At 61.5% G+C, this 57,671-nt stretch carries 48 protein-coding genes and 4 pseudogenes (2 of these 52 running past the window's edge); 17 read left to right on the top strand and 35 right to left on the bottom strand.

Features of this window, described 5'->3' with window-relative positions; translation table 11 throughout:
* The 13 genes and pseudogenes from AB4N42_RS09020 to AB4N42_RS08960 all read right to left on the bottom strand — a co-directional run.
* Positions 1–773, bottom strand: the 5' portion of a protein-coding gene (locus AB4N42_RS09020) for a flavohemoglobin expression-modulating QEGLA motif protein (protein WP_198796326.1). Its footprint begins 505 nt before the window's first position; only the first 773 of its 1,278 coding nucleotides appear in the window; the start codon lies at positions 771–773; the stop codon falls past the left edge of the window.
* Between the two features lie 36 nt (positions 774–809).
* Positions 810–1,364, bottom strand: coding sequence for a hypothetical protein (locus AB4N42_RS09015; protein ID WP_030139527.1), 555 nt, complete (start codon positions 1,362–1,364; stop codon positions 810–812).
* Positions 1,365–1,539: 175 nt separating this feature from the next.
* Entirely contained in the window at positions 1,540–2,256 is a 717-nt protein-coding gene (locus AB4N42_RS09010) for a TetR/AcrR family transcriptional regulator (RefSeq protein ID WP_030139528.1), read from the bottom strand.
* A gap of 101 nt (positions 2,257–2,357) precedes the next feature.
* Positions 2,358–3,860: a lysine--tRNA ligase gene (gene lysS, locus AB4N42_RS09005; RefSeq protein WP_460116112.1), complete on the bottom strand. Its 1,503-nt coding sequence runs from the start codon at positions 3,858–3,860 to the stop codon at positions 2,358–2,360.
* Between the two features lie 108 nt (positions 3,861–3,968).
* Positions 3,969–5,064, bottom strand: a protein-coding gene (gene prfB / locus AB4N42_RS09000) for a peptide chain release factor 2 (protein ID WP_095963568.1) whose coding sequence is annotated in 2 segments (ribosomal slippage) — positions 3,969–4,991 and positions 4,993–5,064 — 1,095 coding nt in all. Because the reading frame shifts where the segments join, the coding sequence is not laid out codon by codon here.
* 282 nt (positions 5,065–5,346) lie between these two features.
* A pseudogene (locus tag AB4N42_RS08995) lies at positions 5,347–6,350 on the bottom strand (diguanylate cyclase domain-containing protein).
* Positions 6,351–6,389: 39 nt separating this feature from the next.
* Positions 6,390–7,400, bottom strand: coding sequence for a chemotaxis-specific protein-glutamate methyltransferase CheB (gene cheB, locus AB4N42_RS08990; protein WP_460116111.1), 1,011 nt, complete (start codon positions 7,398–7,400; stop codon positions 6,390–6,392).
* Positions 7,397–9,667 carry a hybrid sensor histidine kinase/response regulator gene (locus tag AB4N42_RS08985; protein WP_198796322.1) on the bottom strand — a complete coding sequence of 757 codons (2,271 nt, stop codon included), beginning with the start codon at positions 9,665–9,667 and terminating at the stop codon, positions 7,397–7,399. The genes cheB and AB4N42_RS08985 overlap by 4 nt, the downstream gene beginning before the upstream one ends.
* Complete coding sequence (locus tag AB4N42_RS08980) at positions 9,664–10,335, bottom strand: chemotaxis protein CheW (RefSeq protein ID WP_198796321.1); 672 nt, start codon at positions 10,333–10,335, stop codon at positions 9,664–9,666. Before AB4N42_RS08980 ends, AB4N42_RS08985 begins: the two co-directional genes overlap by 4 nt.
* Positions 10,332–11,597, bottom strand: coding sequence for a CheR family methyltransferase (locus AB4N42_RS08975; RefSeq protein ID WP_407683789.1), 1,266 nt, complete (start codon positions 11,595–11,597; stop codon positions 10,332–10,334). Before AB4N42_RS08975 ends, AB4N42_RS08980 begins: the two co-directional genes overlap by 4 nt.
* Entirely contained in the window at positions 11,594–12,130 is a 537-nt protein-coding gene (locus AB4N42_RS08970) for a chemotaxis protein CheW (RefSeq protein ID WP_198796319.1), read from the bottom strand. The genes AB4N42_RS08975 and AB4N42_RS08970 overlap by 4 nt, the downstream gene beginning before the upstream one ends.
* Complete coding sequence (locus tag AB4N42_RS08965; protein WP_030139536.1) at positions 12,130–13,752, bottom strand: methyl-accepting chemotaxis protein; 1,623 nt, start codon at positions 13,750–13,752, stop codon at positions 12,130–12,132. The genes AB4N42_RS08970 and AB4N42_RS08965 overlap by 1 nt, the downstream gene beginning before the upstream one ends.
* Before the next feature lie 283 nt (positions 13,753–14,035).
* Positions 14,036–14,746 carry a tellurite resistance TerB family protein gene (locus tag AB4N42_RS08960; RefSeq protein WP_030139537.1) on the bottom strand — a complete coding sequence of 237 codons (711 nt, stop codon included), beginning with the start codon at positions 14,744–14,746 and terminating at the stop codon, positions 14,036–14,038.
* Between the two features lie 182 nt (positions 14,747–14,928).
* On the opposite strand from AB4N42_RS08960, the gene AB4N42_RS08955 reads away from it, so the two are divergent.
* From AB4N42_RS08955 to AB4N42_RS08925, 7 genes are all read left to right on the top strand, one after another.
* On the top strand, positions 14,929–15,843 hold the full coding sequence (locus tag AB4N42_RS08955; RefSeq protein WP_217860262.1) for a LysR family transcriptional regulator: 915 nt from the start codon (positions 14,929–14,931) through the stop codon (positions 15,841–15,843).
* Positions 15,844–16,058: 215 nt separating this feature from the next.
* Positions 16,059–17,516 (top strand): gamma-aminobutyraldehyde dehydrogenase, encoded by a 1,458-nt coding sequence (locus AB4N42_RS08950; protein WP_030139539.1) that lies wholly within the window; start codon positions 16,059–16,061, stop codon positions 17,514–17,516.
* An 88-nt stretch (positions 17,517–17,604) separates the two neighbouring features.
* A complete protein-coding gene (gene ydcS / locus AB4N42_RS08945) occupies positions 17,605–18,756 on the top strand; it encodes a putative ABC transporter substrate-binding protein YdcS (RefSeq protein ID WP_030139540.1) in 1,152 nt (383 codons plus the stop codon).
* Between the two features lie 210 nt (positions 18,757–18,966).
* Complete coding sequence (locus AB4N42_RS08940) at positions 18,967–20,001, top strand: ABC transporter ATP-binding protein (RefSeq protein WP_030139541.1); 1,035 nt, start codon at positions 18,967–18,969, stop codon at positions 19,999–20,001.
* Between the two features lie 2 nt (positions 20,002–20,003).
* Positions 20,004–20,951 (top strand): ABC transporter permease, encoded by a 948-nt coding sequence (locus AB4N42_RS08935; protein WP_030139542.1) that lies wholly within the window; start codon positions 20,004–20,006, stop codon positions 20,949–20,951.
* Positions 20,941–21,753, top strand: coding sequence for an ABC transporter permease (locus AB4N42_RS08930; RefSeq protein WP_030139543.1), 813 nt, complete (start codon positions 20,941–20,943; stop codon positions 21,751–21,753). Before AB4N42_RS08935 ends, AB4N42_RS08930 begins: the two co-directional genes overlap by 11 nt.
* A 157-nt stretch (positions 21,754–21,910) precedes the next feature.
* Entirely contained in the window at positions 21,911–23,335 is a 1,425-nt protein-coding gene (locus AB4N42_RS08925; protein WP_334598264.1) for a gamma-aminobutyraldehyde dehydrogenase, read from the top strand.
* Between the two features lie 76 nt (positions 23,336–23,411).
* Here AB4N42_RS08925 and AB4N42_RS08920 read toward each other — a convergent pair whose 3' ends face one another.
* Both AB4N42_RS08920 and AB4N42_RS08915 read right to left on the bottom strand, forming a co-directional pair.
* Entirely contained in the window at positions 23,412–23,660 is a 249-nt protein-coding gene (locus AB4N42_RS08920) for an AbrB/MazE/SpoVT family DNA-binding domain-containing protein (protein WP_030139545.1), read from the bottom strand.
* 25 nt (positions 23,661–23,685) lie between these two features.
* Positions 23,686–23,871, bottom strand: a complete 186-nt coding sequence (locus AB4N42_RS08915) for a hypothetical protein (RefSeq protein ID WP_030139546.1) — start codon at positions 23,869–23,871, stop codon at positions 23,686–23,688.
* Positions 23,872–24,227: 356 nt separating this feature from the next.
* Here AB4N42_RS08915 and AB4N42_RS08910 point away from each other — a divergent pair.
* Positions 24,228–25,854, top strand: a pseudogene (locus AB4N42_RS08910) (glucan biosynthesis protein D).
* A 203-nt stretch (positions 25,855–26,057) separates the two neighbouring features.
* Here AB4N42_RS08910 and AB4N42_RS08905 read toward each other — a convergent pair.
* The 3 genes from AB4N42_RS08905 to AB4N42_RS08895 all read right to left on the bottom strand — a co-directional run bounded on the left by AB4N42_RS08905 (position 26,058) and on the right by AB4N42_RS08895 (position 29,950).
* Positions 26,058–27,164, bottom strand: a complete 1,107-nt coding sequence (locus AB4N42_RS08905; protein WP_334598265.1) for an NADH:flavin oxidoreductase/NADH oxidase — start codon at positions 27,162–27,164, stop codon at positions 26,058–26,060.
* Between the two features lie 365 nt (positions 27,165–27,529).
* Positions 27,530–29,239: a single-stranded-DNA-specific exonuclease RecJ gene (gene recJ, locus AB4N42_RS08900; protein ID WP_258648221.1), complete on the bottom strand. Its 1,710-nt coding sequence runs from the start codon at positions 29,237–29,239 to the stop codon at positions 27,530–27,532.
* A 168-nt stretch (positions 29,240–29,407) separates the two neighbouring features.
* Positions 29,408–29,950, bottom strand: a complete 543-nt coding sequence (locus AB4N42_RS08895) for a YaeQ family protein (RefSeq protein ID WP_030139550.1) — start codon at positions 29,948–29,950, stop codon at positions 29,408–29,410.
* 148 nt (positions 29,951–30,098) lie between these two features.
* On the opposite strand from AB4N42_RS08895, the gene AB4N42_RS08890 reads away from it, so the two are divergent.
* The gene (locus AB4N42_RS08890) at positions 30,099–31,298 is read left to right on the top strand and encodes a CaiB/BaiF CoA transferase family protein (protein WP_030139551.1); all 1,200 of its coding nucleotides are present in this window, start codon (positions 30,099–30,101) and stop codon (positions 31,296–31,298) included.
* A gap of 344 nt (positions 31,299–31,642) precedes the next feature.
* Here the strand turns inward: AB4N42_RS08890 and AB4N42_RS08885 are convergent, their stop codons facing one another.
* The 11 genes from AB4N42_RS08885 to ffh form a co-directional block, all read right to left on the bottom strand.
* Positions 31,643–31,930 carry a DUF3509 domain-containing protein gene (locus tag AB4N42_RS08885; RefSeq protein ID WP_407683794.1) on the bottom strand — a complete coding sequence of 96 codons (288 nt, stop codon included), beginning with the start codon at positions 31,928–31,930 and terminating at the stop codon, positions 31,643–31,645.
* 163 nt (positions 31,931–32,093) lie between these two features.
* On the bottom strand, positions 32,094–33,464 hold the full coding sequence (locus AB4N42_RS08880; protein WP_323155355.1) for a transporter substrate-binding domain-containing protein: 1,371 nt from the start codon (positions 33,462–33,464) through the stop codon (positions 32,094–32,096).
* Between the two features lie 120 nt (positions 33,465–33,584).
* Positions 33,585–34,994 (bottom strand): threonine synthase, encoded by a 1,410-nt coding sequence (gene thrC, locus AB4N42_RS08875; protein WP_258648222.1) that lies wholly within the window; start codon positions 34,992–34,994, stop codon positions 33,585–33,587.
* 104 nt (positions 34,995–35,098) lie between these two features.
* Positions 35,099–36,403 carry a homoserine dehydrogenase gene (locus AB4N42_RS08870; RefSeq protein ID WP_030139555.1) on the bottom strand — a complete coding sequence of 435 codons (1,305 nt, stop codon included), beginning with the start codon at positions 36,401–36,403 and terminating at the stop codon, positions 35,099–35,101.
* A gap of 73 nt (positions 36,404–36,476) precedes the next feature.
* Positions 36,477–37,268, bottom strand: coding sequence for a DsbC family protein (locus AB4N42_RS08865; RefSeq protein WP_460116109.1), 792 nt, complete (start codon positions 37,266–37,268; stop codon positions 36,477–36,479).
* A gap of 298 nt (positions 37,269–37,566) precedes the next feature.
* Positions 37,567–38,463, bottom strand: coding sequence for a site-specific tyrosine recombinase XerD (gene xerD, locus AB4N42_RS08860; RefSeq protein ID WP_460116108.1), 897 nt, complete (start codon positions 38,461–38,463; stop codon positions 37,567–37,569).
* Positions 38,464–38,594: 131 nt separating this feature from the next.
* Complete coding sequence (gene rplS / locus AB4N42_RS08855; protein WP_030139558.1) at positions 38,595–38,945, bottom strand: 50S ribosomal protein L19; 351 nt, start codon at positions 38,943–38,945, stop codon at positions 38,595–38,597.
* 45 nt (positions 38,946–38,990) lie between these two features.
* Positions 38,991–39,764, bottom strand: a complete 774-nt coding sequence (gene trmD / locus AB4N42_RS08850; RefSeq protein ID WP_187293314.1) for a tRNA (guanosine(37)-N1)-methyltransferase TrmD — start codon at positions 39,762–39,764, stop codon at positions 38,991–38,993.
* Positions 39,746–40,282, bottom strand: a complete 537-nt coding sequence (gene rimM / locus AB4N42_RS08845; protein WP_030139560.1) for a ribosome maturation factor RimM — start codon at positions 40,280–40,282, stop codon at positions 39,746–39,748. Before rimM ends, trmD begins: the two co-directional genes overlap by 19 nt.
* Positions 40,283–40,287: 5 nt before the next feature.
* Positions 40,288–40,539, bottom strand: coding sequence for a 30S ribosomal protein S16 (rpsP, locus tag AB4N42_RS08840; RefSeq protein WP_003198088.1), 252 nt, complete (start codon positions 40,537–40,539; stop codon positions 40,288–40,290).
* 251 nt (positions 40,540–40,790) lie between these two features.
* Positions 40,791–42,167, bottom strand: coding sequence for a signal recognition particle protein (ffh, locus tag AB4N42_RS08835; protein ID WP_460116107.1), 1,377 nt, complete (start codon positions 42,165–42,167; stop codon positions 40,791–40,793).
* Between the two features lie 196 nt (positions 42,168–42,363).
* On the opposite strand from ffh, the gene AB4N42_RS08830 reads away from it, so the two are divergent.
* The 7 genes and pseudogenes from AB4N42_RS08830 (at position 42,364) to cmoB (ending at position 51,207) form a co-directional block, all read left to right on the top strand.
* The gene (locus AB4N42_RS08830) at positions 42,364–43,176 is read left to right on the top strand and encodes a cytochrome C assembly family protein (protein WP_030139562.1); all 813 of its coding nucleotides are present in this window, start codon (positions 42,364–42,366) and stop codon (positions 43,174–43,176) included.
* 12 nt (positions 43,177–43,188) lie between these two features.
* Positions 43,189–44,430 (top strand): CNNM domain-containing protein, encoded by a 1,242-nt coding sequence (locus tag AB4N42_RS08825; RefSeq protein ID WP_198796308.1) that lies wholly within the window; start codon positions 43,189–43,191, stop codon positions 44,428–44,430.
* 425 nt (positions 44,431–44,855) lie between these two features.
* On the top strand, positions 44,856–46,169 hold the full coding sequence (locus AB4N42_RS08820) for an MFS transporter (protein ID WP_258648225.1): 1,314 nt from the start codon (positions 44,856–44,858) through the stop codon (positions 46,167–46,169).
* A gap of 219 nt (positions 46,170–46,388) precedes the next feature.
* Positions 46,389–48,804, top strand: a pseudogene (gene lon / locus AB4N42_RS08815) (endopeptidase La).
* A 208-nt stretch (positions 48,805–49,012) separates the two neighbouring features.
* Positions 49,013–49,405 (top strand): protease inhibitor I42 family protein, encoded by a 393-nt coding sequence (locus AB4N42_RS08810; RefSeq protein ID WP_030139566.1) that lies wholly within the window; start codon positions 49,013–49,015, stop codon positions 49,403–49,405.
* A gap of 104 nt (positions 49,406–49,509) precedes the next feature.
* Positions 49,510–50,253, top strand: a complete 744-nt coding sequence (gene cmoA / locus AB4N42_RS08805) for a carboxy-S-adenosyl-L-methionine synthase CmoA (protein WP_030139567.1) — start codon at positions 49,510–49,512, stop codon at positions 50,251–50,253.
* Positions 50,250–51,207, top strand: a pseudogene (cmoB, locus tag AB4N42_RS08800) (tRNA 5-methoxyuridine(34)/uridine 5-oxyacetic acid(34) synthase CmoB). The gene cmoA and the pseudogene cmoB overlap by 4 nt, the downstream one beginning before the upstream one ends.
* Before the next feature lie 122 nt (positions 51,208–51,329).
* Here the strand turns inward: cmoB and tadA are convergent.
* The 5 genes from tadA to AB4N42_RS08775 all read right to left on the bottom strand — a co-directional run bounded on the left by tadA (position 51,330) and on the right by AB4N42_RS08775 (position 54,685).
* Positions 51,330–51,827: a tRNA adenosine(34) deaminase TadA gene (tadA, locus tag AB4N42_RS08795; protein WP_060739067.1), complete on the bottom strand. Its 498-nt coding sequence runs from the start codon at positions 51,825–51,827 to the stop codon at positions 51,330–51,332.
* Complete coding sequence (locus tag AB4N42_RS08790) at positions 51,827–53,203, bottom strand: multicopper oxidase family protein (protein WP_460116106.1); 1,377 nt, start codon at positions 53,201–53,203, stop codon at positions 51,827–51,829. The genes tadA and AB4N42_RS08790 overlap by 1 nt, the downstream gene beginning before the upstream one ends.
* A 144-nt stretch (positions 53,204–53,347) precedes the next feature.
* Positions 53,348–53,743 carry a DUF6632 domain-containing protein gene (locus tag AB4N42_RS08785; RefSeq protein WP_258648226.1) on the bottom strand — a complete coding sequence of 132 codons (396 nt, stop codon included), beginning with the start codon at positions 53,741–53,743 and terminating at the stop codon, positions 53,348–53,350.
* A 137-nt stretch (positions 53,744–53,880) separates the two neighbouring features.
* A complete protein-coding gene (locus AB4N42_RS08780) occupies positions 53,881–54,405 on the bottom strand; it encodes a helix-turn-helix transcriptional regulator (RefSeq protein ID WP_198796384.1) in 525 nt (174 codons plus the stop codon).
* 4 nt (positions 54,406–54,409) lie between these two features.
* On the bottom strand, positions 54,410–54,685 hold the full coding sequence (locus AB4N42_RS08775; RefSeq protein ID WP_030139573.1) for a hypothetical protein: 276 nt from the start codon (positions 54,683–54,685) through the stop codon (positions 54,410–54,412).
* 571 nt (positions 54,686–55,256) lie between these two features.
* On the opposite strand from AB4N42_RS08775, the gene AB4N42_RS08770 reads away from it, so the two are divergent.
* The gene (locus tag AB4N42_RS08770; RefSeq protein WP_198796302.1) at positions 55,257–57,329 is read left to right on the top strand and encodes a TerD family protein; all 2,073 of its coding nucleotides are present in this window, start codon (positions 55,257–55,259) and stop codon (positions 57,327–57,329) included.
* 234 nt (positions 57,330–57,563) lie between these two features.
* Here AB4N42_RS08770 and guaA read toward each other — a convergent pair whose 3' ends face one another.
* Positions 57,564–57,671: the final stretch of a glutamine-hydrolyzing GMP synthase gene (guaA, locus tag AB4N42_RS08765; protein WP_030139575.1), read on the bottom strand. Its footprint extends 1,470 nt past the window's final position; 108 of the gene's 1,578 nt are visible here — the last part of the coding sequence; its start codon lies beyond the right edge, outside the window — the gene reads right to left on this strand; its stop codon occupies positions 57,564–57,566.

Below are 57,671 nucleotides of genomic sequence, written 5' to 3'. Positions count from 1 at the left end.
CCTTCCTGGGTCACCGTCGACGAGGGCGGCCCTTTGGACAGGAAGGTGCAGATCGGCTGGTTCAAGCCATTGAGGGTGGTGCCGACGTGGACCAGCCCTTCGTGAACCTCAAGTGCACGCACGTCGCGCTCGTTGAACATCGCGTCGGTGCGGATCTTGATGTAGTCGGCGCCCGCCGCCGCGTCAGCAACGATGCCGTCGGACTCGAACACGCGGATGGTTTCCTCGGCTTCGCCGAACACCCGGTTGAGACGATGTTGCAACAGGCCGACGGCTTCCTTGGCGCTGAGCACCTTGGGTTCGTCCTTGAGGTCGCCACGGCCGTCGATGTTATTCAGGTAATCGGAGAGCATCAGGCCCAGGTCGGCCAGGGTCGGGTCGCCAGCGTGGAAGGCGTCGGAGGCGGCGCCGTACAGTTCCTGGGAGATCAGCCCGAAATCCTCGGTACCGCGCGCTTCGAGCATGCGCACCACCATGCGGTATTCCTTGCACATGCGGCGCATGATCTGGCCAACCGGGTTGAACTGCCCGAGCTGGCGGGTGATGTCGCGCTCGATGTTCTGGAACTCCAGCTTCACTTTGCTGGAGTCGAACGACAGGGGGCGGTTGAGGTAATAATCGCGGTCCACCGCCGGCAGTTCCTTGCCCTTGGCCTTGAGAAACCCCTTGCGGACGTTCTCGTCCCACTTCACCGCGTCGAGAATGCGAATCGGCGTCTGCGCCAGCACAATGCGATCGGACAAGGTGCGTATCGTCTGCTGGTAATCGTCCACCCGGAACTCCTGTGAAAAAACGTCCGCTTATAACCGTTATTGGGATTTGACCAGTCGCTGGTAGCGCACGGCTTCCGAGAACACGTCGGAATTGGCCGGGTCATCGAGGTAGCTGAAAACCTTGCTCATGTCGCTGTCCACCAGCACGCCATCACCCTCTTCGCTCGGGTTCGGCTGGCCGCTGAGGAGCTTCTGGCCGATGGCCTGGTTGATCTGTTCCATGTCCAGGTTGTAGACCACCAGTTCCTGCTTGTCGGTCAGTTCGAAACCGGCGATGACGAAATGTCCGCCAAACCGGGCCGGCACTTTTGCCGACAGGTACCAGCGGCTGCCGTGGCGAGAGACCGTCAGGGGAATGGCTTCGCGCTCCTGGGGCCTGGCCCTGAAGTAACTGATGGCCTGGTAGTGGTGCTTGCCGACTTCCGTCAGTTCCAGGTTCAACGGTTCGCCCCAGGCGTTGGTGCTGGTCCAGTGGCCGAGCAGGCCCTTGGGCGCGGCTTCGCTGTCGGGCAATGGCGCCTTGAACGACACCAGGCAACCACTGAGCAACAGCAACGAAACGGCCAGTACAACGGCACGCCAGGCTTTCATTGAAACTCCCTATGGTCTGTGGCGAGGGGATTTATCCCCGCTGGGCTGCGAAGCAGCCCCCTTTGCAGTCAGCTCCGTTAGCCAGATGTACCGAGTTGGCTGGTTTTGGGGCCGCTTCGCAGCCCAACGGGGATAAATCCCCTCGCCACAGGGGACTGTGGTAACCCTAAAAGGGCTACACCGACGCCAGTACCAAGTGCATGTAGCGGGTCAGGATGCCGAGCATGTCTTCTTCGGCTACCGGCTCGGCGCCATTGAGCAAGCCCTGATATTCCATCCGTCCGATAATCGCCGTCAACACTTTGGCATCCTGTTGCGGCTCGCGCGAGCCCAGAACCTGGAAAAACTGACACGTGCCGTGCAACAGGATTTGCTGATGAGAGCGTACCAGCACCGCCAGTCGCGGGTTGAGCAACGCTTCCTGGCGGAACGCTTGTTCGGCCATCAGGTAGTCGCGACGGCTCTGCAGTTGATGCTGCACGTAATCAGCGGTCATCCGCGCGATGTCGTCGGCCAATTGCGAGCGCGACTCGGCGCTGCCGTCCCCATAGGCGACCATCTCGCGCAGCAAGCCCTCGTTATTGGCCCACAACTTGGCCATGAAGGCCGCGCTGCGCTCCACGTATTGGGCGAAGGTATCGGTGAGCAGGTCATCGATGTCCTTGAAGTAATACGTGGTGGCCGACAGCGGCACGCCCGCTTCGGCGGCCACCGCGCGGTGTCGCACCGCCCGCACGCCATCGCGCACGACAATGCGCATGGCCGCGTCGAGAATCTTCTGTCGGCGCTGTTCACTGCCCTGTCGGCTGGCCTTGCGACCTTGGTACTGAACACTTTCAGCCACAGCAGTGGCGACGCCCGCTGCACCTTCTTGAGCCATTGCACGATTCACGACAGGTCTTTCCTCGCAATTTCAGAAGTAACCAATTGATACGTTTGTACCAGACAGGCAATAAAAAGCCGCCCATCGAGGCGGCTTTTTATTTGAAGCACTTACGCTTGGGGCCGCATGTGCGGGAAGAGGATGACATCGCGGATCGACGGTGAGTTGGTCAACAACATCACCAGGCGATCGATGCCGATGCCTTCGCCGGCCGTTGGCGGCATGCCGTATTCCAGGGCACGGACGAAGTCCGCGTCGTAGTGCATGGCTTCGTCGTCGCCGGCGTCCTTGTCGGCCACCTGGGCCATGAAGCGCTCGGCCTGGTCTTCCGCGTCATTGAGCTCGGAGTAGGCGTTGGCGATTTCACGACCACCGATGAACAGCTCGAAGCGGTCGGTCACGCTTGGGTTCTCGTCGTTGCGACGGGCCAGAGGCGACACTTCGAACGGGTACTGGGTGATGAAGTGCGGCTGCTCCAGCTTGTGCTCGACCAGCTCTTCGAAAATCATCACTTGCAGCTTGCCCAGGCCTTCGAAGCCGAGCACCTTGGCGCCGGCCTTCTTGGCGATGGCGCGGGCCTTGTCGATGTCTTGCAAGTCGGCGGCGGTGATTTCCGGGTTGTACTTGAGGATCGAGTCGAACACCGACAAACGCACGAACGGCTCGCCGAAGTGGAACACCTTGTCGCCGTACGGCACGTCGGTGCTGCCCAGGACCAACTGCGCCAGCTCGCGGAACAGTTCCTCGGTCAGGTCCATGTTGTCTTCGTAGTCGGCGTAGGCCTGGTAGAACTCGAGCATGGTGAACTCGGGGTTGTGCCGGGTCGAAACGCCTTCGTTACGGAAGTTGCGGTTGATCTCGAAGACTTTTTCGAACCCGCCGACCACCAGGCGCTTGAGGTACAGCTCCGGGGCGATACGCAGGAACATTTCCATGTCCAGGGCGTTGTGGTGGGTTTCGAACGGCTTGGCCGCCGCGCCGCCAGGGATGGTCTGCAACATCGGCGTCTCGACTTCGAGGAAGTCACGCTTCATCAGGAAGCTGCGGATGTGGGCGATGACTTGCGAACGCACGCGGAAGGTCTGGCGCACCTCTTCGTTGACGATCAGGTCGACGTAGCGCTGGCGATAGCGCTGCTCGGTGTCGGTCAGGCCGTGGTGCTTGTCCGGCAATGGGCGCAGGGACTTGGTCAGCAGGCGCACGCTGGTCATTTCGACGTACAGGTCGCCCTTGCCGGAGCGGGCCAGGGTGCCTTCGGCGGCGATGATGTCGCCCAGGTCCCAGGTCTTGACGGCGGCCAGGGTTTCTTCCGGCAGGGTCTTGCGGTTGACGTAGACCTGGATGCGCCCGGTCATGTCCTGGATCACCATGAACGAACCACGGTTGAGCATGATGCGACCGGCAACCTTGACCGGAATCGCCGCCTCGGCCAGCTCTTCCTTGGTCTTGTCCGCATACTTCTTCTGCAGGACGTCGCAATACGCGTCGCGGCGGAAGTCGTTGGGGAAGGCCTGGCCCTTGGCGCGCTCGGCAGCAAGCTTTTCCTTGCGCAGGGCGATCAGGGAGTTTTCTTCCTGTTGCAGGGCTTGCGGGTCGAGTTCTAGGTCGCTCATGTCTTTAAGGTTTCCATCACAGGTTCGTTGCCCCCGGCCCCGGGGCCGGAGTTTGCGGGCAGGCCTCGCTCCCATGGAAGCGTGCCTGCCCACCGCGTGGGTGTCGCGTTACAGCCCTTGCTTGAGGCTGGCGATCAGGTATTCATCGATGTCGCCGTCGAGCACTTTGTCGCAGTCGCTGCGTTCGATGCTGGTGCGCAGGTCCTTGATCCGCGAGGCGTCGAGCACGTACGAGCGGATCTGGTGACCCCAGCCGATGTCGGACTTGGTGTCTTCCAGGGCCTGGGACGCGGCGTTGCGCTTCTGCACTTCCTGCTCGTACAAGCGGGCCCGCAGCATCTTCATCGCGGTGTCTTTGTTCGCGTGCTGGGAACGCTCGTTCTGGCAACTGACCACGGTGTTGGTCGGTACGTGGGTGATCCGCACGGCCGAGTCGGTGGTGTTGACGTGCTGGCCACCGGCCCCGGAGGAACGGTAGGTGTCGATGCGCAGGTCGGCCGGGTTGATCTCGATTTCGATGTTGTCATCGATTTCCGGAGAGACGAACACGGCCGAGAACGAGGTATGGCGACGGTTGCCAGAGTCGAACGGGCTCTTGCGCACCAGGCGGTGCACGCCGATCTCGGTCCGCAGCCAGCCGAAGGCGTATTCGCCCTTGATGTGCACGGTGGCGCCCTTGATCCCGGCGACTTCACCGGCCGACAGCTCCATGATGGTCGCGTCGAAACCGCGTTTGTCGGCCCAGCGCAGGTACATGCGCAGCAGGATGTTGGCCCAGTCCTGGGCCTCGGTGCCGCCGGAACCGGCCTGGATGTCCAGGTAGGCGTTGTTCATGTCCATCTCGCCGCTGAACATGCGACGGAATTCCAGCTTGGCGAGGTTCTCGTCCAGGCGCGTCAGCTCGGCGACGACATCACCGACCGCGCCTTCGTCGTTCTCTTCGACAGCCATGTCCAGCAGGTCGCGGCAATCGGCCAGGCCACTGGACAACTCGTCCAGGGTCTCGACGATCTGCGCCAGCGCAGAACGCTCGCGGCCCAGCTCCTGGGCGTACGAAGGGTTGTTCCAGACATTCGGATCTTCAAGCTCGCGATTGACTTCGGTCAGGCGCTCATGCTTTTGATCGTAGTCAAAGATACCCCCGAATAGTTTCGGAGCGCTCGGACAGGTCCTTGATGGTGTTCAGGATCGGGTTGATTTCCATGGCGGGCAGCACTCGTTGGCGAACTTTTGAAAGCCGGCGAGTATAACGTAATCAGGCGCCAGCGGCAGCCCGCCTGGCGGCTTTAGGGGGAATGAGATTCAGCGCACTGTGGCGAGGGGATTTATCCCCGTTGGGCTGCGAAGCAGCCCCAAATGCAGTCAACTCAGTTTTCCTGGCACACCGAGTTGCCGGGTTTTAGGGCTGCTTCGCAGCCCAGCGGGGATAAATCCCCTCGCCACAATAAACCGCTCCGCCACAAAGGGAACCCTGCCAAGCCGGAGTTTATTCGACTCCAACCCGATTGCGCCCATTGTGCTTGGCCATGTACAGCCCCTTGTCCGCCGCGGAAATCAACTCCCGGCAATCGCTGCCCTGCTGCGGGGTGAAGGTCGAGACGCCGATGCTGATGGTCAGGTTTTCCCCGCCGTCGGGCGTGGTGTGGGGGATTTTCAGGGCGACGACGCTCTGGCGCAGTTTTTCGGCCATCAGCCGCGCACCGCCAGGGGACGTGCCAGGCAAGACCAGCGCGAACTCCTCGCCGCCATAGCGGGCCGGCAGGTCGGAAGGCCGGCTGCATGAGTCGCGGATCGCCGTGGCGACCTTGCGCAGCGCTTCATCGCCCTCGAGGTGGCCGAAGTTGTCGTTGTAGGACTTGAAGTAATCCACGTCGATCATCAACAGCGACAATTGGGACTGGTCCCGCAGCGCCCTTCTCCACTCCAGTTCCAGGTATTCATCGAAGTGCTGCAGCGGTTCGACAGGCCGGTCAGGCCATCGGAGTTCATCAGCCGTTGCAGCACCAGGTTGGTGTCCAACAACTGCTGCTGGCTGACCCGCAACGCGCGAAAGGCCGCGTCGCGCTGCAACAGCATCATGTAGGAGCGGGAGTGATAGCGGATGCGCGCCACCAGTTCGATGTTGTCCGGCAATTTGACCAGGTAGTCGTTGGCCCCGGCGGCGAACGCCGCGCTCTTGATCAACGGGTCCTCCTTGGTCGACAGGACGATGATCGGAATTTCACGGGTCGCCGGATGGTTGCGGTATTCGCGCACCAGGCTCAGGCCATCGAGGCCTGGCATCACCAGGTCCTGGAGAATCACCGTCGGCTTGATGCGCACGGCATGGGCGATGGCCTGGTGCGGATCGGAACAGAAGTGGAAATCGATGTTCTGTTCGTTCGACAGCCCGCGTCGCACCGCCTCGCCGATCATCGCCTGGTCGTCGACGAGCAACACCATCGCGGCATTCTCATCGCGCTTGAAATCGTCGAGCTGTAGATCATTCATGGGGGCTCACCTGAATACTGCCTAGGGTGCGGGGGTTGGTCATTGGGTGAAAATCTCCACCAAGCGTGGCGCTATTTTATCCAGCGCCAGGATCTGCGCAGCCGCGTCGATGGCCGCCGCCGCCTTGGGCATGCCGTATACCGCGCTGCTCTGCTGGTCCTGGGCGATGGTCACGCAGCCCTGCTGACGCATGAGTTTAAGCCCTTGCGCACCGTCGCGGCCCATGCCGGTGAGCAAGACGCCCACCGCATCACCGCTCCAGAAGTTGGCGACACTCTCGAAAAACACATCGATGGAAGGCCGATAGATCTCATTGACCGGCTCGGCGGTGTAGGCCAGCGTGCCATTTTTCAACAGGCGCAAATGATGATTGGTCCCGGCCAACAGCACCGTGCCGCTTTGCGGCGTCTCGCCCTGGCGAGCCAGGCGGACGTTGAATCCCGACACGCCGCTGAGCCACTCGGCCATGCCAGCGGCGAACACCTCGTCCACATGCTGGACCAGCACGATCGCCGGGGCGAAGTCGCGCGGCAGCCCCTTGAGCAGCACTTCCAACGCCGCCGGGCCGCCAGCCGACGATCCGATCGCCACCAGGCTGTTGCGTGACACCGACGCCCGCTGGGCAGCCGGCGTGACGTGCTCGCGGTTGCCACGCTCGCCGATCAGCCAGCCGATGTTGGCGATCTTGCGCAACAGCGGTGCCGCGGCGTCTTCGGGCCTGCCGACGCCCAGGGCCGGGGTATCGACCACATCGAGGGCACCGTGGCCCATGGCCTCGAACACGCGATGGACGTTCTGCTGGCTGTCGCCGGTAACGATCACGATGGCGCATGGCGTGTCGGCCATGATCCGCCGGGTCGCTTCCACGCCGCCCATGATCGGCATGAACAGGTCCATCAGGATCAGGTCCGGCGTGTATTCATGACAACGCTGCACGGCCTCGGCGCCGTTGGCGGCCACCCAGACCAGCTGATGCGCGGGCTCGAACGCCAGCGCACGGCGCAGGGCCTCGACCGCCAGGGGCATGTCATTGACGATGGCGATCTTCAAGCGCGTGCTCCTCCGATCAATTCGACCACGGCGTCGAGCAAGGCGTCGTCATGGAAACTCGCCTTGGCTAGATAATAGTCGGCCCCGGCGTCCAGGCCGCGGCGGCGATCTTCTTCGCGATCCTTGTAGGAAACCACCATCACCGGCAGCGATTGCAAGCGGTTGTCGCGCCGCAGCAGCGACACCAATTCGATACCGTCCATGCGCGGCATGTCGATGTCGGTAATGAGCAAATCGAAATCCTCCGAGCGCAACGCGTTCCAGCCGTCCATGCCATCCACCGCCACTGCCACGTCATAGCCGCGATTGAGCAGCAGCTTGCGCTCCAGTTCTCGCACCGTCAGGGAGTCATCGACCACCAGGATCCGCTTGCGCGGGGCCTGGGCTTCGTTTTGCCGGGCGATGCGTTCCAATCGTCCGGTATCGAGCAGCTTGTCCACCGAGCGCAGCAGATCTTCCACATCGACAATCAGCACCACCGAGCCGTCGTCGAGCAATGCCCCGGCGGAAATGTCCTGGACCTTGCCCAGGCGCTCGTCCAACGGCAACACCACCAGCGTCCGCTCACCGATGAACCGTTCCACCGCGACGCCATAGATGACCTCTCGTTCGCGGATCACCACGACCTTGAGGACCTGGCCGTTGTTGGGCGTCACCGGACGATTGAGCAATTGCGTGGCGGCCACCAGGCCAACATGGCGCCCCTCATGCCAGAAGTGCTGGCGGCCTTCGACCTGGACGATGTCTTGCGGCGCGAGGTCGCACATGCGCTCGATATGGGCCAAGGGGAACGCGTAGGCTTCGCCGCCGACTTCCACCACCAGGCTGCGCACCACCGACAACGTCAGCGGCACTTCCAGGTGGAAACGACTGCCGGCGCCCGCCGTCTGCTCCAACACCACCGCGCCGCGCAACTGCCGGACCATATGCTGGACCGCATCCAGGCCGACTCCGCGCCCGGACACTTCAGTGACCTTGTCCCGCAGGCTGAAGCCCGGCAGGAACAGGAAGGTCAGCAGTTCCTCTTCGCTCAGGCTGGCGGCGGTCTGCTCGGGAGAAAGCCCGCGCTCGACAATCGTCCGCCGCACCCGCTCCAGGTCCACGCCCGCGCCATCATCCGCCAGCTCCAGTACCAACAGGCCGGCCTGATGGGAGGCGCGCAGGCGAATCAAGCCTTCGGCGGGCTTGCCTGCCAGCACCCGTTGCTCGGGCATCTCGATGCCGTGGTCGACGGCGTTACGCAGCAGATGCGTCAGCGGCGCCTCGAGTTTTTCCAGTACGTCGCGATCGACCTGGGTTTTCTCGCCTTCGATTTCCAGGCGCACCTGTTTGCCCAGGCTGCGCCCCAAGTCCCGGACCATCCGCGCCTGCCCCGCAAGCACATCGGCAAACGGTCGCATGCGACAGGCCAGTGCCGTGTCGTACAACACTTGTGCCCGCTGGCTGGCCTGCCAGGCGAACTCATCCAGCTCAGCGGTTTTCTGCGCGAGCATCTGTTGGGTTTCGGCCAGCAGCCGCCGCGCATCGTTGAGGGCTTCCTGGGCTTGCAGGCTCAGCGCGTGATCCTTGAGATGCACGTTCAGGTCTTCGAGGGCGCGCAGGCCATTGCTTTGCTGGCGCCTGATCCGTTGCATCGTCGCCAGCCAGGGCTTGAGGCGCTGGGTTTCGACGAGGGATTTGCTCGACAGGTCCAACAGGCTGTTAAGGCGTCCGGCCGTGACCCGCAAGACGCGCTCGCCGCCCTCGGTGGTGCGTTTTTTCTTGGCGGTCGGTTCCAGCGGTTCCATGGACATCGGCTCGGGCGCTTCGCTACGCACGGGTTCGGCGGGTATCTCGATGGTCGGCGCCATGACGGTGGGAGTCGGAGCTGGCGTTGCGGACGGATCCAGCAGGTGTCCCAACAACCCGACATAGGCCTCGATGTCCTCGGCAGAAACGCTGTTGCCGGGGGTCGCGATACGCGTCAGCAAGTCCGTGCCCTGCAGCAGCGCGTCGATATGCTCGGCGCGCAAGACCAGCCGCCGCTCCTGGGCGCTGACCAGGCAATCTTCCATCACATGGGCCACGCTGACGCCGGCATCGACCCCGACGATTCGCGCGGCGCCCTTGAGCGAATGGGCCGCACGCATGCACGACTCCAGGTGATCGGCCTGAGTCGGATCGCGCTCCAAGGCCAGCAAACCGGCACTCAATACCTGGGTCTGGGCTTCGGCTTCCAGGCTGAACAGCTCCAGCAACGAGGCATCGCGCATCTGGTCGGGGGTCATGACAGGCTCCGGGACACCGCGGACAGCAATTGCTCTTCGTCCAGCCAACGCAGGCTGCGTCCTTTGTACTGCAACACGCCACGGGTGTACTTGCCCGCCGATGGCGAAGCGTTCGCCAGGATGCGCTCGTCGATGGCATGGATGCCGTCCACTTCATCGACTGGCATCAGCACCGGCCCACCTTGGGCGGCGACGATCAGCATGCGTGGCATGATCCGCCCACCGGAGGGCGCCGGCGAACCCGGCTCCAACCCCAGCAGTTCTACCAACGACAGGCAGGCCACCAGGGCGCCGCGTACATTCGCCACCCCCAGCAGGGCTCGCGAACGCTGGTGGGGCAACGAATGGATCGCCTGCAAGGGCGCCACTTCCACCAGGCTGCGGGTGCTCAGGCCGAGCCACTCTTCACCCAGGCGGAACATCAGCAGCGAGCGCGTGACAATATCGCTGTCGACCGGGGCATAAACCAGCTCCCGCTCATCCTGGCGCAGCGCATAACGGTCGAGCAAACGGGTGGCCGCCGCCGAGTACACCGAGCAATTGCGGCAATGGATGTGCTCGGCCAGCAAGGGACAGGACTTGTCGCCATGCACGCCGATGCGGTTCCAGCAGTCGTCGATGGCCTGGGCGTCGTCATGGGTCACGTTATAGGAAGCCGAACCGCTCATCGTTTGTGCTCACTGTCTGCCGCGCGACCACTGCGGGCCGCACGTTCCTGCAATCGACGGGCGCCGACCGCGTCTCCCTGGGAAGCCAGCAGCGCCGCCAGATGCACCAGGGCCTCGGCGTGTTGCGGCTCAAGATAGAGCGTCTTGCGATAAAACCCCTGGGCCTCCAGCGCATTGCCGGCCATATCGCTGAGCAGGCCCAGCCAATAGAAAACCTGGGCGTTTGGCGCGTGGCTGCGCAGATATTCTTCGCACACCGCACGCGCCTCGGCGCTCTTGCCACCGTTGGCCAGGGCGGCGATGTTGGCCAGCAACGTCGCGGCGTCGCTGCTTTTCGGTTCGGTAATCGGCGTCACACTCGCGGCGAACGGGCGCGGCCGACTCACGGGCGCAGCGACGCGCGATGGCGGCTGGCGGATCGGCAGCGGCGTCGGCATCAACGTGGGCAACGGCTGCGGCTCCGGTGCGCCCTGGCGGCTGAAGGCGAACGACTGGGCAACGCCGATCGAACGCATGCCCAGCCGTCCGAGCAAACTGCCCTCGGCGGGACCGATGAACAGCACGCCGTCCTGATGGGTCAGGCGCTTGAGCACCTCGAACACCTGCTGCTGGGTCGGCTGGTCGAAATAAATCAGCAGATTGCGGCAGAACACGAAGTCGTAGGGGGCCTCGTTTACCAGCAACGCCGGATCCAGCACGTTCCCCGTTTGCAGGCGCACCTGTTCGCGTACCCGCTCGTCGAGGCGATAGCCTTCGTCTTCGGCATTGAAATATCGCTCCCGAAAGCCAATGTCCGCGCCACGGAAAGAGTTGCGGCCGTAACGCGCTTGCCTGGCCTTGTCCACGGACAAGGGACTGACGTCCATGCCATCGACCTTGAACTGATGCGGCCCCAGGCCTGCATCGAACAAAGCCATGGCGATCGAGTACGGTTCCTCGCCAGTGGAACACGGCAGGCTGAGGATACGCAGGGCACGCAGGTGCTTGATGTCGGCCAGGCGCTGGGTTGCCAGCCGAGCCAACGTCGCGAAGGACTCGGGGTAGCGGAAGAACCACGTCTCCGGAACGATCACCGCTTCAATCAGCGCCTGTTGCTCCTGGGCGGAGTGCTGCAAGCTTTGCCAGTAGTCATCGGTGGTTCGACCGGGCACGGCAAGGACCCGCTGGCGCACAGCCCGTTCGATAATGGCGGGGCCGACGGAGGTCACGTCCAGGCCGATGCGTTCCTTGAGGAAGTCGAAGAATCGCTGGTCGCTGTTCATGCCCGTTCCTCGAAGTCATCGGGACTTAGCGGCGGCGAGGGAAACAGCAGCGCGCGAACGGATTCGTCGAGCAAGTCGTTGACCCGCACCCATTGCATCATTCCTTGTGCATCTTCGCGTACCGGACCGAGGTAAGGCGCCTGGCGATTGTCCAGGCCATAGGGTTTGAAATCCGCCGGATCACAGCGCAAGGTGTCGGTGGCCTGCTCCAATATCAAGCCCAGCACCTGTCCGGTTTGCTGCGCCCCCGGCCGATACTGCACCAGTACCAGCCGGGTGCTGGTGCGCGCCTCGGCGCTCTGGCCAAAGGTCAACGCGCACAGATCGATCACCGGCACCACCACGCCGCGCCAGGCAAATACCCCCGCGACCCAGGACGGCGTCCGGGCGATCGGCTTGAGTGGCAGGCGCGGCAATACTTCCACCACATCGGTGGCTTGCAGGGCGTAGCGCTCGTTACCGATGCAAAACATCAGGAACAACGTCTGCCGGGCCGCCGAAACGGCGCCACGGCGGGCTTCTGGCTCGCTCATCAGACTTTGAAACGCGAAACGCCGCTGCGCAGTCCCACGGCCACCTGACTGAGTTCGTCGATGGCGGAACTGGCCTGGCGCAGGGACTCCACGGTCTGGCTGCTGGCATCGCCCAATTGCACCAGCGCGTGGTTGATCTGCTCGGCACCGGTGGCCTGGGCCTGCATGCCCTCGTTGACCATCAGCACCCGCGGCGCCAGGGCCTGGACTTGATGGATGATCTGCGACAGCTGTTCGCCCACCTGCTGCACTTCGGCCATGCCTCGGCGCACTTCCTCGGAGAATTTGTCCATGCCCATCACGCCAGCCGAAACAGCGGACTGGATTTCACGGACCATCTGCTCGATGTCGTAGGTGGCAACAGCGGTCTGGTCGGCCAGGCGGCGCACTTCGGTGGCAACGACGGCAAACCCGCGACCGTACTCGCCCGCCTTCTCGGCCTCGATGGCGGCGTTGAGGGACAACAGGTTGGTCTGGTCGGCCACCTTGACGATAGTGACGACCACCTGGTTGATGTTGCCGGCCTTCTCGTTGAGGATCGCCAGTTTCGCGTTGACCAGGTCGGCGGCGCCCATCACCGAATGCATGGTGTCTTCCATGCGCGCCAGGCCTTGCTGTCCGGAGCCGGCGGCGACCGAGGCCTGGTCGGCGGCGGTGGACACTTCAGTCATGGTGCGCACCAGGTCGCGGGACGTGGCGGCGATTTCTCGGGAGGTCGCACCGATCTCGGTGGTGGTCGCTGCGGTTTCAGTGGCCGTGGCCTGTTGCTGCCGGGACGTCGCGGCGATCTCGGTCACCGACGTGGTGACCTGGACGGATGAGCGCTGGGCCTGGGACACCAGGGCAGTCAGCTCGGCCATCATGTCGTTGAAACCGGTCTCCACCGCGCCGAATTCGTCTTTGCGCGCCAGGTTCAGGCGTCCGCTCAGGTCACCGCTGCGCATCACTTCGAGGATCTCGACGATGCGGCTCATCGGCGCCATGATCGCGCGCATCAGCAACAGGCCACACAACAAGGCGATGACCAGCGCAACCAGGAATGACAGGCCCATGGCGACCTTGGCGGCCGTCACCGCATCATCAATGGTTTGCATGGCCGTTTCAGCCAGGTCACGGTTGCGGTCGATAATCTGATTCAAATGTCCGCGGCCACCCAACCATGCAGGCGTCAGCTCTTTATCCAGCGCCAGCCGCGCCCCTTCGTAATCCTTGCGCTGGTAAAGATCCAGGACCTTGGCCACGGCCTGGTTGAAGGCTTGGTGATAGCCCTCGAACTCATCGAACGACGCCTGGTCGGCAGGGTTCTGTATCAGTTTTTGATAGTTCTGGATTTCTTCGCGCAGATGCTGCTCGAAGCCTTGATAGCGGGCCTTGTCCTCCGCGGTGATTTCCCGGTTCCCGGAGAGGCCGACGATCTGCTGGGTCAAGACATAGCTGTCTACCCAGCCGCCACGGATCATGGAGCTGTAGTAAACCCCGGGCACCGCATCGACCCGTACCTTTTCTTCACTTTCCTGGATCTTCCACAACCGTGAAAACGAGACAATCACCATCAGCAGCATGATGGCGATGATCACCGCAAAACTCGCCAGGATGCGTTGGCGCAATGTCCAATTCTTCACAGTAAAACCTCGGGACGCTTTGAATTGCCGGGAGTATAGCCGAGGGAGGCGGTGCGTCTGCATGGCGGTTGAGGGAGATTTTTGAAACCGTTTGCTCAAGCGTGAAACACGCACCGTGGCGAGGGAGCTTGCTCCCGCTCGGCGGCGCAGCCGCCGTCAACCGACCGAAAGGGTCCATTGGGAAACGCTGTTGGGGCGGCTTCGCCACCCAGCGGGAGCAAGCTCCCTCGCCACGGTGCGGTGAACTCAATAACATTGGACAACACAACACCATTGAGGGAGGTTAGGCAGCAGCCTGGCGCACCTGCTTCTCCAGTTCTGCCTTCAGCCCCGGCTCCAGCTTGAGTTGGCGCGCCAGTTCGTCGAGGTAGGATTTCTCCATGAAGTTTTCCTCGTCCACCAGCATCACGCTGGCGATGTACATTTCCGCGGCAATTTCCGGCGTGCTGGCCGCTCGGGCCACATCGGCAGGGTCCAGGGGTTTGTTGAGTTCGGCGTGCAACCAGTGCTGCAGTTCCTGGTCGTTGTCGAGCTTGGTGAATTCACCTTCGATCAATTGCCGCTCCCGCTCGTCCACATGGCCGTCAGCCTTGGCCGCCGCGACCAGGGCCTTGAGGATCGCCTGGCTGTGTTGCTCGACTTGCCCCGCCGGGACGCGGTCCAGGGTCTGCGGCTCGGTCTTCGGCGCGTTGCCCTGCTGGGCCTGCCAGTTGCCATAAGCCTTGTAGGCAATCACCCCCAACGCAGCCAAGCCGCCATAAGCCAAGGCCTTGCCACCGAAGTTGCGGGCCTTCTTGTTGCCCAGCAGCAACCCCATGGCCCCGGCGGCCAACGCTCCGCCGCCCGCGCCGGAAAGCATTCCGCCCAGGTTGCCGGAGCCGCCGAGCAACCCGCCCAGGCCGGAAGACGGCTTGCCCTGCGAACCGCCCGCCTTGTTCTGCAGCAGTTCCTGGCCGGACTTGAGAAGCTGATCGAGCAATCCACGGGTGTTCATTTGTTGCCTCCACGTTTTCAGGTCAACTTGAGGCCACCAGCCTAGATCGAAAGTGCCCTGTCGCCCTTGGCGAGATTGCTTCCAGATGTTGCCTGGCACGTCCAGCGTCAGCGCCGGCTCCCATTCTAAAAAAACGATATACACTCGGGGACATCGATAAATTCGCCCCCGGGTATCCCGCCATGATGACGCTGCGCCAGATCCGCCATTTCATAGCCGTGGCCGAAACCGGCTCGATCTCCGCCGCTGCGCAGACTGCATTCATCTCCCAATCCACCCTGACCCTGGCCATCCAGCAATTGGAGGAAGAGATCGGCGTCAGCCTGTTCAGTCGGCACGCCAAGGGCATGACATTGACGCACCAGGGGCACCAATTCCTGCGCCAGGCCCACCTGATCCTGGCCACCGTCGACAATGCCAAGCGCAGCCTGCAACAAAGCACCGACCAAGTGGCTGGCCAAGTCACCGTCGGCGTGACCAGCCTTGTCGCCGGTTACTACCTGGCGGACCTCTTGACCCGTTTCCAGCGCGCCTATCCTAACGTGGCGATCCGCGTCATGGAGGACGAACGACCTTATATCGAGCATCTGCTGGTCAGCGGCGAAATCGATGTCGGCGTCCTGATCCTGTCCAACCTCGAAGACCGCCACGCCCTGCAGACCGAAGTGCTGACCCACTCACCGTATCGCCTATGGCTGCCGGCCCAGCATCCGCTGCTGGAACACGACAGCATCAACCTGGCGGACGTGGCCCGGGAGCCGCTGATCCAGTTGAACGTCGACGAGATGGATCGCAACGCGCAACGCCTCTGGCGCGGCGCAGGCTTGCAGCCGCAGGTCACGCTGCGCACCGCCTCGACCGAAGCGGTGCGCAGTCTAGTGGCCGCCGGGCTGGGCGTGTCGATCCAGCCGGACATGACCTATCGTCCGTGGTCGCTGGAGGGCGACATCATCGAGGCACGCCCGATTGCCGACCTCAACCAGACGCTTGACGTCGGCCTGGCGTGGCGCCGGGGCACGGCGCGACCGGCGTCGGTCGATCCATTCCTGACCGTCGCTCGGGAGCAACGCCCAAGCGGGCGCAAGCCATCTATTTAATCGAACGCAGCCTTGAGTATTTCGAATTTGTCGGCCTTGCGGCTGAGCACTAGTCTTGCTGCATCGCCACAATCCCTTGTGTGAGAACAATCCATTGTGGGAGCGAGCTTGCTCGCGATGGCGGTGTGACAGGCGACATCGATTCGACTGATACACCGCCATCGCGAGCAAGCTCGCTCCCACAGGTTCTTTGTTTCAACTGAGACCTATAAAAAATGGCCGGCACGCAAAACCCGTTCTGTACCGCGTTGCTGATCGACGGAGCGTTGGTCCCCGGCGAAGGCGTTGTCGAGCCGATCCTCAACCCCGCCACTGGTGAAGTACTCGTCCACATCGCCGAGGCCAGCCTCGAACAGGTCGAGACCGCGATCCTCGCCGCCCACCACGCCTTCCCCGACTGGTCACGCACCACGCCGCAACACCGCTCGAACCTGCTGCTGGAAATCGCCAGCACCATCGAAAAAAACGCCGACGAACTGGCCCGCCTCGAATCACTGAACTGCGGCAAGCCGCTGCACCTGGCCCGCCAGGATGACTTGAGCGCCACGGTGGACGTGTTCCGTTTCTTCGCCGGCGCCGTGCGCTGCCAGACCGGCCAGCTCAGCGGTGAATACCTGCCCGGCTACACCAGCATGGTGCGCCGCGACCCGCTGGGCGTGGTGGCATCGATAGCGCCGTGGAACTACCCGATCATGATGGCGGCCTGGAAAATCGCCCCGGCCCTGGCCGCCGGCAACACCTTGGTGTTCAAGCCTTCGGAGCACACCCCGCTGTCGATCCTGGCCCTGGCGCCAACGTTGGCGGAGATCCTGCCGCGCGGCGTCATCAATATCATCTGCGGTGGCGGTGAAGGCGTCGGCAGCCACTTGGTCAGTCATCCGAAGGTGCGCATGGTCTCGTTGACGGGGGATATCGTCACCGGGCAGAAGATCCTCCAGGCCGCCGCGAAAACCCTCAAGCGCACGCATCTCGAACTGGGCGGCAAGGCCCCGGTGATTGTCTGTGACGACGCTGACCTGCGGGCGGTGGTCGAGGGTGTGCGCACCTATGGCTATTACAACGCCGGCCAGGATTGCACCGCGGCCTGCCGGATCTACGCCCAGGCCGGCATTCATGACCAACTCGTGGCCGAACTCGGTGCGGCGGTCGGCAGCCTGCGCTTTGCCGGCAAGCGCGACGCCGACAACGAAATCGGCCCGCTGATCAGCGTCCGCCAACGCGACCGGGTCGCCAGTTTTGTCGAGCGTGCCCTCGGCCAACCGCATATCGAACGCATCACAGGTGCGGCGGTGCATTCCGGCGCCGGTTTCTTTTACCAGCCGACACTGCTGGCCGGCTGCAAGCAAAGTGATGAGATCGTCCAGCGCGAGGTATTCGGACCGGTCGTCACCGTGACCCGCTTCGACGAACTCAGCCAGGCGGTGGATTGGGCCAATGATTCGGAATATGGCCTGGCGTCCTCGGTGTGGACCCAGAACCTCGACAAGGCGATGCAGGTGGCGGCGCGGCTGCAATACGGCTGCACCTGGATCAACAGCCATTTCATGCTGGTCAGCGAAATGCCCCACGGCGGACTGAAACGTTCGGGCTATGGGAAAGACCTGTCCAGCGACTCGCTCCAGGACTACAGCGTGGTGCGACACATCATGGCCAGGCATGGCCAGCATCTCTAGATAACAGCACTACTCTAATAACAAGCCATTCGTGGCGCTTCACCGGTTCAAAACTGCCCCGACCATAATTAAAGCAAGAGGGATTTCCATGTACGCGCACAAGACCGTATTGCTCAGTGCAATCACCACGGCGTTGCTGACCAGCGTCAGCCTGCAGGCCGCCGAACCGCTCAAGGCCGTTGGTGCTGGCGAAGGCCAACTGGATATCGTCGCCTGGCCGGGCTACATCGAACGCGGTGAAAGCGACAAGGCCTACGACTGGGTCACCGGCTTCGAGAAGGAAACCGGCTGCAAGGTCAATGTGAAAACCGCCGCGACGTCCGATGAAATGGTCAGCCTGATGACCAAGGGCGGCTACGACCTGGTGACCGCCTCGGGCGACGCGTCGTTGCGGCTGATTGCCGGCAAGCGGGTGCAACCGATCAACACCGCACTGATCGCCAACTGGAAAAACCTCGACCCGCGCCTCAAGGATGCGCCGTGGTACGTGGTCAACCAACAGACCTACGGCACCCCGTACCAATGGGGCCCGAATGTACTGATGTACAACACCAGCGTGTTCAAGCAGGCACCGACCAGTTGGAGCGTGCTGTTCAACGCCCAGGATTTGCCCGACGGCAAGCCGAACAAGGGCCGCGTGCAAGCCTACGATGGCCCGATCTACATCGCCGACGCGGCGCTGTACCTCAAGACCGCCAAGCCTGAGCTGGGTATCAAGGACCCGTACCAACTCGACGAGGCCCAATACAAGGCGGTGCTCGAATTGCTGCGGGGCCAACAGCCGTTGATCCATCGCTACTGGCATGACACCACCGTGCAGATGAGCGATTTCAAGAACGAAGGCGTGGTGGCGTCCGGCGCCTGGCCGTATCAGGTCAACGGCCTGATGAACGAGAAACAGCCGATCGCCTCGACCATTCCGAAAGAAGGTGCCACCGGCTGGGCCGACACGACGATGCTGCATGCCGAGGCCAAGCACCCGAACTGCGCCTACAAATGGATGGATTGGTCGCTGCAACCGAAAGTCCAAGGCGACGTCGCCGCGTGGTTCGGCTCCTTGCCTGCGGTGCCGGCGGCGTGCAAGGGCAGCGAGCTTCTGGGCGCCGAAGGTTGCAAGACCAACGGCTTCGATCAGTTCGACAAGATCGCGTTCTGGAAAACCCCACAGGCCGAGGGCGGCAAGTTCGTGCCGTACAGCCGCTGGACCCAGGATTACATTGCGATCATGGGCGGACGTTAAGCGCAGCCGAACACTGTTTTTGTGGCGAGGGGATTTATCCCCGCTGGGCGGCGAAGCAGCCCCAAAGCAGGCGACTCAATCTGTCTGATACCCACAGGTGTCAGGTTTTGGGGGGCTTCGCCCCCAGCGGGGATAAATCCCCTCGCCACGAGTCCGTGCCTGTCCCCTGGTAATGATTTAACGAAAGCCCGCTTTTCCGGAGCCCGCACCATGACGCTTGCAGTCCAGTTCACCCACGTTTCCCGTCAGTTCGGCGAGGTGAAGGCCGTTGACCGGGTCTCCATCGATATCCAGGACGGCGAGTTCTTTTCCATGCTGGGCCCTTCCGGCTCGGGCAAGACCACGTGCCTGCGGCTGATCGCCGGGTTCGAGCAGCCCAGTGCCGGTTCGATCCGCATCCACGGTGAAGAAGCCACCGGGCTCGCGCCTTATCAGCGCGACGTCAACACGGTTTTCCAGGACTACGCCCTCTTTCCCCACATGAACGTGCGCGACAACGTGGCCTACGGTTTGAAAGTCAAAGGCGTGGCCAAGGCAGAACGAATCAAGCGCGCCGACGAAGCGCTGGAGATGGTTGCCCTGGGCGGCTATGGCGAGCGCAAGCCGGTGCAGCTTTCAGGCGGCCAGCGCCAACGCGTCGCCCTGGCCCGCGCGCTGGTCAATCGTCCTCGGGTGTTGCTGCTGGATGAACCGCTGGGCGCCCTCGACCTGAAGTTGCGCGAACAGATGCAGGGCGAGTTGAAGAAGCTGCAACGCCAGCTGGGCATCACCTTCATTTTCGTCACCCACGACCAGACCGAAGCGCTGTCGATGTCGGATCGCGTCGCGGTCTTCAACAAAGGTCGGATCGAACAAGTCGATACCCCACGCAACCTCTATATGAAACCGGCAACCACCTTCGTTGCCGAGTTCGTCGGCACCTCCAACGTGATCCGTGGCGAACTGGCCCGGCAATTGAGCGGTCATCCACAGCCGTTTTCGATTCGCCCGGAGCATGTGCGTTTCGCCGAAGGCCCGCTGGCCGGCCATGAAATCGAAATCCAGGGCCTGCTCCATGACATCCAGTACCAGGGCAGCGCCACGCGTTACGAGCTGAAACTCGACAACGGCCAGACGCTGAACCTCAGCCAGGCCAATACCCAATGGGTGGACAACGCGACCCAATACCAGACCGGCCAGCAGCTCACCGTGCGCTGGGCCCGCGAGGCAATGATCGCCCTGAATGACACCGGGGCCGAGGTCTGAAAATGAATACCTTGGCTCTCACGCGAACGCCCGCCCCCGGCTCACCGCTGCGGCGTTTTTCCAACGTGCTGTACCGACGCCCCAACCTGTACCTGTCGATGTTGCTGGTGCCACCGCTGATCTGGTTCGGCGCAATCTACCTGGGTTCGCTGCTGACCTTGCTGTGGCAGGGTTTCTACACCTTCGACGACTTCACCATGGCGGTCACGCCGGACCTGACCCTGGCGAATTTCGCGGCGCTGTTCCAACCGTCGAATTTCGACATCATCGTGCGCACCCTGGCCATGGCAATCGTGGTGTCCATCGCCAGCGCCATCGTCGCCTTCCCGATTGCCTATTACATGGCGCGCTACACCAGCGGCAAGACGAAGGCGTTTTTCTACATCGCGGTCATGCTGCCGATGTGGGCCAGCTACATCGTCAAGGCCTATGCCTGGACGCTGCTGCTGGCCAAGGGCGGCGTGGCGCAGTGGTTCGTCCAGCACCTGGGCCTGGGCCCTGTGTTGCAGTTCGTGCTGGGGATTCCCGGCGTGGGCGGCAGCACCTTGTCCACCTCACACCTGGGGCGCTTCCTGGTGTTCGTCTACATCTGGCTGCCATTCATGATCCTGCCGATCCAGGCGTCCCTGGAGCGTCTGCCGCCGTCGCTGCTGCAAGCCTCGGCGGACCTTGGCGCCAAGCCCCGCCAGACGTTCATGCAAGTGATCCTGCCGTTGTCGATCCCGGGAATTGCCGCCGGCTCGATCTTCACGTTCTCGCTGACCCTGGGGGATTTCATCGTGCCGCAACTGGTGGGACCGCCAGGGTATTTCGTCGGCAGCATGGTCTACGCCCAGCAAGGCGCCATCGGCAACATGCCCATGGCCGCGGCGTTCACGCTGGTGCCCATCGTGCTGATCGCCATCTACCTTTCCATCGTCAAGCGACTGGGGGCTTTCGATGCACTCTGACTCTCAAGCGTCGTGGGGCTTGCGGATCGCGGCATGGGGCGGGCTGGTGTTCCTGCACTTTCCGATCCTGATCATCTTCCTGTATGCCTTCAATACCGAAGACGCTGCGTTCAGCTTTCCGCCCAAGGGGCTGACATTGAAGTGGTTCAGCGTGGCCTTCTCGCGCCCCGACGTGCTGGAGGCGATCAAGCTGTCCTTGCAGGTCGCCGCTGTCGCGACGCTGATTGCCATGGTGCTCGGCACATTGGCCTCGGCAGCGCTGTACCGCCGGGACTTCTTCGGCAAACAGGGCATTTCGCTGATGCTGATCCTGCCGATCGCCTTGCCGGGAATCATCACCGGCATCGCCCTGCTGGCAACGTTCAAGACCCTGGGCATAGAGCCCGGGATGTTCACCATCATTGTCGGGCACGCGACTTTTTGCGTGGTGATCGTCTACAACAACGTTATCGCCCGCCTGCGCCGCACGTCCCACAGCCTGATCGAGGCCTCGATGGACCTGGGCGCCGACGGCTGGCAGACCTTTCGCTACATCGTCCTGCCTAACCTGGGGTCGGCGCTGCTGGCCGGCGGGATGCTCGCGTTTGCCCTGTCGTTCGACGAAATCATCGTCACCACCTTCACCGCCGGCCACGAGCGCACTTTGCCGCTCTGGCTGCTCAACCAGCTCAGCCGCCCTCGCGACGTGCCGGTGACCAACGTGGTGGCGATGCTGGTGATGATGGTGACGATGTTGCCGATATTGGGCGCGTATTACCTGACGCGCGGGGGTGAAAGCGTGGCGGGGAGTGGCGGGAAATAATCAATGAAGATCGCTCATCGCAGGAACCGCAATCCTGTGGGAGCGAGCTTGCTCGCGAATGCGTCGTGTCAGTCGCTGCAAAGGTGAATGACCTACCACTATCGCGAGCAAGCTCGCTCCCACAGGGGACTTGGAAACCATTCAAGAGGACAAGGACATGCAAACCAAACTGCTGATCAACGGCCATCTGGTCAACGGCGAAGGCCCTGGCCAGGCGGTATTCAACCCGGCCCTGGGTCGGGTCCTGGTGGAAATCAATGAAGCCAGCGAGGCCCAGGTCGATGCCGCCGTGCGTGCCGCCGACAGCGCCTTCGAATCCTGGTCGCAAGTGCCACCCAAGGACCGCTCCCTGTTGCTGCTCAAGCTGGCCGACGCCATCGAAGCCAACGGTGAGGAACTGGCGAAGCTGGAATCGGACAACTGCGGCAAACCCTTCAGCGCCGCGTTGAACGACGAGATCCCGGCGATTGCCGACGTGTTCCGTTTCTTTGCCGGCGCCAGCCGCTGCATGAGCGGTTCGTCGGGCGGCGAATACCTGCCGGGGCACACGTCGATGATCCGTCGTGATCCAGTGGGGGTTATCGCTTCCATTGCGCCGTGGAATTACCCGTTGATGATGGTCGCCTGGAAAATCGCTCCAGCCCTGGCCGCCGGCAACACCGTGGTGCTCAAGCCGTCGGAGCAGACCCCGCTGACTGCATTGCGCCTGGCGGAACTGGCCGCGCAGATTTTCCCCGCCGGCGTGCTCAACGTGGTCTTCGGCCGTGGGCAAACCGTCGGCAATCCGCTGGTTACCCACCCGAAAGTGCGGATGGTATCGCTGACCGGTTCCATCGCCACCGGTTCGAACATCATTTCCAGCACTGCCGACAGCGTCAAGCGCATGCACATGGAGCTGGGTGGGAAAGCCCCGGTGATCATCTTCGACGACGCCGACATCGACGCAGCCGTGGAAGGCATCCGCACCTTCGGCTTCTACAACGCCGGCCAGGATTGCACCGCCGCTTGTCGCATCTACGCCCAGCAAGGCATCTATGACCGGTTCGTCGAGAAACTCGGCGCTGCGGTCAGCAGCATCAAGTACGGTTTGCAGAACGAGCCCGACACCGAAATGGGCCCGCTGATCACCGCCCAGCATCGCGACCGCGTGGCCGCTTTCGTCGAGCGGGCCATCGCCCAGCCGCATATCCGCCTGATCACCGGTGGCAAGGCCGTGGACGGCAACGGTTTCTTCTTTGAACCCACGGTGCTGGCCGACGCCCAGCAGGACGACGAAATCGTCCGCCGCGAAGTCTTCGGCCCGGTGGTGTCCGTCACCCCGTTCCTCGATGAAGCGCAAGTATTGGCGTGGGCCAACGACTCGGACTATGGATTGGCCTCATCGGTATGGACCACCGACGTCGGCCGTGCCCATCGCCTGTCAGCGCGACTGCAATACGGCTGCACCTGGGTGAACACTCACTTCATGCTCGTCAGCGAAATGCCCCACGGCGGTCAGAAACGCTCCGGCTACGGCAAGGACATGTCCATGTATGGGCTGGAGGATTACACGGTGGTGCGGCATGTGATGTTCAAGCACTGAGCCGAAATACAATTGATTCACGACCGGACGACAGTGTCCGGTCGTGTTTTTTAACGGTCATGGCAACACACTCATTTCATTTGTATCTGGCAGGCAATCGCGCCATCAACTCGCCTGTACGCCGCTTCATCTTCGCCCTGCCATGGGTGACCTCGAAGCAATCCTGGGCCCAATCCCTTGCCACAGGGTGTCTCACGGCACGTAACACCACTTCGCCAAGCGCATTGATGCTGAATTCGACAGTACACCCCGGAACCAATTGCAGGGCCTCGCGAATAGCCTTGGGAATGGTCACCCGTCCGTTGCTTGCTACCGTTGACGACATAACGCTCTCCTTTGAAATAGCGTGTTCAAAACTGCGAGACACGCCGCATCGCGTCTACGAGGTAGCGCATGGCGATCCGGTCGTTTTCCGACAACTCTCGATAGCGCTCGACCAACCTCAATTCCTCCAGGCTAAGCCGGCGCGACCGACGCTTGATGCCCAGGCCGGGAAAAACGCCCAGCATTTCGGTGATGCCCTGTAATTTCGTCATGACTTGTCCTTCGTTGCGTCGTTGGCCTGATAGCGCCTGGTGAACGGTTATGCCGGCTATCTCGCTAAAGAATAAGGAGGATTCCAAGCGTGAAAAGCGTTTTTTAGAGTAATTAGTCAAAAAACGCCGAAACGCCGTAAAAAAAAGAAAACTCTGTAAGAAAGTTTGACCGAACCCCGCATTGCCATCTCTCGATCCCATCATTTGCCCTATGATTTTGCGCCTCGGTGAACCGATCCAGCTCTCAGGTATCTGTTCTAACGTCCGTCGCGTTTGGCCAAAGGCATGTCCGAACCCTAATACCAATCCCTGTTCCCAGGATCGGCGCGGGATTGTTTCGATAGAAGGTTGTATTTATGCACCGCAGGAACCTGCTCAAGGCCTCCATGGCCTTTGCCGCCTACACCGGGCTCTCAGCTTCCGGGCTCATGGCTGCACGCGCCTGGGCGGCCGATCAGGCAGCCGATGGCGAAGCCCGGCCGTTCGATTTCGATGCGCTGAAAGACCAGGCCCGGCAGTTGGCCAGGAGCCCCTACACCGACACCAAGCAAGTCCTGCCGCCCACCCTGGCGCAGATGTCGCCCCTGCAATTCAACGCCATCAAGTACGACGCCAACCATTCGCTGTGGAACGCGGTGGACGGCCAGCTGGATGTCCAGTTCTTCCACGTCGGCATGGGTTTCAAGCAGCCAGTGCGCATGTACAGCGTCGATGCGAAGACGCGCATGGCCCGGGAGGTGCATTTCCGTCCGGAGCTGTTCAATTACGAGAAGACCACGGTCAACACCTCGCAACTGACCGGTGACCTGGGCTTCGCCGGGTTCCGTGTGTTCAAGGCACCGGAGCTGGACCGCCACGATATCGTTTCCTTCCTCGGCGCCAGTTATTTCCGCGCCGTCGACGCCAGCGGCCAGTACGGCTTGTCAGCCCGTGGCCTGGCCATCGACACCTACGCCAAGAAGCGCGAGGAGTTTCCGGATTTCACCAAGTTCTGGTTCGAAACCCCGGACAAGAACAGCACCCGTTTCGTGGTCTATGCCTTGCTCGACTCGCCTAGCGCCACCGGTGCCTATCGTTTCGACATCGACTGCCAACCGACCCGGGTCGTCATGGAGATCGACGCGCATATCAACGCCCGTACCGCCATCGAGCAACTGGGTATTGCGCCAATGACCAGCATGTTCAGTTGCGGCACCGTCGAACGACGCATGTGCGACACCATTCACCCGCAAATCCATGATTCCGACCGGCTGGCCATGTGGCGCGGCAACGGTGAGTGGGTCTGCCGCCCGCTGAACAATCCCGCGACCCTGCAATTCAACGCCTTCGCCGACAAGAACCCGAAAGGCTTCGGCCTGGTGCAGACCGACCATGACTTCGACAGTTACCAGGACACCGTCGACTGGTACAGCAAACGTCCAAGCCTGTGGGTAGAACCTACGACCGCATGGGGCGAGGGCTCCGTCGATCTGCTGGAGATTCCCACCACTGGCGAAACCCTCGATAACATCGTCGCGTTCTGGACACCGAAAAAACCCGTCGCCGCCGGTGATTCGCTGAACTACGGCTACAAGCTCTACTGGAGCGCCTTGCCTCCGGTCAGCACGGACCTGGCGCACGTCGATGCGACCCGTTCCGGCATGGGCGGCTTCATCGAAGGCTGGGCACCCGGCGAGCACTACCCGACCGTCTGGGCGCGGCGTTTTGCCGTGGACTTCAGCGGCGGCGGCCTCGACCAGTTGCCACCGGGCACCGGCATCGAACCGGTGGTGACCTGCTCCCACGGCGAAGTGAAGGATTTCAATGTGCTGGTGCTGGATTCGATCAAGGGCTACCGCATCACCTTTGACTGGTACCCGACCGACGATCGCGTGGACCCGGTGGAGATGCGGCTGTTCATTCGCTCCAAGGACCGGACCTTGAGCGAAACCTGGTTGTACCAGTACTTTCCGCCGAGCGCCGGATAAGCGTAAGTATCCCTGACAGTAATCGAGTGTCTGGACTGGCCCAATCGTCGGATCGCCGCCCGGAGCAAGCTCGCTCCCACAGGGGGATATGTGAACAACACAACTCCACTGTGGGAGCGAGCTTGCTTGCGATGAGGCCGGTCCAACCACCGAATAATCCAGCCCGATAAACAAAAGCCCCGGCCAATACTGACCGGGGCTTTTTGTTTTATCAGGCCCTCAATCCCGCAAATCCGACTCATGGATCGGCTGGTCCCGATGCGTCGCCCGCTGGTACTGCGCCGGCCAGGTGGCCTTGCGTCCGCCCAGGTCATCATCGGCATGCAGCGCCCAATATGGATCACGCAACAGTTCGCGGGCGAGGAAGATGATGTCGGCCTGGCAGGTGCGCAGGATGTGCTCGGCCTGGGCCGGTTCGGTGATCATGCCCACGGTGCCGGTGGCGATTTCCGACTCCTTGCGTACCCGCTCGGCGAAGCGCGTCTGATAGCCCGGGCCGGTGGGAATTTCCGCATTCGCGGCGGTGCCGCCCGACGACACGTCAATCAAGTCCACCCCCAGCATCCTGAAGCGTCGCGCCAACTCCACGGTTTCATCCGGGTTCCAGCCGTCTTCGACCCAGTCGGTGGCGGAGACACGCACGAATACCGGGAGCTCTTCAGGCCAGGCAGCCCTGACCGCTTCGGTCACTTGCAACACCAGCCGGATGCGATTTTCGAACGACCCGCCATATTGATCGCGGCGCTGATTGCTCAACGGCGAAAGGAATTGATGCAGCAGATAGCCATGGGCCGCGTGGACCTCGACGACCTTGAAGCCGGCGGTCAAGGCGCGCTTGGCCGCGTCCACGAATGCCTGGATGACGTCGGCGATCTGCCCCTCGTCCAGTTGGACCGGTTGGGTGTGCTGCGGATCGAAGGCGATCGGCGACGGGCCGACCGGCACCCAGCCACCATCCTCCGGCTTGACGCTGCCATGCTTGCCCAGCCATGGCCGCCAGGTGCTGGCCTTGCGACCGGCGTGGGCGAGTTGAATGCCCGGCACGGCCCCTTGTGCGGTGATGAAACGGGTGATGCGCTGTAGGGGCTCGATCTGTTCGTCGTTCCACAAGCCCAGGTCCTGGGCGGTAATGCGACCATCGGCGGTGACGGCGGTGGCTTCAGTGAAGACTAGCCCGGCGCCCCCCACGGCGCGGCTGCCGAGGTGCACCAGGTGCCAATCGTTGGCCAGGCCATCGGCGCTCGAATACTGGCACATCGGCGACACCGCGATGCGATTGGGCAGGGTCAGTTGACGAAGGGTATAGGGTTCCAGCAGCAGACTCATGGGGCACCTCTCGAATCAGTGGGCAGGCTCCAGGGTTCTGTTTGAAAAGTCGACGAGTGACAAAAGGCGCAACACCCGCCCCCGCGGGCAAAGAAACAGACAAGACGTCACAAGGGCTATCAAGCAGTGCTTAGAGACTAGTCGACAACCTGGGAGGAAGCAGGGTTCAGACCTGAAAAACTGACGGTGTGACGCAACGCCACTCGCTCGAGGCTTGCTCGCATTTTGTGGCGAGGGAGCTTGCTCCCGCTGGGTCGCGAAGCGGCCCCCTGAATTCCAGCCATCACATCGCAAGGGGACGCTGGCGCGTCCAGCGGGAGCAAGCTCCCTCGCCACAGAGTCCGGACACAGGATATGAGGGGTGTCTACCGCGGTTCGATATGGGCAATCATCAACTGCACCGTTTCCTGGCCGCGGAACTCGTTGAGGTCGAGCTTGTAGGCGAGTTCGACCCAACGCACCGTAGGATTTGGCCAGATCTCGCGGTCGATGCCAAAAGCGATGCCATCGAGCTTCACCGAGCCGCACTCGCTCTTGAGGATGACCTTCAGGTGCCGCTCGCCCACCACGCGCTGCTCGACCAACTGGAACACGCCATGGAACATCGGCTCCGGGAAATGCTGGCCCCAAGGGCCGGCGTGACGCAGCGCCCGGGCCAGTTCCAGGTGGAACTCCTCCACCGCCAGGGTGCCGTCGGACAACAGCCGGCCGGTCAGGTCTTCTTCACGCAATTGCCTGCGCACTTCCGCGTCAAATGCCTCGGCGAACATCGGAAAGTTTGCCTCGGGCAACGTCAGCCCCGCCGCCATGGCATGACCGCCGTATTTGCTGATCAGCGTTGGATGCTGCGCGGCAACGACGCTCAGCGCATCGCGAATATGAAAACCCGGTACCGAGCGGCCGGAGCCTTTGAGCAAACCGTCCCCGGCATCGGCAAAGGCAATGGTCGGACGGAAATACCGCTCTTTCATCCGCGACGCGAGGATGCCGATAACCCCTTGGTGCCACTGCGGATCGAACAGGCATAAACCGAACGGCATCGACTCCACCGGCAAATCCTTGAGCTGGGCCAGCGCTTCGCGCTGCATGCCCTGTTCGATGGACTTGCGGTCCTGGTTCATGCCATCCAGTTGCGCCGCCATTTCCCGCGCCAGCGCCGGGTCATCGGTGAGCAGGCATTCGATGCCCAGGCTCATGTCATCCAGGCGCCCCGCCGCATTCAGTCGCGGGCCGAGAATGAAACCGAGATCGGTGGACGTGATACGCGACGGGTCGCGCTTGGCCACTTCGAGGATCGCCTTGATCCCGGGACGGGCGCGGCCGGCGCGAATACGCTCCAGGCCCTGGTGCACCAGGATCCGGTTATTGGCGTCCAAAGGAACCACGTCGGCGACGCTGCCCAGCGCCACCAGGTCCAGCAGCTCGCCGATGTTCGGTTGGGGCTTGGTGGCATACCAGCCCAGGCTGCGCAAGCGTGCCCGCAGGGCCATCAGCACGTAAAAAATCACGCCGACGCCCGCCAGTGCCTTGCTGGGAAAATCACAACCCGGTTGGTTCGGGTTGACGATGGCATCAGCCGCCGGCAATTCGAGGCCGGGCAGGTGGTGGTCGGTGACCAGCACTTTGAGACCCGCGGCTTTCGCCGCCGCCACGCCTTCGACGCTGGAGATGCCATTGTCCACGGTGATCAGCAATTGCGGCTCGCGCTCCAGGGCGACTTCAACGATTTCCGGAGTCAATCCGTAGCCATATTCGAAGCGGTTGGGCACCAGGTAATCGACATGGGCCGCACCGAGCAGGCGCAGGCCCAATACCCCTACCGTGCTGGCGGTCGCACCGTCCGCATCGAAATCGCCAACGATCAGGATGCGCTGCCGTTGTTCCAGCGCCGTCACCAGCAGGTCTACTGCGGCGTCGATTCCCTTGAGCTGCTGGTAAGGGATCAGGCGTGCCAGGCTTTTATCCAATTCAACCGCAGATTGCACGCCTCGGGCGGCGTACAGGCGGGTCAACAGCGGCGGCAGGTCACCGAGGAATGGCAGGGTGTCGGGTAACTGGCGGGGTTCTATGCGCATGGGGAAAGACGAAAACTTCTCTTAAAGTGGGAATTCTTGTGGCGAAGGAGCTTGCTCCCGCTGGGCCGGGTTGGCGCTCCAGCGCGCAGCGGCCCTCCTCTTGTGGGCGCTGCGCCCCCAAGCGGGAGCAAGCTCCCTCGCCACGGTGAATCTATGCAATATGGCCCATCATCCACGCTCGCCCAGTAACCACTGCAGCTGCACTTCGTGCTGGCCACGGTCGTCGGTCACGAAAATCGTCCCTTCGCTGATCATCACGTCCCACTTGATGACCCGGGGCATGTCCCGGGCCAGGGTTTCGAGGACTTCCTGGGGCACGGCGGCGATGTTCACGTTCTTCAGCGTCTTCACGGCGGGAATCACCTTGCCTTCCCAGACACGCAGGCTGCCATAGGCCAGCAGGCTGGTGCGCTCGGTGCGGCGCGAGCACCAGGTCAGGCGCTCGGCGTCCGGCTGGCCGACTTCGATCCAATGCAGCACGCGATCGTCCAGGCTTTTTTCCCACAAAGCGGGCTCATCGACGTCTGACAGACCACGACCGAACGACAGCAGCTCGTTGTACCAGAACGCGTAGGCCAGCAGGCGCACGGTCATGCGCTCCTCGGTTTCCGAAGGATGGCGGGCGATGGTCTGCTTCACGCTCTCATACACACTGCGGTCGAGGTCGGTGAGGTTCAGTTCAAACTTGTAGGTCGTGGACGGCTGGGCCATGAACGGGCTTCTTGATACGAGGAAAGGCGGCAAGTCTAACCGATGACACGGGCAATCCACGAATTGCCGACCATCAACCTGCGGCGACTGACCTTGGCCTATGATAAAACGCTGTTCTCGTTCCGCCTTTGTCCTACAAGGATTCGTTATGTCGCTTACTGCCAAACCCCTTGCCGGCGTCAAGGTCATCGAACTCGGCACCCTGATCGCCGGCCCTTTCGCCTCGCGCATCTGCGGTGAATTCGGCGCCGAGGTGATCAAGGTCGAATCGCCTGACGGCGGCGATCCGCTGCGTAAATGGCGCAAGCTGTATGAAGGTACGTCCTTGTGGTGGTTCGTCCAGGCACGCAACAAAAAGTCCCTGACACTGAACCTCAAGCATCCTGAAGGCTTGGCGATCCTGAAACAGTTGATCGGCGAAGCGGACATCCTGATCGAGAATTTTCGTCCCGGCGTGCTGGAAAAGCTCGGCCTGGGATGGGACGTGTTGCACGCACTGAACCCGAAATTGGTCATGGTGCGACTTTCCGGGTTCGGTCAGACCGGGCCGATGAAGGATCAGCCCGGATTTGGCGCCGTCGGAGAATCCATGGGCGGCCTGCGCTACATCACCGGTTTCGAGGACCGCCCGCCGGTGCGTACGGGAATTTCCATCGGCGACTCCATTGCCGCGCTCTGGGGCGTGATCGGCGCGCTGATGGCCTTGCGTCATCGCGAGGTGAACGGCGGCACCGGACAAGTAGTGGACGTGGCGCTGTATGAAGCGATATTCGCCATGATGGAAAGCATGGTGCCGGAATTCGATGTGTTCGGTTTCATTCGCGAACGCACCGGCAACATCATGCCCGGCATCACCCCATCGTCCATCCATACCAGCGCCGACGGCAAGCATGTACAGATCGGCGCCAACGGTGATGCGATCTTCAAGCGCTTCATGCAAATCATCGGCCGTGACGACCTGGCCAACGACCCGCAACTGGCCAGCAATGATGGACGCGACAGTCGCCGCGACGAGCTCTACGGCGTGATCGATCGTTGGGTCAACTCACTGCCGCTGGAGGCTGTCATCGAACAGTTGAACCAGGCTGGAGTCCCGGCCAGTCGGATTTTCAGTGCCGAAGACATGTTCAGCGACCCGCAATTTCTCGCCCGGGAAATGTTCCTGCAGGCCAAGCTGCCGGACGGCAAGGCGTTCAAGATGCCCGGGATCATCCCGAAGCTCTCGGAAACACCTGGCACGTCCGAATGGGTCGGACCGGCGTTGGGCGAGCACAATGCGCTGGTGCTCGGTGAGCTTGGCTACGATGCACAGCAAATCGCCAAACTGCGGGCCGATGGTGCTGTTTGATGCGACCGTGGATCTGCTGTGAACGAAAATCTCGAATTCACCATAGATCCATTGTGGGAGCGAGCTTGCTCGCGATTGCGGTGTGTCCGTTGACGTCGGAATTGGCTGACCCGACGCCATCGCGAGCAAGCTCGCTCCCACCCAGATTCAGCGCGGTCGAGTGGCCGCGCCAAGGCCTGAACGCCAGGCAAAAAGAAACCCCGAGAAGTGGGGAGACAACTCGGGGTTAAACGTGACCATTCAGGTCAGTACAACAAGCGACAAGCACCGGAGCACAATGCTTGCTCTTGTTGGTAAAAGGTCTGACTCACCAGGGTGTAGGAAGGTTCCCTAGGAAATGTCGCTCAATTCGGGACGGTCATGACCTTGTCGCGCGCCAGATTGCGCAATGCCGCAATCACGCAAGGCTCCAAGCGGCCTTCGGCAATCATCACGTCACGATGCAGGCCATCGACCACGTCAGTCAGTTGGCGCTTGTCGGCCAATTGGGCCTGATTGAACGCTCGCTCGACCATGATGGCGCCCGAGCGGTTCTTCAGCGTCACCAGGCACTCGCCCTTTGTACCGGAGGGAGTGAGCGTGACCTGGCACGGGCTCAAGGCTTCATTCAGCAACAGGCTGATACTTTCCATTCGATCACCCTTCATTAGTCCGAAAAAACAACTGCACAGTAAGTGACCGTTGGGCCTGGCGGAAAGTTCGCCAGCGCAACGAAGCGCCACCTCCGAGACCTGTTCAAACGAGCATGCGCGTCCAATGTGACAGGCAGACAACAGCCATTGCCCGTCGCCGTGCTCACGCCAGGAACCGGTTCGAGCGCCGCCATCGCCGCCCGACATCGATCCATCCCCCCAGGAGCCCTCGCAATTGCCCATCGGCACCATAAAATGGCACCGACCAGTGGTAGATGTCCCGTAATCCGCAGTTGAACATCAGTTGACGGTCAACAAATCGCGGCTTGCGGCTTTGCAATTGCTCCATCAGTTCACCATGCAGCAGCTCGGCAGTCGCCAATGGAAAGGCCGAAGAGTCTGTCAAACGGGTCCCTCGAAGTTTTTCGAAGCGGGTCGAAAACTGTTCCTCGTAACTTCTGTTGCACATGACCAGCCGTCCCTCGAGGTCACGAATGAAGATCGGATCGGGAATGGCGTCCATCAGGGCTCGCTGGAAGGTCAACTGGTCGTTGAGTACCGCCTCGGCCTTGAGACGCTGATTGATCTGCGCCTGCAGGCGACGGCTCCACAGCAGGGACAACAGGCCGAACACGCCCGCCCCGACCACACACCAATAGCCCCACTGGGAGACACGTGCCCAGAGCGACGGTGCCTGGCGCGGGGCAATACTTGCCAACCATTTTGAGCGCAGCGCGCGCATTTCTTCGACCGGAAATGCTTCCAGCGCCTTGTTCAAAATGCCCAGCAAAGGTCGCAGGTCCTGGCGTACAGCCAGATAATCGGGCTCCCATCGACCTTCGAGGTTGCTGCCCACCTGTAGCTGACCTGCGGGATAAAGGTGCGCGCCGGTTTCATTCTCGATGGTGGCATGGGCTTCCCGGCTCTCCACCAGCGCCCTCGCCTCCCAATAGGTCTTGACCGTGCGCAGTTCGATGGCCGGATGGTCGCGCTTGATCTGCGCTTCCAACGCGTGGCGTGCAGGCAACGCCAGGACCTTGCCATTGAGCTGCTCCAGCGAACGCAGCAGTGGCGCTCCGTTGCGCCCGACGAAGACCCAGCCGGAGCCTCCGAACGCATGGCTGAAACTCAGGAACTCCCGGCGCTCGTCGTTCATCGCCAGGGTGGTGGTCATGTCGGCCTCGCCGTTTTGCAACATCACGATCAATTGATCGGGAGAGAACGACTCCCGGTGGACGAACTCAAGGCCGGTCATGTGCGCGATACGCCGCAGAATATCGTCGTTCAGCCCATTCCATCGCCCGCGTTCATCTTTGAACAGGTACAGCGGGAATTGCATCGAGGCAACGACGACACGCGGATTTTCCCTGATCCACCGCAACTCCTCGGCATCAAGCGCCAGCCGCCCGCCCGGCTCGAACGGTGGTTGGCCGGAGGCCGCCAGTTGGGCCGCGCCGCCCCACTGGGTCCAGTACATCAGGACCAGGCCCATCATCCAGCTCAACACTGGTTTGCATCGGATAAAGAACAACATCTGCACTTCCTTCGAAATTACCCGCCCATCCCTCCAAGGGCGAAAACCCGGCCAGTTTGGCATGCAGAAACAAGAAAGCCCGTCAGGAGACGGGCTTCAAAATGTGACAGGTTAGAGCCGTCAGAGAGGCTTGCCGCGATTGCCATGCTGACTGACAAAGGCCTGCACGGCTTTCAAGTCGTTCGGCAACACCGTGCAACGCTCATTTCGCTCAAACAAATCAGAAAGATGTGCAGGCAGTTCGAGCGCTTTTCCTACGCCCGCCTTCTCCACGGCTTCCGGAAACTTGACCGGGTGAGCGGTGCCCAGGATGACCATCGGGATGTCCAGGCTGCGACGACACTCGCGCGCGGCCCTCACACCAATAGCGGTGTGTGGGTCGAGCAACTCACCGCTTTGCCCGAACACCTCGGCGATGGTCTCGCAGGTCTGCGCGTCATCCACGGCCAGGGAATCGAACAGCTTGCGGGCTTCGGTCCAACGCTCGGCCTCGACGCTGAAACCGCCGCCCTGGCGGAAGCTGTCCATCAGGCCGGCAATCGCCGCGCCATTGCGACCGTGCAGGTCGAAAAGCAGGCGCTCGAAGTTCGACGACACCATGATGTCCATCGAAGGTGACAGTGTGGCGTGCAGGGTTTCCTTGACGTACTGGTTGCCGCTCATGAAGCGGTGCAGGATGTCGTTGCGGTTGGTGGCGACGATCAGTTGATTGATCGGCAGGCCCATGTTGCGCGCCAGGTAGCCAGCGAAGATATCGCCGAAGTTACCGGTCGGCACCGAGAACGATACCGAACGGGCCGGGCCGCCCAATTGCAGGGCCGCGTGGAAGTAATAGACGATCTGGGCCATGATCCGCGCCCAGTTGATCGAGTTCACCGCCACCAGCCGCGTGCCCTTGAGGAAACTCTGGTCGGCGAAGCTCGCCTTGACCATTTCCTGGCAGTCATCGAAATTGCCTTCGATGGCGATGTTGTGGATATTTTCGCCGAAGATGGTCGTCATCTGCCGGCGCTGCACTTCCGAGACGCGGTTGTGCGGGTGCAGGATGAAGATGTCGACGTTCTCGCAATGCTTGCAGCCTTCGATGGCGGCCGAACCGGTGTCGCCGGAAGTCGCACCGACAATCACCACGCGCTCGCCACGTTTCTGCAGCACGTAGTCCAGCAGGCGACCGAGCAGTTGCAAGGCGAAATCCTTGAACGCGAGGGTCGGACCGTGGAACAACTCCAAGACCCATTCGTTACCGTTGAGCTGACGCAACGGGGCAATGGCATTGTGGGAAAAGACGCCATAGGTCTCTTCGAGGATCTTCTTGAAATCGGCGTCCGGAATGCTGCCGGCAACAAACGGGCGCATGACGCGGAAGGCCAGCTCGTGATACGGCAGGCCGGCCCAGGAGGCGATTTCTTCCTGGGTGAAACGCGGCAGGTTCTCCGGCACATAGAGACCGCCATCCGTGGCCAGGCCGGCCAGCAGGACATCTTCGAAATTCAGGGCCGGTGCCTGGCCGCGGGTGCTGATATAGCGCATAGGGGCAAACCTTCGGTTTGAGCTTCAAGCCTCAAGCTACAAGCTACAAGTGAAAAGCGGGTCGGCTTTTACTTGCAGCTTGCAGCTTAGAGCTTGCCGCTAAATTAGTTCAAATGTTCGACGCGGATACGGACCACTGGGCCAACGACGCCTTGCAGGGCCTCCAACGCGGCAATGGCGTCGTTGATGCGCTGCTCGACCACACGGTGGGTCAGCAGGATCATCGGCACCAGGCCGTCGTGCTCCTCGACTTCCTTCTGCATGATCGACTCGATGTTGATGCCACGCTCCGAAAGGATGCTCGCGACCTGGGCCAATACGCCCGGGTGGTCCTTGGCCTGGATGCGCAAGTAGTAGGCGCTTTCGCAGGCGTCGATCGGAAGAATCGGATGGGCCGACAGCGAATCCGGCTGGAAGGCCAGGTGCGGCACGCGGTTTTCCGGGTCCGAGGTCATGGCGCGAACCACATCCACCAGGTCGGCGATTACCGAGGATGCAGTCGGCTCCATGCCGGCGCCAGCCCCGTAGAACAGCGTCGAGCCGGAGGCATCGCCGTTGACCATCACCGCATTCATCACGCCGTTGACGTTGGCGATCAGGCGATCCGCCGGGATCAACGTCGGATGCACCCGCAATTCGATGCCGCTGGCGGTGCTGCGCGCCACGCCCAGGTGCTTGATGCGATAGCCGAGGGCTTCGGCATAGTTCACGTCGGCGGTGGTCAGCTTGGTGATGCCTTCGGTGTAGGCCTTGTCGAATTGCAGCGGGATGCCAAAGGCGATGGAAGCCAGGATCGTCAGCTTGTGCGCTGCGTCGATGCCTTCCACGTCGAAGGTCGGATCGGCCTCGGCGTAACCCAGGGCCTGGGCTTCGGTGAGTACATCCTCGAAGGTGCGGCCTTTTTCGCGCATCTCGGTGAGGATGAAGTTGCCGGTGCCGTTGATGATCCCCGCAACCCAGTTGATGCGGTTGGCCGAGAGGCCTTCGCGAATCGCCTTGATCACCGGGATACCCCCGGCCACGGCGGCTTCGAACGCCACGATCACGCCTTTCTCGCGTGCCTTGGCGAAAATCTCATTACCGTGAACGGCGATGAGCGCCTTGTTCGCGGTGACCACATGCTTGCCATTCTCGATGGCCTTGAGTACCAGCTCTCGGGCAACGGTATAGCCGCCCATCAGCTCTATCACGATGTCGATCTCAGGGTTCGTGGCCACTTCGAAGACATCGTTGGTAATCGCAATACCGGTCGTCTGGAACTGAGGCTTTGGCGTGCGCATGGCAATTTGTGCCACTTCGATTCCACGCCCGGCACGACGAGCAATTTCCTCGGCGTTGCGCTGAAGTACGTTGAAGGTGCCGCCACCGACGGTACCTAACCCACAGATGCCTACTTTGACCGGATTCACTCTTGACTCCCCATGAAACGGCCGACGCAAGGTCGGCCGTGAAATACAGCCGCGCAGCAACGCGACTTTGTGTTTAACGGCCCGACGAAGGTTTTCGCCGAGCCGTGATCTTCAAAAGCGGATCGACCCTGGTCATTTTGCGCTCCAGGGCCAGTTTGGCGACTTGCGGCGCCGGCTGATAGCCCGGAATTACCTGGCCGTCCGCCAAAACGATAGCCGGCGTGCCGTTCACGCCGATGGACTGGCCGAGGGCGAACTGCTTGGAAACCGGGTTCTCGCACTTGGCGGCCTTGATTTCCTTGCCGTCGACCATCTTGTCCATGGCCGCCTTCTTGTCCTTGGAGCACCAGACCGCCTGCAGCTGCTCGTCACCCGGCGAACCCAGGCCCTGGCGCGGGAACGCCACGTAGCGCACTTCGATACCGCGCTTGTTCAGCTCCGGCACTTCAGCGTGCAGCTTGTGGCAATACGGGCAAGTGGTGTCGGTGAATACGGTGATGTGCGACTTGGTCTCGCCGATCGCCGGGTAGACCACGGTCTCGGCAACCGGGATGCCGTTGATCAGCTTGGAGATGCCCTGGCGCTCGGTGATCTCGGTGAGATTGACCGGCTTGCCATCCTTGAGCGCGAACAGGTTGCCCTGGACGATGTACTGGCCGTCGGCACTGGCGTACAGCACACGGCTGCCCTTGAGCTTGACTTCATACAGGCCGGACATCGGGCTGGCGGTAATGGCTTCGATCGGCACTTCGAGCTCAAGGTTGGCCAGGCTCTTGCGGATGGCCTGGTCGGCAGCGTCATCGGCGATGGCAAAGGTACTGGCCAGCGCAATGGCGGCGGCGGTGAACATCTGGATCAAACGCATGGGGACTCCTGAGGCGAACAAATGGGACGAGGAAACGCCGACCCGCAGATTCGGGTTCCAGCCGCCCACTGTGCAAACCGGGAAAGCCTACCACATAAGGGTGGCGTGGCCGAATGCCGCTGACACACGACGTTTTGTAGTCACATACAGAATTGATGGCGGCTGACACACAGCTATCGCGAGCAAGCTCGCTCCCACACTTTGATCGGTGCCAGGCCGGGATCGCGCGCCCAACACGGATCCCTGTGGGAGCGAGCTTGCTCGCGATGGCGTCAGCATTGACAACATCGCGGCAGGCTCAGCCCCGGGGATGATGCTTGGCATGCAACTCCTGCAACCGCGCTCGGGCCACATGGGTGTAGATCTGGGTTGTGGATAGATCGCTGTGCCCCAGCAGCATCTGCACCACTCGCAAGTCGGCGCCGTGATTAAGCAGGTGCGTGGCGAAGGCATGCCGCAAGGTGTGCGGGGAAAGCGATTTATTGATCCCGGCTACCTTGGCCTGGTGCTTGATGCGGTGCCAGAAGGTCTGGCGGGTCATCTGCTCGCCCCGCAAGCTGGGAAACAGCACGTCGCTGGGACGCCCGCCCAGCAGGTCATGACGGGCATCGCGCATGTAGCGCTCGACCCAGACGATCGCTTCCTCGCCCATCGGCACCAGGCGCTCCTTGCTGCCCTTACCCATCACCCGCAGCACGCCCTGGCGCAGGTTCACCTGTTCCAGCGTCAGGCTGATCAATTCGGTGACGCGCAGACCACAGGCATACAGGACTTCCAGCATGGCCCGGTCACGCTGGCCGATGGGGTCGCTGAGGTCGGGGGCCGCCAGCAACGCCTCCACGTCTGCCTCCGACAAGGATTTGGGCAGCGGACGCCCCAGCTGCGGCATTTCCACGCGCAAGGTCGGGTCCACCGCGATCAACTTTTCTCTCAGCAAATAGCGATAAAACCCACGCAAACCGGAAAGAAATCGGGCAGTGGAGCGCGGTTTGTAGTTCTGCTCCAAGCGCCACGCCAGATGATCGAGGATCAGTTCCCGCCCGGCGTTTACCAACTCCAGGTTCTTTTCCTGCAACCAGCCGTTGAACAGGGCCAGGTCGCTGCGATAGGCGCCGCGGGTGTTATCGGAAAGCCCTTTTTCCAGCCACAGGGCGTCGAGAAACTGGTCTATGAGCGGATGATCGATGGCGGGCATAAAAACTCTTGAAGGATACGGGCACACACGGTGTCGAAAGGGCCATAAAGCTATGCAGAGTGCTCAAAGCACAAATCGCAGGCAACAAAAAAGCAGCCCGCAGGCTGCTTTTTTTGCATCGGAAGCTGGACTTAAGCCAGTTTTTCCTTGATGCGAGCTGCTTTACCCGACAGGTCACGCAGGTAGTACAGCTTGGCTTTACGTACGTCACCGCGACGCTTGACAGCCATGCTGTCGATTTGCGGGCTGTAGGTCTGGAAAGTACGCTCTACGCCAACACCGTTGGAGATTTTACGAACGGTGAATGCACTGTTTACGCCGCGGTTACGCTTGGCGATAACAACACCTTCGAACGCTTGCAGACGCGCACGGTCGCCTTCCTTCACTTTCACCTGAACGACAATGGTGTCGCCCGGGGCAAAGGTAGGGATCTCTTTGGTCATCTGCTCTGCTTCGAGTGCAAGGATGATTTTGTTAGTCATGCTGTGCTCCTAAGGCAAGTCATCGGACTTACCATCGATACGTTGTTAACTATCGTCCCGCTCGCGGATGTATTCCTCGAGCAGCTTCTTCTCTTCTCCAGAAAGCGAGCGGCTTTCCAGAAGATCGGCGCGTCGTTCATAGGTCCGACCAAGGGACTGCTGTAAACGCCAACGCCGGATGTGCGCGTGGTTGCCACTTAGCAACACGTCGGGAACACGCTGATCCGCATACACCTCCGGTCGGGTGTAGTGCGGGCAATCCAGCAGACCATCCGTAAAGGAATCTTCCTCGGCGGAATCCGCATGCCCTAAAGCTCCAGGCAGCAGTCGTGTAACCGCATCGATCAGGACCATCGCCGGCAGCTCGCCGCCAGACAATACATAGTCGCCAATCGACCACTCTTCATCGACATGAGCTTCAATGAAACGCTCGTCAATGCCTTCATAACGGCCGGCAATCAGGATCAATGCATCCGAATTCGCCAGCTCGCGTACCGCCGACTGAGTCAGCTGACGGCCTTGGGGCGACAGGTAAATTACCTTCGCCGCCTCCCCGGCTGCTGCCTTGGCCTGAACCAGTGCATCTTCCAGGGGCTTGATCTTCATCACCATGCCCGGACCACCGCCAAACGGGCGATCGTCCACAGTGTGATGCCGATCCGTGGTGTAGTCTCGCGGATTCCAACAAGTGAGCTGCAACAGCTCCTGTTTCACCGCGCGGCTGGTTATGCCGTATTCGCTGATGGCGGAAAACATCTCGGGAAACAGCGTGATGACTTCAACGCGCAAATTAGCCACGTTTAGAAATCCGCATCCCATTCCACCTTCATCTCGCCTGCTTCAAGGTCGACTGCCAACACGCATTGCTCGGTATAGGGCAACAGGCGTTCGCGATCATCCAGGCTGCCGACGCAAGGCTTGACCACCATGACATCGTTCGAACCGGTCTCGAGCAGGTGATCGATCTTCCCGAGCAATTGCCCAAGGTGGTCGATGACCTTCAGACCCACCAGCTGGTACCAGTAGTACTCGCCGTCGGTCAGTTCAGGGAACAGGTTGCGCGGCACACAGATCTCATAACCGGCCAGAAGACGTGCTTCTTCACGATCATCGAGATCCTTGAGCTTTGCGACCAGGAACTTGTCGTTCCCGCGTCCGCTGACCAGCTCCACCTGTTTCACGCTACCTTCGCGCTTGAGCGTCCAGGTTTTGTAGTCCAACAGGTTCTTGATCGGATCAGTAAAGGAATACACCTTCACTTCGCCGCGAACGCCATGTACAGAGTAGATCTTGCCGACAACGATCAAATCACCGGCATCTTTTGGCGTCGCGTTCATATTGCTCAGGCCGCGGCCTTAGCCGATTCCTTCAACAACTGAGCAACGCGCTCAGAAGGTTGTGCACCAACGCTCAGCCAGTAGGCTACGCGCTCTTGGTTCACGGACAGACGAACTTCCTGACCACGGGCAACAGGGTTGAAGAAACCAACCTGCTCCTTGTGGGAACCGTCACGCGGATTGCGGCTGTCGGTTACGGTCAGGTGGTAAAACGGGCGCTTTTTGGAGCCGCCAAGGGCAAGACGGATTGTTAGCATGTGAACATCGTTCCTGTAGTCGGTGCTGCAAATCTAAATGCACAGCGGGCATAGGTGCCCGAAAGGCCGCATATTCTAAGGAATATCCGGACTTTTGCAAATGACTTTTTCCGGCGCCTGGTGCCGTGCAATCAAGATCTGCCATGAAGCCGTCATTAAAAACGGCAGGTCAGCTCCCGCCTGGCGCGGGTTTGCTGGAGATCCCCGCATCCGTGCGGGGCAACGCCGACATGACAGCCGGCGCAGATTCTTTACATTTTCGGCATGCCGCCGCCGGGCAACATACCGCCCATGCCGCGCATCATCTTGGCCATCCCGCCCTTGGCGGAGAATTTCTTCATCATCTTCTGCATCTGCTTGTGCTGCTTGATCAAGCGACCGATGTCCTGCACCTGGGTGCCGGAACCCATGGCGATACGGCGCTTGCGCGAACCGCTGATCAGCTCAGGGTCGCGGCGCTCGGCCGGGGTCATGGAGTTGATGATGGCTTCCATCTGCTTGAACTGCTTTTCCGCCGCGCCCTGGGCATTGCCCATCTGCGCCAGGTTTACGCCACCGATGTTCGGCAGTTTGTCCATGAGGCCGCCGAGGCCGCCCATGTTCTTCATTTGTTGCAACTGGTCGCGGAAATCCTCGAGGTCGAAGCCCTTGCCCTTCTTCAGCTTCTTGGCCAGTTTGTCGGCTTTGTCCTTGTCGAGTGTCGCTTCCGCCTGTTCGATCAGGCTGAGCACGTCGCCCATGCCGAGGATGCGCGAAGCGATACGCTCAGGGTGGAACGGCTCGAGCGCTTCGCTCTTCTCGCCCATGCCGATGAACTTGATCGGCTTGCCGGTGATGGCGCGTACCGACAGCGCGGCACCGCCACGGGCGTCGCCGTCGACCTTGGTCAGGATCACGCCGGTCAGCGGCAGCGCATCACCGAAGGCCTTGGCGGTGTTGGCCGCGTCCTGGCCGGTCATGGCATCGACGACAAACAGGGTTTCTACCGGGTTGATCGCGGCATGCAGCACCTTGATCTCGCCCATCATCTCTTCATCGATGTGCAGGCGACCGGCGGTATCGACGATGACCACGTCGATGAACTTGAGCTTCGCTTCCTTTATAGCCGCCTGGGCGATGTCCACCGGCTTCTGGCTCAGGTCGGACGGGAAGAACGTCACGCCGATATCGTTGGCCAGGGTTTCCAGCTGCTTGATTGCCGCCGGACGGTAGATGTCCGCGGACACCACCATTACCGATTTTTTCTTGCGCTCTTTAAGGAAGCGCGCCAGTTTGCCAGCCGTGGTGGTCTTGCCCGCGCCCTGGAGACCGGCCATCAGCACTACCGCTGGCGGTACGGCGCTCAGGTTCAGGTCTTCGTTGGCGGCGCCCATCAGGCTTTCGAGCTCGGCCTGGACGATCTTCACGAAGGCCTGGCCCGGCGTCAGGCTGCGCGACACTTCGGTGCCAACGGCGCGTTCCTTCACCGAATTGACGAAGTCCTTGACCACCGGCAGGGCGACGTCGGCTTCGAGCAACGCCATGCGCACTTCGCGCAAGGTGTCTTTGATGTTGTCCTCGGTCAGCTTCGCCTTGCCGGTGACATGGCGCAGCGTCTGCGAGAGACGGTCGGTTAGGTTTTCAAACATGCGCGATCCTTTCAGGCCCAGATATGACCGGGATAATGGCGGCCCAGACCGTGAAATATGTGCTCGGCGAGCCTGCGGCGTGGGCAGGTCGCGGATTATAGCGAAGAAGCGTGCGGCGTACACCTTGCAGTGGTCTTTCGTGTGGAGGGGGTTCTATGCCAAACTCAGCGCCTTTCGGGCTTGCCTAACAGGACTTATGCTCCCCTTGTCACCCAGTTTGCTTGCTTCCCTCGCCGCCGCCTGCCTGTACGCCGCTGCGACCCTCTATCAAGGCACCCGCCTGGCCTCCGGCGCCAAGGCGAACAAACGCCTGCTGGTCACGCTTGGCGTGCTGGCGGTGCTCGGCCATGCGGCCAGCCTTTTTACCCACTTGATGACGCCGATCGGCCTGGGCCTGGACTTCTTCAACGCCGCCAGCCTGATTGCCGTCGCGGTGATCGCCCTGACGCTGCTGGCCTGCTCGCGCATACCCGTGGAAAACCTGCTGGTGCTGTTGTTCCCGCTGGGGCTGGCCACGGTGCTGCTGGCGCAGTTCGCGCCGTCGGGCACGGTGCAGATCATCGACGAAGAGCCGGGCATCCTCGCCCATATCCTGCTGTCGATCCTCGCCTACGGCCTGTTTACCATCGCGGTATTCCAGGCGCTGCTCCTGCTGGTGCAGGACCATCAACTCAAGCACAAGCACCCGTCCGGGCTGATCCGCAATTTCCCTCCGCTGCAAACCATGGAAAGCCTGCTGTTCGGTTTCCTCTGGGCCGGCTGGACCCTGCTGTCGCTGTCGCTGATCTCCGGCTGGCTGTTCGTCGAGAACCTGTTCGCCCAACACCTTGTGCACAAGACCTTGCTGGCATGCCTGGCGTGGGTGGTGTTCAGCGTGCTGCTGTGGGGCCGCAACCGTCTCGGCTGGCGTGGCCACAAGGCGATTCGCTGGACACTGGCGGGGTTCTGCCTGCTGATGCTGGCGTACTTCGGCAGCAAGTTGGTCCGCGAATATATCCTGCATATCTGACGGACGAGTCTGATGGAGAGCCTGCCCGTAGGGCCCATGTTTGCGGTAATGGTCGTACTGATCCTCTGGTCGGCCCTGTTCACGGCCATCGAAGCTGCCCAGCAACACTTGCTGGCCCAACGCCGCGCCTCGCGCGCCAGTGACAAACCGCTGGCGCGCCTGAGCTTCCCCTTGGCCAGCCTGATCCTGTGCAATACCTTCTGCCGTGCCCTGGCCGTGGTCATCGCCACGTTGCTGGCACTCTTCACCTGGCTGGAAAACGGCCCCTGGCTGGCCTGGCTCGGCACCAGTGCGGCCCTGCTGGTGTTCGCCGATTACCTGCCTCGCACCTTGGCGAGCCGTTTTCCCGATGCCGTATTGGGCTTGGGCAACACGTTGCTCGGCGTACCACTGAAAATTCTCTACCCCGCCGCCTGGCTGCTCAATGGCCTCAGCCAATTGCTGCTACGCCCCTTTGCCCGCAAGGCCCGCGCAGTCCAGCAAAGCGACGATGAACCACCCGCAACGCCCCGCGCCGAACAGGAACAGGAGCAGGGCAACGGTCGGGTACACCCGATTTCCGGCATCCATGCGCTGGACAACATCACGGTCAACGACATCCTCGTGCCTCGCAGCGAGGTGGACGGGATCAACCTGGACGACCCCATCGGCGAGATCATCGAGCAGTTGCGCCTGAACCGGCGCACCCGGCTGCCGGTGTTCCACAGCGACATCAACCAGGTCGAAGCAGTGCTCAACACTCGGCAGATCCGTCATATGCTGGCGGATGCGAGCCTGACCCAGGAAGCGCTGCTCGCCGCCTGCCACGAGCCGTACTTCGTGCCTGAAAGTACACCGCTGCAATTGCAGTTGCTTAACTTCCACAAGCAGCAGCGACGCCTGGGCATGGTGGTGGACGAATATGGCGAGGTGCTGGGCATCGTGACCCTGGAGGACATTCTCGAGGAAATCGTCGGCGAGTTCGAAAGCGAGCACAGCCTCGACAACCCGCATGTCCATCCTCAACCCGACGGGCGCTTGATGATCGATGGCGCGGCATCGATCCGCGAACTGAACAAGACCCTCGGCTGGCACCTGCCCTGCGACGGTCCCAAGACCCTCAACGGCTTGGTGACCGAAGCGTTGGAGACCATCCCGGAAAGCCCGGTGTGCCTGAAGATCGGCCGCTATCGACTGGAAATCATCGAAACCGTCGACAACCGCGTCAGCCAGGTGCTGGTGTGGCATAACAGTACGGTGCCGACTTTTTCCTGAATCCCAACAGTTCAAGGTAAAACACCGTCGTGGCGAGGGGATTTATCCCCGCTGGGCTGCACAGCAGCCCTAGAACCCAACAACTCGGTGTGCCAGGCAAATTGATTGAGTGCATTTGGGACTGCTTCGCAGTCCAGCGGGGATAAATCCCCTCGCCACAAAAAGCTCATCGTCGACACTGATATTGTGCGCGGGCTCACTTGTTGATTCGTTAGCCTCCTTCTTATACTCAATTCGCTTATCCAGCCCCGCCCAAGCCCCGAGCCTACCCTGCGCACGGAAGGTTCCGGGTCGTTCACCGCAATATCCGCTTCATCCCTGCGACTGTTCCTACCCGGAACAGCGACAGCGCCCACCCCACATCCCTGGGTATTCGACCATAATAATTCGCTCCAACGGAGCACATGACTGTCAGGGATAACCGCATGACAACCACCACCTGCAACGACGCCGTGCCTGTCCAGCCGACCAATTCGGCCAGCCGGGTGGCGACCGCGAGCTTCATCGGCACCGCCATCGAGTTCTACGATTTCTACGTCTACGCCACCGCCGCCGCCCTGGTGATCGGGCCGGTGTTTTTTCCGCAAACCTCAGGCACGGCACAGATGCTGTCGTCCTTCCTGACCTTCGGCATCGCCTTCCTTGCCCGTCCGCTGGGCTCGGCGCTGTTCGGCCACTTCGGCGACCGCATCGGGCGCAAATCGACACTGGTGGCATCGCTGCTGCTGATGGGCGTCTGTACAACCCTCATCGGTGTGCTTCCCGGCTACGCCAGCATCGGCGCCTGGGCGCCCATCCTCCTGTGCCTGCTGCGTTTCGGCCAAGGGCTGGGGCTTGGCGGCGAATGGGGCGGCGCGGCCTTGCTGGCCACCGAGAACGCGCCCAAAGGCAAGCGTGCCTGGTTCGGCATGTTCCCCCAACTGGGCCCTTCCATCGGTTTCCTGGCGGCGAACGGGCTGTTCCTGACCCTGGCCATGACCCTGGATGACGAGCAGTTCCGGTCCTGGGGCTGGCGGATTCCGTTCCTGCTCAGCGCCGTACTGGTGATTGTCGGCCTCTACGTACGCCTCAAACTCCATGAGACGCCGGTTTTCGCCAGTGCCATGGCCCGCCAGGAACGAGTGAAAATCCCGTTGGTCGAGTTGCTCAGCCAGTACTGGGCGCCCACATTGCTCGGCGCGGCGGCGATGGTGGTGTGTTACGCCCTGTTCTACATCTCCACGGTGTTTTCCCTGAGCTATGGCGTTGCGAGCCTGGGCTACAGTCGCGAGACGTTCCTTGGCCTGCTGTGCTTTGCGGTGTTGTTCATGGCCGCCGCGACACCGCTGTCGGCCTGGGCCAGCGACCGATTTGGCCGCAAGCCAGTATTGATCGGCGGCGGCCTGCTGGCGGTGGCCTCGGGCTTCCTCATGGAACCCTTGCTGACCCAAGGGTCCACTGGCGGCGTGGCGCTGTTCCTGTGCATCGAACTGTTCCTGATGGGCGTGACCTTCGCCCCGATGGGCGCGTTGCTGCCGGAGCTGTTTCCCACGCACGTGCGCTACACCGGTGCTTCGGCGGCCTACAACCTGGGCGGTATTGTCGGCGCCTCCGCCGCACCGTTCTTCGCCCAGAAGCTGGTGGCGATGGGTGGCCTGAGCTACGTCGGCGGGTACGTTTCCGGGGCCGCCGTGCTCAGCGTGATCGCGGTAATGTGCCTGAAGGAAACGCGTCATAACGACTTGAACCGGGTCGCCTGACGCGCCTCTGCAGGAACTGCCGCAGGCTGCGATCTTTTGATCTTTTGATCCTTTGATCTTTCGCTTGGAACTCAAGCATCAGGAGAAAGATCGCAGCCTCGCTTCGCTCGGCAGCTCCGGACCAACGCGCTCCAATGAAATAGCCGTTAACAATCCCCCCATTGAAACCACCCCTCACCTGCCCCATCTAAGATCCATACTCCATTGCGCAGGTGCCCCATGAGCGACCAGCACTCTACTGAAGCCACGAACGAATACGCTGAATCCGAGCACATCGAACACACTTCCTCCGGCACCGGCCTGGCCCTGCCTGGCCAGAGCCTGCCGGACAAGGTCTACATCATTCCGATCCACAACCGCCCGTTCTTCCCGGCCCAGGTGCTGCCGGTCATCGTCAATGAAGAGCCGTGGGCCGAAACCCTGGAATTGGTGGCCAAATCCGAACATCACTCCCTGGCGCTGTTTTTCATGGACAGTCCCCAGGAAGACCCGCGCCATTTCGACACCTCGAAGCTGCCGCTGTACGGCACGCTGGTGAAGGTTCACCACGCCAGCCGTGAAGCCGGAAAATTGCAGTTCGTCGCCCAGGGCCTGACCCGCGTGCGCATCCGCACCTGGCTCAAGCATCATCGCCCGCCGTACCTCGTGGAGGTCGAGTATCCGCACCAACCAAGCGAGCCGACCGATGAGGTCAAGGCCTATGGCATGGCGCTGATCAACGCGATCAAGGAGCTGCTGCCGCTCAACCCGCTGTACAGCGAAGAGCTGAAGAACTACCTCAACCGCTTCAGCCCCAACGATCCATCGCCACTGACAGACTTCGCCGCCGCGCTCACTTCCGCCACCGGCAGCGAGCTGCAGGAAGTGCTCGATTGCGTGCCGATGCTCAAGCGCATGGAAAAAGTGCTGCCGATGCTGCGCAAGGAAGTCGAGGTCGCGCGGCTGCAAAAAGAGATTTCCGCCGAGGTCAACAGCAAGATCGGCGAACATCAGCGCCAGTTCTTCCTCAAGGAACAGCTCAAGGTCATCCAGCAGGAGCTGGGGCTGACCAAGGATGATCGCAGCGCCGACCTGGAACAATTCGAGCAGCGCCTGGAAGGCAAGGTCCTGCCCGCCCAGGCCCAGAAGCGCATCGAAGAGGAAATGAACAAGCTCTCGATCCTGGAAACCGGCTCACCGGAATATGCCGTCACGCGCAATTACCTGGATTGGGCGACATCGGTGCCGTGGGGCGTGTATGGCCAGGACAAGCTCGACCTCAAGCACGCCCGCAAGGTACTCGACCAGCACCACGCCGGCCTGGACGACATCAAGGACCGCATCCTCGAATTCCTCGCCGTGGGCGCCTATAAAGGCGAAATCAGCGGCTCCATCGTCTTGCTGGTGGGCCCACCGGGCGTGGGCAAGACCAGCGTGGGCAAATCGATCGCCGAATCCCTCGGGCGGCCGTTCTACCGTTTCAGCGTCGGCGGCATGCGCGACGAAGCCGAGATCAAGGGCCACCGGCGCACCTACATCGGCGCCCAGCCGGGCAAGCTGGTGCAGGCGCTCAAGGACGTCGAAGTGATGAACCCGGTGATCATGCTCGACGAAATCGACAAGATGGGCCAGAGCTACCAAGGCGACCCGGCGTCAGCGCTGCTGGAAACCCTCGATCCCGAGCAGAATGTCGAATTCCTCGACCATTACCTGGACATGCGCCTGGACCTGTCGAAAGTGCTTTTCGTCTGCACCGCCAACACCCTGGACTCGATCCCCGGCCCGCTGCTGGACCGCATGGAAGTGATTCGCCTGTCGGGCTATATCACCGAAGAAAAGGTCGCCATTGCCAAGCGCCACCTGTGGCCCAAGCAACTGGCCAAGGCCGGCGTGTCCAAGGGCAGCCTGAGCATCAACGACAGCGCCCTGAAGGCCCTTATCGACGGCTACGCCCGTGAAGCCGGGGTGCGCCAGTTGGAAAAGCAATTGGGCAAGCTGGTGCGCAAGGCCGTGATGAAGCTGATCGACGATCCTAAAGCGGTGATCAAGCTCGGACCAAAGGACCTTGAGGCCTCCCTGGGCAAACCGGTGTTCCGCAACGAGCAGGTGCTGTCCGGCGTCGGGGTGATTACCGGCCTGGCCTGGACCAGCATGGGTGGCGCGACGCTGCCGATCGAAGCAACGCGCATCCACACGCTCAATCGTGGCTTCAAGCTGACCGGGCAACTGGGTGAGGTGATGAAGGAATCGGCGGAAATTGCCCACAGCTACGTCAGCTCGCACCTGAAGCAGTTCGGCGGTGACCCGAAGTTCTTCGACGAGGCCTTTGTCCACCTGCATGTGCCAGAAGGCGCTACGCCGAAGGACGGGCCAAGTGCCAAGCGTAACCATGGCCAGCGCCCTGCTGTCCCTGGCGCGCAACCAGCCGCCGAAGAAAGGCGTGGCCATGACTGGCGAACTGACCTTGACCGGGCACGTGCTGCCGATTGGCGGCGTACGCGAGAAGGTCATCGCGGCGCGACGGCAGAAGATCAACGAACTGATCCTGCCGGACGCCAACCGAGGTAACTTCGAGGAACTGCCGGATTATCTGAAGGAAGGCGTCACGGTGCATTTCGCCAAGCGGTTTGCGGATGTGGCGAAGGTGTTGTTCTGATCGTTCTCTAGTGCTTGTACTGGCCTCATCGCGAGCAAGCTCGCTCCCACAGGGGATTTGTGGTTTTCACAATGCTTGTGATCCATCCCAAATTGTGTGGGAGCGGGCTTGCTCGCGAAGGCGCCATCCGCACCCGCGCACTTCCACCTGACACACCCAGTAGCATCTTCGGTTATGCTCGCCGTTCGTCGTGAATGCCGGAGTCTTTATGTCCCTCACCCGCCTGCTCGTCCCGGTCAGCCTCGCCCTGCTGACCGCTTGCGCCACGCAGCCGAAACAGAACGTGACGCTGGAGAAGCAGAGTCAGTGCCCTGTGCGACTCAACAGCGGGCAGAACCTGATCCTGAGCCTGCCGAGCAACCCCACCACCGGCTATCGCTGGAGTATCCAGGACTCGGCCGGCGGCGTTCTAAAAGGCCTTGGCCCGGAAGTCTATCGCAACCCCGAGGACGCTGGCGTGGTCGGCGCCGCCGGGGTATCGACCTGGCGTTTCCAGGCGTTTGCGGGTGGCACCGGGCGCTTGCGCCTGACTTATCAACAGCCGTGGGCACCGGAAGTGCCGCCCGTGGAAACCTTTGATTGCGCCATTTCGGTGAATTGAGCAGGGGTTGGCTGATAGGCAAACGCCCATTTGAAAGCCGCACAGAACCGATGATTTTCTGGTTAAAATGCCGGCCTTTTCGCCCCCCAGCCGCTGGAACCGCCGTGAGCAAAGAACCCGATCGCCTATTCGCCCAACCCTTGGCCCAGGTGCCTGACTTCGCCTTCAATGAAGACGTGGTACGGGTGTTCCCGGACATGATCAAGCGTTCGGTGCCAGGCTACCCGACCATCGTCGAGAACCTCGGTGTGCTCGCGGCGCAATTTGCCCAGCCCAACAGCGTGCTGTACGACCTGGGATCGTCCCTCGGCGCGGTGACCCAGGCCCTGCGCCGCCATGTGCGCACCGACGGTTGCCGGGTGATTGCGGTGGATAACTCGGCGGCCATGGTCGAGCGCTGCCGCGAATACCTCAACGGCCAGGACTCGATGTTCCAGGAGTTGCTGCCAGTGGAGGTGATCGAGGGCGACATCCTGGCCCTGGCGTTCCAGCCGGCCTCGGTGGTGGCGTTGAACTTCACCCTGCAATTCATCGCGCCGGACCAGCGCACCGCGCTGCTCGGCCGCATCCGCCAATCGTTGCTGCCCGGTGGCGCCCTGATCCTTTCAGAGAAGCTGCGCTTCAACGATGCCGAGGAACACGCGCTGCTCACCGACCTGCACGTGGCCTTCAAGCGCGCCAACGGCTACAGCGAACTGGAAATCGCCCAGAAACGCAGCGCCATCGAAAATGTCATGAAGCCCGACAGCCTCGAAGAACACCGCGAGCGCCTGCTGGCGGCCGGGTTCTCGAAAGTCGTGCCGTGGTTCCAGTGTCTTAACTTCGCCTCGTTGATTGCCTTGCCATGATTGATCTGTCTCCCCTTGCCCGCCACCTGGCCGGCACGCCCCTGGCCGATTGGGCCGCGACGCTGCAGGCGCAGCTGGACGCCAAGATGGAAAAGGGCCACGGCGACCTGGAGCGTTGGCAAAGCGCGCTCGATGCGCTGCCTGTCTTGCAGCCCACCACCGTGGATCTGCTGAATGGCCTGACCCTCGACACCGATTGTTCCGACGAGACCCGGGCGCAAATGCGTACCGCGTTGATGGGCCTGTCGCCATGGCGAAAAGGGCCTTTCGACCTGTTTGGCGTGCACGTCGACACCGAATGGCGCTCGGACTGGAAATGGTCGCGCGTCGCCCCGCATCTCGATCTCAAGGGCAAGCGCATCCTCGATGTGGGCTGCGGCAATGGTTACTACATGTGGCGCATGCTCGGTGCCGGGGCGGACACGGTGATCGGTGTCGACCCCAACTGGCTGTTCTTCTGCCAGTTCCAGGCGGTGCAGCGCTACCTGTCGCAGCCCAACGCCTGGCACCTGCCATTCCCGTTCGAGGCTCTTCCGCCGGAGCTGGAAGGCTTCGACACGGTGTTCTCCATGGGCGTGTTCTACCACCGCCGATCGCCGATCGAGCATTTGCTTGCCTTGAAGGATTGCCTGGTCAAGGGCGGTGAACTGGTGCTGGAGACCTTGGTAATCGAGGGCGACGAACATCAGGTGTTGGTGCCGGAGGACCGCTACGCGCAGATGCGCAACGTGTGGTTCCTGCCGTCAGTGCCCGCACTGGAACGCTGGCTGCGCCGCGCCGGGTTCCGCGATGTGCGCTGCGTCGACGTGAGCCTGACCACCGTGGAAGAACAACGCAGCACCGAGTGGATGAAATATCAGTCGCTGAGCGATTTCCTCGACCCTGAAGACCACAGCAAGACCATCGAAGGCCTGCCGAGCGCCGATGCGGGCGGTGATTGTGGCGCGCAAATAACCAGTCCAAGCACCACAAAAAACCTGTGGGAGCGAGCTCGCGATGGCGACCTGACATTCAACAGAGATGTCGCCTGACAGACCGCTATCGCGAGCAAGCTCGCTCCCACAGGGGGTCAGTGTTCAGTCTGAAGACTTGGCTCTTCGGGCCTTGAAGAATTCACTCAGCACCGTGCTGCACTCCTCAGCCAACACCCCACCCTCGAACATCACCCGATGGTTCAGGAAGCCCTGGCTGAAAAACTGTCCCTGGCTCTGCACAATCCCTGCCTTGGGCTCCAGCGCTCCATAGACGACCCGGGCGATACGTGAATGAACGATGAGGCCGGCGCACATGCTGCACGGCTCCAGGGTCACATAGAGGGTGCTGCCCGGCAGGCGATAGTTGCTCACCGCCTGGGCGGCCGCGCGGATCGCGACCATTTCCGCGTGGGCGCTGGGGTCGTGGCCGCTGATCGGGCAGTTGAAGCCGCGCCCGATGATCTCGCCATCCTGCACCAGCACCGCGCCCACCGGCACTTCGCCCAGCGCCGCGCCTTGTGCCGCGAGAGCCAGGGCTTCGCGCATGAAATCCTGGTCACGGCTGCGGTCAATGATCCTGGCGGGGCGAATCTGGCGCATCACGCCACCTCGATGGCGGCCATCAGGCCGGTTTCCATGTGGTCGATCACATGGCAATGGAACATCCACACGCCCGGATTATCCGCCACCAATGCCACCTGCGCCCGCTCGTTCTTGCCCAGCAGGTAGGTGTCGGTGAAATACGGGATGACTTTGTGGCGGTTCGACGCAATCACCTTGAAGCTCATGCCGTGCAAATGGATCGGATGCTGATACTGGGTCATGTTTTTCAATTCAAAAATGTAGCTCTGGCCTTTCTTCAGCGTGGCGATCGGCCGGTCGGCGCAGGTCTTGTCGGTGATGTCCCAAGCCTTGCCGTTGATCTGCCACAGGCTCGGCGGCTTGCCGTTGTCAGTGTTGACCGACACCGAGCCGACCCATTCGAAATTGAAGTTGAGTTTCTCGGCATTGGCCAGGTCCGGCTCCGACACCGGGTTGGGCGGTAATGCAGGCGGCCATGGGCTCGGCGCGTCGTTATTGGGTACCGAACGCAATGTCCCCAGGCGTACCGGGCCATTGCGCAACGACAATTCTTCGCCGGCCGGCGGCGCCTTGATCGCCAGGCAGATGCGCATGCCCGGCCCCAGCCAGTATTCCTTGCCCAATGGGCGCGGCTCGATGGGGTTACCGTCCAGCGCATAGATCTGCGCTTCAACGCCAGGAATGTTGATGCGATAAGTGAGCGTGTTGTCGAGGTTGAGCAAGCGCACGCGAGTGATCTGCCCGGCCGGCAAATCGATGACCGCCTGCGGCACACCGTTGATGGTCGACAACCGCCCGGCCGTGCCACCACGCGCCGCCTCGCGGGGAATGCTGAACTCGACGAACTGGCCCTGCTCGTCCACGTGCCAGCTCTTGAGGCTCAAGGTCTGTTCGAACTTGAAACCGGTCGGCTCGCGCTCTTCGATGATCAGCGGCCCGACCAATCCTCGTCCGAGCTCTTCGCTGCTGTTGACGTGGGGGTGGTACCAATAGCTGCCGGCGTCCGGCACACGGAACTTGTAATCGAAATATTCACCCGGCAACACCGGTAGCTGCGAGACGTACGGCACGCCGTCCATTTCCAGCGGCAAGCGGATGCCGTGCCAATGAATCGTGGTCGCGACCGGCAGGTGATTGATGAAACGCACCCGCAGCCATTCGCCCTGGCGCACCCGCAGTTCGGTGCCCGGCGCTGACGGACCAAACGCCCATGCCTGGGTCTTGTGCCCGGCCACCAGTTCCACGTCCAAAGGTGCGGCGATCAATTCATAATCGTGACCGGCCTCGGCATCGGCCATCTTGCCCAGCCAATACCGCGACGCACCGCCTGCACCCACGCCAACGACAACAAGACCGGCCAGGCCACCGAGAATTTGGCGACGGGTAAAGGACATGAACGCGACTACCTCTGCATCTGCGACGGACCGGTGGGCCCGCAAAAGGCGAATACGATACACCCGCAGATGAGAAACGGTAAGGAAACCAAGATGAAAAAAACCTGTGGTGGTCACTTCCCGACAAAAGAATGAACCGAGCGGTCAGCGCGCGTTTACCCCCCGAGGCGTAAAAAAGGCCAGCGCCGCCGCGACGACGAACAAGGCAGGCACATCGCCGAGCAAGTGCCCGTAGTGCGACATCCCGTCCATCCCGACGCCAAACGACTGCACCGCCATTATCGCGCCATGCACGATGCTCGACCACACCGTGAACCCGATCAGGCTCAAGTGTTTCATCGGCTCGCGGGAGGCCCTCAGCAGGAACACGCCGAGCGTCGCGTAGATGCCGACAATCATCAGCGGATAGTCGGAATGGCCGCTGTGCCATGCCCAGCCGGACGGCCACAGGATCATCAATGGCCAGATCGCGAACACGGCGATCAGACCGACCATGATCAAGACGATGCGCAGGGCGGCGAGCTTTTGAACGTCGTTCATGGCGGGCTCCTGGATTGCGGGTGTGTTACACCGCAATGGGTGCCAGGAGTATAGAACGCGTCTGGAAATCCACATCGACCTCCCATGTGACGAAGGAGCTCGCTCCCGTTGGGCTGCGCAGCAGCCCTCCAAGATTGTCACACAACCAAAGCGTCCAGCTCTTTAAAAGCCACGCCAGGAAATCGTCGACCTTCTTTCGCAACGTTGACCTGCAAGGCCACCTGCGCGACATCCAGCACGTTCCCGGCAAGCGAATAGCTGCCCTTGGCCTGGAGCCAGCTGAGAACGTCCGCCAAATGCCAAATGGATGTACTGCCCTCATGCACCGGCGTAGGGAAGCTGCCCGGATGAGCCAACATCAGCTTGCGCATGTTCTGCCGAGACACGCCTACGATCTCGGCGACGTCTGTCAGACCGACTAAATCAGGCGCAACCTCGATCAACTTGGCCGATGGCACCGCGCGCTGGACATCGGCCAGAGCGCTAAGCACGGCCTCGACCGCATCAGGCGCATCGCGAGTGAACTCAAGCGCCATCCGTCCGGGCTGCCCGATACCAACCAGGGCATCGTCGCAGCCCGCTTCACCCAGCCGCTCGACCAATTCATCCATGGCACAGCCGTCATCAACAAGCTGATATTTCAAGGTAAAGATATATTCCATCGTTCTATTCCTTAGCATCGTGATCCGCATCGCGCTGATTGCGATGCCTCGAGCAATTCTCCACGACGCGTCTCAACGCTCGCGCGTGGTTGCCTGGGTTCTTCGGCGTGCTCCATATCGAAGTGATGCAGAACTCACCGCAACGGCACTCCACGTCTTTGGACGGGCAGTAAAACCGCCCCCAAGCGTGGCTGCCGCCGACTTCTATGCGCCAGCCGTGCCCTTCGGCATGCCTTAACGCTTCCTCAATCTCTTTTTTCGGGTGCGTTGGACGAGTCATCCGTGATCTCCAGTATTCGCATGAAACGCAGGGTTGTCAAATGACAACCCTGCGCACTCTTTCAAACGCAGCATTCAGCCGCGCTCACGTTGGTCGATAGCAACTTGATGAACTGTGCGCGGACGTCGGTGAGCACGCGCCAGCGTTTGCGAGCACGCCGGCGAAACCAGCCGGGCATCGCCGCCGATGGTAAGCACTCTTCTGCGCCTATTGAGGCAAGAAATCGTAGCGAAAGGTGACGGTGGCGCTTGGCACTCCAGCGGGAGCAAGCTGTCTCGCCGCGGTTCCGGGTCGACGGAACGGTCCTGTGGGGGGAGCTTCCAAGTCCGGAAGCAATTAAAGGAAAATTGCCGGCTGAGAATCGAGTACGTTTCAAGCTATGTGTTTGCCTGACAAGCAGCCCCCACCTTCCGTACAATGCCGCCGTGGCTATGGAACACCTTCCTTCTATCCCTCATGACCTAGGGGTTCCGCTCTCCACACCGCGCCTGCTTCTTGCAGGCGTTTTCATATCGACTGCACACGCGACGCTGCTGCCCAATCACAACGGCGGCCAAAGGGAGAATCAAGCATGAATCAGGAGCTGTTCCTGCGTCGCCGCAGCAAGGTTCACGTCCCGACGGGCACCGGCGGTGCCACGCGCGCCCAGGTCGCGTCGGCTGTCCAGGAAATCGCCGCGTTCCGATGCGTGCTATCGGAACCATTGATTGAGCGCATCATCATGCTCTCGGCGGCAGAACTCACACACTGGCTGCGCGAAATTGTCGGGGTACTTCGGCGGCAGACCGGCGCCCATGTGCACCACAGGCCGCTTTACCCAGCCTTTCCAGAACAAGTACTGAAGGCTTCCGAAGCGGAGTTGTATCTTACCGCCGTCTTGCACTACCTCACGCTTTGGCGTTTGCCACCCGAAGAGCACCCTCGACCTGTGATGTTGGAAGGGAATTTCGTATCCCGGGTCATCGAACTGGGAAGCGTCTCTGAATTCGAGTCGATGCTCGAACCGCTGGTTTCCGCGCGTACCTCGCTCTCCGATGAGGAAACTACTGATGTCGTCTGGTTTATCCGAGCGTACAAAGGCGACGTGTTCCGTCTGCTGCCGGAAGCCGTACCGTTTCGGGAAACCCGTGCATTGGTTGGCGGCGCACTGCTCCGGCATGTAGCCAGCGATGCACGGCTGGACGCCTTCCTGGAACGAAACGTCGAAACGGCGACGGACGTGCTACGACTGGCGGTCGCATTGACTGGAGGAGACGTGTCGCTGACGACAGCTTCGACTCGTTTCACGGCGATGAAGCGCGCGACGCGCCGTCTGCTGTTGCGCCTACTCGATCGCGCACCCAGCGCTGCGGAAGATGTGATGCGCCATGCCGAACGCTGGAAGCGCTTGGCCGAAGTGCTGCATCCGGGGGAGTATGCGGATAAGTACCCACGCGCTCTCGCCGCCATCACGGCAGCGCGCCGCAACGACGCGCCGGCCTCGTTTGGATCACGTGTCGAAACACTGCTTGCCCAGCGTCAGATCGCCGCGCTTACGCCCATACTGCAGGATCGTCCCGGTGAGTTCGCTCGACGGCTGGATGTGACCTTGCGCCGTGCGACCGATCCAGATGCCGTGCTCGATGCTTTCGAGGCTGTCGCGACGCAGGTCTCTTCACCCATCCTGCTGCAGGTGCTGGCCCAAGTAAGAGCCCCGCGTCCCCTGCCCTTGCGGGCCTTCACACCGAAAGGAGCCTTGGCCAAAGTCTATGGCATCAAGGATCGACGTGAACCTCTCACACCCGAGGTGTTGGCACGTGCGGCCCAAATTTGCGAGGACGCTCTGATCAAGCGTTTCGCGTCGCTGCCTCCGTTAGGCCGCTGCTTCATTGATCCCTCACTGCACGAATACAGAGTGCCACTTGCGCAGCGTGCCGCATCGAAGTCGCTGCGTACGCTGGTGCGAGGCAGCCGGTTGCCTATGCCTGACACGCGTTTCATTCGCCTGTTCCTCTGGTGGAAAAACGGCGGTCAACGCACAGACATCGACTTGTCCGCTGCTTTTTTCAACACCCGTTTCGTGTTCATGCAAACTGTCTCGTACTACAACCTGAAGGCGTTCGGTGGTTACCACAGCGGTGACATCGTCGACGCGCCCCACGGCGCTTCGGAATTCATCGACCTTGACGTTGATGCCCTCCTCGAGAAGGGTATCCGCTACGTCGTCACGTCCATCAACTCTTATACCGAGCAGCCGTACTGCGACCTTCCCGAATGCTTCGCTGGCTGGATGGCCCGTGCTGACGTGGCATCGGGTGAAGTATTCGAACCGCGATCCGTGATCGACCGTCTCGACATCGCGTCCGATACACAGATCTGTCTGCCGTTCGTGATGGACTTGCAGGAGCGGCGCGTGATTTGGGCCGATCTAGGGCTCACATCTTCACCACGATGGAACAACGTTCAGAACAACCTGAGTGGGATATCGTTGATGCTGCGGGCCTTGGTGCACACGCCACGTCCGGATCTGGAGACGCTGTTCGATCTACATGTGCGTGCGCGAGGAGAACGGGTGGCTTCGCCGGAACAGGCACAGGCGGTATTTTCGCCTCACCAAGGGGTTACGCCGTTCGATACGGATTTGATTCGAGCAGAGTTTCTCTGATGCCTGAACCAGCCTTCGACATGATCGCCGCGTGCCTGGCCCTGTCAGCCATCGATTAGAACGGGATAAAAATGATTAGATAACAAGCGCCGCGCACAAAAACGATTATTTCTAACAACCGGCTCGTCAGAGTGAAGGAAGAGGCTGAAGACGCCCCTTCCTCCCTCCGATGACAAAATCGACGTTGCATCGATTTCAGAACCGCAGGGGATAATTATCCCCTGGGATGTCCCATCACTCCCACTCAATCGTCGCCGGCGGCTTGCTCGACACGTCATACGTCACGCGAGAAATGCCTTCGATTTCATTGATGATCCGCCCGGAAACGGTTTCCAGCAGCTC

The sequence above is a fragment of the Pseudomonas sp. H2_D02 genome, from assembly GCF_054677635.1.
The sequence above is the reverse complement of the archived record's forward strand: the minus strand, read 5'-3'. Positions and strand labels throughout refer to the sequence as shown.

What these genes read in the sequence shown, in the direction of transcription:
- tadA (WP_060739067.1), bottom strand. Translation starts at nt 51,827, where the DNA reads ATGCGCCAGATTCGCCCCGCCAGGATCATTGACCGCAGCCGTGACCAG.
- AB4N42_RS08890 (WP_030139551.1), top strand. Translation starts at nt 30,099, where the DNA reads ATGTCGCTTACTGCCAAACCCCTTGCCGGCGTCAAGGTCATCGAACTC.
- AB4N42_RS08935 (WP_030139542.1), top strand. Translation starts at nt 20,004, where the DNA reads ATGAATACCTTGGCTCTCACGCGAACGCCCGCCCCCGGCTCACCGCTG.
- AB4N42_RS08955 (WP_217860262.1), top strand. Translation starts at nt 14,929, where the DNA reads ATGATGACGCTGCGCCAGATCCGCCATTTCATAGCCGTGGCCGAAACC.
- AB4N42_RS08880 (WP_323155355.1), bottom strand. Translation starts at nt 33,464, where the DNA reads ATGTTGTTCTTTATCCGATGCAAACCAGTGTTGAGCTGGATGATGGGC.
- AB4N42_RS08785 (WP_258648226.1), bottom strand. Translation starts at nt 53,743, where the DNA reads ATGAACGACGTTCAAAAGCTCGCCGCCCTGCGCATCGTCTTGATCATG.
- AB4N42_RS08895 (WP_030139550.1), bottom strand. Translation starts at nt 29,950, where the DNA reads ATGGCCCAGCCGTCCACGACCTACAAGTTTGAACTGAACCTCACCGAC.
- ffh (WP_460116107.1), bottom strand. Translation starts at nt 42,167, where the DNA reads ATGTTTGAAAACCTAACCGACCGTCTCTCGCAGACGCTGCGCCATGTC.
- AB4N42_RS08770 (WP_198796302.1), top strand. Translation starts at nt 55,257, where the DNA reads ATGAATCAGGAGCTGTTCCTGCGTCGCCGCAGCAAGGTTCACGTCCCG.
- AB4N42_RS08980 (WP_198796321.1), bottom strand. Translation starts at nt 10,335, where the DNA reads ATGAGCGGTTCGGCTTCCTATAACGTGACCCATGACGACGCCCAGGCC.
- thrC (WP_258648222.1), bottom strand. Translation starts at nt 34,994, where the DNA reads ATGCGCTATATCAGCACCCGCGGCCAGGCACCGGCCCTGAATTTCGAA.
- AB4N42_RS08975 (WP_407683789.1), bottom strand. Translation starts at nt 11,597, where the DNA reads ATGAACAGCGACCAGCGATTCTTCGACTTCCTCAAGGAACGCATCGGC.
- trmD (WP_187293314.1), bottom strand. Translation starts at nt 39,764, where the DNA reads ATGGGATGCGGATTTCTAAACGTGGCTAATTTGCGCGTTGAAGTCATC.
- AB4N42_RS08780 (WP_198796384.1), bottom strand. Translation starts at nt 54,405, where the DNA reads ATGGAATATATCTTTACCTTGAAATATCAGCTTGTTGATGACGGCTGT.
- xerD (WP_460116108.1), bottom strand. Translation starts at nt 38,463, where the DNA reads ATGCCCGCCATCGATCATCCGCTCATAGACCAGTTTCTCGACGCCCTG.
- AB4N42_RS08865 (WP_460116109.1), bottom strand. Translation starts at nt 37,268, where the DNA reads ATGCGTTTGATCCAGATGTTCACCGCCGCCGCCATTGCGCTGGCCAGT.
- AB4N42_RS08915 (WP_030139546.1), bottom strand. Translation starts at nt 23,871, where the DNA reads ATGACGAAATTACAGGGCATCACCGAAATGCTGGGCGTTTTTCCCGGC.
- AB4N42_RS08960 (WP_030139537.1), bottom strand. Translation starts at nt 14,746, where the DNA reads ATGAACACCCGTGGATTGCTCGATCAGCTTCTCAAGTCCGGCCAGGAA.
- AB4N42_RS08820 (WP_258648225.1), top strand. Translation starts at nt 44,856, where the DNA reads ATGACAACCACCACCTGCAACGACGCCGTGCCTGTCCAGCCGACCAAT.
- AB4N42_RS08930 (WP_030139543.1), top strand. Translation starts at nt 20,941, where the DNA reads ATGCACTCTGACTCTCAAGCGTCGTGGGGCTTGCGGATCGCGGCATGG.
- rpsP (WP_003198088.1), bottom strand. Translation starts at nt 40,539, where the DNA reads ATGCTAACAATCCGTCTTGCCCTTGGCGGCTCCAAAAAGCGCCCGTTT.
- AB4N42_RS08950 (WP_030139539.1), top strand. Translation starts at nt 16,059, where the DNA reads ATGGCCGGCACGCAAAACCCGTTCTGTACCGCGTTGCTGATCGACGGA.
- lysS (WP_460116112.1), bottom strand. Translation starts at nt 3,860, where the DNA reads ATGAGCGACCTAGAACTCGACCCGCAAGCCCTGCAACAGGAAGAAAAC.
- AB4N42_RS08775 (WP_030139573.1), bottom strand. Translation starts at nt 54,685, where the DNA reads ATGACTCGTCCAACGCACCCGAAAAAAGAGATTGAGGAAGCGTTAAGG.
- rplS (WP_030139558.1), bottom strand. Translation starts at nt 38,945, where the DNA reads ATGACTAACAAAATCATCCTTGCACTCGAAGCAGAGCAGATGACCAAA.
- AB4N42_RS09015 (WP_030139527.1), bottom strand. Translation starts at nt 1,364, where the DNA reads ATGAAAGCCTGGCGTGCCGTTGTACTGGCCGTTTCGTTGCTGTTGCTC.
- AB4N42_RS08970 (WP_198796319.1), bottom strand. Translation starts at nt 12,130, where the DNA reads ATGAGCGAGCCAGAAGCCCGCCGTGGCGCCGTTTCGGCGGCCCGGCAG.
- AB4N42_RS08885 (WP_407683794.1), bottom strand. Translation starts at nt 31,930, where the DNA reads ATGGAAAGTATCAGCCTGTTGCTGAATGAAGCCTTGAGCCCGTGCCAG.
- AB4N42_RS08810 (WP_030139566.1), top strand. Translation starts at nt 49,013, where the DNA reads ATGTCCCTCACCCGCCTGCTCGTCCCGGTCAGCCTCGCCCTGCTGACC.
- AB4N42_RS08925 (WP_334598264.1), top strand. Translation starts at nt 21,911, where the DNA reads ATGCAAACCAAACTGCTGATCAACGGCCATCTGGTCAACGGCGAAGGC.
- ydcS (WP_030139540.1), top strand. Translation starts at nt 17,605, where the DNA reads ATGTACGCGCACAAGACCGTATTGCTCAGTGCAATCACCACGGCGTTG.
- AB4N42_RS08985 (WP_198796322.1), bottom strand. Translation starts at nt 9,667, where the DNA reads ATGACCCCCGACCAGATGCGCGATGCCTCGTTGCTGGAGCTGTTCAGC.
- AB4N42_RS08790 (WP_460116106.1), bottom strand. Translation starts at nt 53,203, where the DNA reads ATGTCCTTTACCCGTCGCCAAATTCTCGGTGGCCTGGCCGGTCTTGTT.
- AB4N42_RS08830 (WP_030139562.1), top strand. Translation starts at nt 42,364, where the DNA reads ATGCTCCCCTTGTCACCCAGTTTGCTTGCTTCCCTCGCCGCCGCCTGC.
- rimM (WP_030139560.1), bottom strand. Translation starts at nt 40,282, where the DNA reads ATGAACGCGACGCCAAAAGATGCCGGTGATTTGATCGTTGTCGGCAAG.
- AB4N42_RS08825 (WP_198796308.1), top strand. Translation starts at nt 43,189, where the DNA reads ATGGAGAGCCTGCCCGTAGGGCCCATGTTTGCGGTAATGGTCGTACTG.
- recJ (WP_258648221.1), bottom strand. Translation starts at nt 29,239, where the DNA reads ATGCGCATAGAACCCCGCCAGTTACCCGACACCCTGCCATTCCTCGGT.
- AB4N42_RS08920 (WP_030139545.1), bottom strand. Translation starts at nt 23,660, where the DNA reads ATGTCGTCAACGGTAGCAAGCAACGGACGGGTGACCATTCCCAAGGCT.
- AB4N42_RS08905 (WP_334598265.1), bottom strand. Translation starts at nt 27,164, where the DNA reads ATGAGTCTGCTGCTGGAACCCTATACCCTTCGTCAACTGACCCTGCCC.
- AB4N42_RS08940 (WP_030139541.1), top strand. Translation starts at nt 18,967, where the DNA reads ATGACGCTTGCAGTCCAGTTCACCCACGTTTCCCGTCAGTTCGGCGAG.